The 57,671-nt window shown below is 68.9% G+C and carries 41 protein-coding genes (2 of these 41 cut by a window edge); 16 read left to right on the top strand and 25 right to left on the bottom strand.

All coding sequences use genetic code 11. From position 1 onward, the window contains the following. Together NR810_RS40260 and NR810_RS40255 are read right to left on the bottom strand one after the other, a co-directional pair. Nucleotides 1-910, bottom strand: partial view of a sensor histidine kinase gene (locus NR810_RS40260; protein ID WP_257460461.1) — the start only. 1,286 nt of this gene lie to the left of the window's left edge; only the first 910 of its 2,196 coding nucleotides appear in the window; it begins with the start codon at nt 908-910; its stop codon lies beyond the left edge, outside the window. 163 nt (nt 911-1,073) lie between these two features. Then, nucleotides 1,074-6,344, bottom strand: coding sequence for a trifunctional serine/threonine-protein kinase/ATP-binding protein/sensor histidine kinase (locus tag NR810_RS40255; protein ID WP_257460460.1), 5,271 nt, complete (start codon nt 6,342-6,344; stop codon nt 1,074-1,076). A gap of 223 nt (nt 6,345-6,567) precedes the next feature. On the opposite strand from NR810_RS40255, the gene NR810_RS40250 reads away from it, so the two are divergent. After that, nucleotides 6,568-7,800 carry a cytochrome P450 gene (locus tag NR810_RS40250; RefSeq protein ID WP_257460414.1) on the top strand — a complete coding sequence of 411 codons (1,233 nt, stop codon included), beginning with the start codon at nt 6,568-6,570 and terminating at the stop codon, nt 7,798-7,800. A gap of 20 nt (nt 7,801-7,820) precedes the next feature. On the opposite strand, the gene NR810_RS40245 is transcribed toward NR810_RS40250, so the two are convergent. Then, complete coding sequence (locus NR810_RS40245; RefSeq protein ID WP_257460411.1) at nt 7,821-8,210, bottom strand: hypothetical protein; 390 nt, start codon at nt 8,208-8,210, stop codon at nt 7,821-7,823. 118 nt (nt 8,211-8,328) lie between these two features. On the opposite strand from NR810_RS40245, the gene NR810_RS40240 reads away from it, so the two are divergent. Next, nucleotides 8,329-9,486: a TPM domain-containing protein gene (locus tag NR810_RS40240; RefSeq protein WP_257460409.1), complete on the top strand. Its 1,158-nt coding sequence runs from the start codon at nt 8,329-8,331 to the stop codon at nt 9,484-9,486. A gap of 33 nt (nt 9,487-9,519) precedes the next feature. Here NR810_RS40240 and NR810_RS40235 read toward each other — a convergent pair whose 3' ends face one another. Next, the gene (locus NR810_RS40235) at nt 9,520-10,434 is read right to left on the bottom strand and encodes a LysR substrate-binding domain-containing protein (protein ID WP_257460406.1); all 915 of its coding nucleotides are present in this window, start codon (nt 10,432-10,434) and stop codon (nt 9,520-9,522) included. Between the two features lie 125 nt (nt 10,435-10,559). Here NR810_RS40235 and NR810_RS40230 point away from each other — a divergent pair, with 125 nt between their 5' ends. From NR810_RS40230 to NR810_RS40220, 3 genes are all read left to right on the top strand, one after another. Next, nucleotides 10,560-11,312: an SDR family NAD(P)-dependent oxidoreductase gene (locus NR810_RS40230; protein ID WP_257460404.1), complete on the top strand. Its 753-nt coding sequence runs from the start codon at nt 10,560-10,562 to the stop codon at nt 11,310-11,312. Between the two features lie 84 nt (nt 11,313-11,396). After that, nucleotides 11,397-13,157 carry a zinc metalloprotease gene (locus tag NR810_RS40225; RefSeq protein WP_257460402.1) on the top strand — a complete coding sequence of 587 codons (1,761 nt, stop codon included), beginning with the start codon at nt 11,397-11,399 and terminating at the stop codon, nt 13,155-13,157. Between the two features lie 6 nt (nt 13,158-13,163). Beyond that, nucleotides 13,164-13,520 carry a hypothetical protein gene (locus tag NR810_RS40220; RefSeq protein ID WP_257460400.1) on the top strand — a complete coding sequence of 119 codons (357 nt, stop codon included), beginning with the start codon at nt 13,164-13,166 and terminating at the stop codon, nt 13,518-13,520. Between the two features lie 49 nt (nt 13,521-13,569). Here NR810_RS40220 and NR810_RS40215 read toward each other — a convergent pair whose 3' ends face one another. From NR810_RS40215 to NR810_RS40190, 6 genes are all read right to left on the bottom strand, one after another. Then, nucleotides 13,570-15,132: a ricin-type beta-trefoil lectin domain protein gene (locus NR810_RS40215; protein ID WP_257460399.1), complete on the bottom strand. Its 1,563-nt coding sequence runs from the start codon at nt 15,130-15,132 to the stop codon at nt 13,570-13,572. 761 nt (nt 15,133-15,893) lie between these two features. Beyond that, entirely contained in the window at nt 15,894-19,799 is a 3,906-nt protein-coding gene (locus NR810_RS40210; protein WP_257460396.1) for a protein kinase domain-containing protein, read from the bottom strand. A gap of 49 nt (nt 19,800-19,848) precedes the next feature. Beyond that, complete coding sequence (locus NR810_RS40205) at nt 19,849-21,375, bottom strand: response regulator (RefSeq protein ID WP_257460459.1); 1,527 nt, start codon at nt 21,373-21,375, stop codon at nt 19,849-19,851. A gap of 1 nt (nt 21,376) precedes the next feature. Further along, nucleotides 21,377-23,413, bottom strand: coding sequence for a hybrid sensor histidine kinase/response regulator (locus NR810_RS40200; protein ID WP_257460394.1), 2,037 nt, complete (start codon nt 23,411-23,413; stop codon nt 21,377-21,379). Next, nucleotides 23,410-24,126 (bottom strand): hypothetical protein, encoded by a 717-nt coding sequence (locus NR810_RS40195; protein ID WP_257460392.1) that lies wholly within the window; start codon nt 24,124-24,126, stop codon nt 23,410-23,412. The genes NR810_RS40200 and NR810_RS40195 overlap by 4 nt, the downstream gene beginning before the upstream one ends. Nucleotides 24,127-24,129: 3 nt before the next feature. Beyond that, nucleotides 24,130-24,834 carry a cobalamin B12-binding domain-containing protein gene (locus tag NR810_RS40190; RefSeq protein ID WP_257460390.1) on the bottom strand — a complete coding sequence of 235 codons (705 nt, stop codon included), beginning with the start codon at nt 24,832-24,834 and terminating at the stop codon, nt 24,130-24,132. 665 nt (nt 24,835-25,499) lie between these two features. Between NR810_RS40190 and NR810_RS40185 the strand changes: the two genes are divergently transcribed. Then, nucleotides 25,500-25,895, top strand: a complete 396-nt coding sequence (locus NR810_RS40185; protein WP_257460389.1) for a hypothetical protein — start codon at nt 25,500-25,502, stop codon at nt 25,893-25,895. A 46-nt stretch (nt 25,896-25,941) separates the two neighbouring features. On the opposite strand, the gene NR810_RS40180 is transcribed toward NR810_RS40185, so the two are convergent. The 4 genes from NR810_RS40180 to NR810_RS40165 all read right to left on the bottom strand — a co-directional run bounded on the left by NR810_RS40180 (nt 25,942) and on the right by NR810_RS40165 (nt 32,953). After that, nucleotides 25,942-27,819 carry a sensor histidine kinase gene (locus NR810_RS40180; protein WP_257460387.1) on the bottom strand — a complete coding sequence of 626 codons (1,878 nt, stop codon included), beginning with the start codon at nt 27,817-27,819 and terminating at the stop codon, nt 25,942-25,944. Between the two features lie 10 nt (nt 27,820-27,829). Beyond that, nucleotides 27,830-30,130, bottom strand: coding sequence for a hypothetical protein (locus NR810_RS40175; RefSeq protein WP_257460386.1), 2,301 nt, complete (start codon nt 30,128-30,130; stop codon nt 27,830-27,832). Between the two features lie 15 nt (nt 30,131-30,145). Further along, nucleotides 30,146-32,398, bottom strand: a complete 2,253-nt coding sequence (locus NR810_RS40170; RefSeq protein ID WP_257460385.1) for an invasin domain 3-containing protein — start codon at nt 32,396-32,398, stop codon at nt 30,146-30,148. A gap of 75 nt (nt 32,399-32,473) precedes the next feature. Then, the gene (locus tag NR810_RS40165) at nt 32,474-32,953 is read right to left on the bottom strand and encodes a DUF6748 domain-containing protein (protein WP_257460383.1); all 480 of its coding nucleotides are present in this window, start codon (nt 32,951-32,953) and stop codon (nt 32,474-32,476) included. Between the two features lie 326 nt (nt 32,954-33,279). Here NR810_RS40165 and dnaN point away from each other — a divergent pair, with 326 nt between their 5' ends. Genes dnaN through NR810_RS40150 form a run of 3 tightly spaced genes read left to right on the top strand, consistent with a single transcriptional unit; the run spans nt 33,280 to nt 38,682 of the window. Then, complete coding sequence (gene dnaN, locus NR810_RS40160; protein WP_257460382.1) at nt 33,280-34,386, top strand: DNA polymerase III subunit beta; 1,107 nt, start codon at nt 33,280-33,282, stop codon at nt 34,384-34,386. A gap of 27 nt (nt 34,387-34,413) precedes the next feature. Beyond that, a complete protein-coding gene (locus NR810_RS40155; RefSeq protein WP_257460381.1) occupies nt 34,414-35,523 on the top strand; it encodes a DUF1624 domain-containing protein in 1,110 nt (369 codons plus the stop codon). A gap of 24 nt (nt 35,524-35,547) precedes the next feature. Beyond that, nucleotides 35,548-38,682 carry a two-component regulator propeller domain-containing protein gene (locus NR810_RS40150; protein ID WP_257460380.1) on the top strand — a complete coding sequence of 1,045 codons (3,135 nt, stop codon included), beginning with the start codon at nt 35,548-35,550 and terminating at the stop codon, nt 38,680-38,682. Nucleotides 38,683-38,704: 22 nt separating this feature from the next. On the opposite strand, the gene NR810_RS40145 is transcribed toward NR810_RS40150, so the two are convergent. After that, complete coding sequence (locus tag NR810_RS40145; protein ID WP_257460378.1) at nt 38,705-39,406, bottom strand: TetR/AcrR family transcriptional regulator; 702 nt, start codon at nt 39,404-39,406, stop codon at nt 38,705-38,707. A gap of 187 nt (nt 39,407-39,593) precedes the next feature. Here NR810_RS40145 and NR810_RS40140 point away from each other — a divergent pair, with 187 nt between their 5' ends. Then, nucleotides 39,594-42,716: a sensor histidine kinase gene (locus NR810_RS40140; RefSeq protein WP_257460377.1), complete on the top strand. Its 3,123-nt coding sequence runs from the start codon at nt 39,594-39,596 to the stop codon at nt 42,714-42,716. A gap of 12 nt (nt 42,717-42,728) precedes the next feature. Here the strand turns inward: NR810_RS40140 and NR810_RS40135 are convergent, their stop codons facing one another. The 5 genes from NR810_RS40135 to NR810_RS40115 form a co-directional block, all read right to left on the bottom strand. After that, the gene (locus tag NR810_RS40135) at nt 42,729-43,826 is read right to left on the bottom strand and encodes an MBL fold metallo-hydrolase (protein ID WP_257460376.1); all 1,098 of its coding nucleotides are present in this window, start codon (nt 43,824-43,826) and stop codon (nt 42,729-42,731) included. A 58-nt stretch (nt 43,827-43,884) separates the two neighbouring features. Next, nucleotides 43,885-44,379, bottom strand: coding sequence for a serine/threonine protein kinase (locus NR810_RS40130; RefSeq protein ID WP_257460373.1), 495 nt, complete (start codon nt 44,377-44,379; stop codon nt 43,885-43,887). Between the two features lie 10 nt (nt 44,380-44,389). Further along, nucleotides 44,390-45,319 carry a DUF2381 family protein gene (locus NR810_RS40125; RefSeq protein ID WP_257460370.1) on the bottom strand — a complete coding sequence of 310 codons (930 nt, stop codon included), beginning with the start codon at nt 45,317-45,319 and terminating at the stop codon, nt 44,390-44,392. A gap of 9 nt (nt 45,320-45,328) precedes the next feature. Then, nucleotides 45,329-45,871, bottom strand: coding sequence for a hypothetical protein (locus tag NR810_RS40120; RefSeq protein ID WP_257460369.1), 543 nt, complete (start codon nt 45,869-45,871; stop codon nt 45,329-45,331). Nucleotides 45,872-46,046: 175 nt separating this feature from the next. Beyond that, nucleotides 46,047-46,853 carry a hypothetical protein gene (locus NR810_RS40115; RefSeq protein WP_257460367.1) on the bottom strand — a complete coding sequence of 269 codons (807 nt, stop codon included), beginning with the start codon at nt 46,851-46,853 and terminating at the stop codon, nt 46,047-46,049. A gap of 401 nt (nt 46,854-47,254) precedes the next feature. Between NR810_RS40115 and NR810_RS40110 the strand changes: the two genes are divergently transcribed. The 3 genes from NR810_RS40110 to sitI6 all read left to right on the top strand — a co-directional run bounded on the left by NR810_RS40110 (nt 47,255) and on the right by sitI6 (nt 49,497). Next, complete coding sequence (locus NR810_RS40110; protein WP_257460366.1) at nt 47,255-47,665, top strand: RidA family protein; 411 nt, start codon at nt 47,255-47,257, stop codon at nt 47,663-47,665. A gap of 383 nt (nt 47,666-48,048) precedes the next feature. Beyond that, the gene (gene sitA6, locus NR810_RS40105; protein ID WP_456062042.1) at nt 48,049-48,747 is read left to right on the top strand and encodes a SitA6 family polymorphic toxin lipoprotein; all 699 of its coding nucleotides are present in this window, start codon (nt 48,049-48,051) and stop codon (nt 48,745-48,747) included. A 24-nt stretch (nt 48,748-48,771) separates the two neighbouring features. After that, nucleotides 48,772-49,497, top strand: a complete 726-nt coding sequence (gene sitI6 / locus NR810_RS40100) for a SitI6 family double-CXXCG motif immunity protein (protein ID WP_257460363.1) — start codon at nt 48,772-48,774, stop codon at nt 49,495-49,497. 12 nt (nt 49,498-49,509) lie between these two features. Here the strand turns inward: sitI6 and NR810_RS40095 are convergent, their stop codons facing one another. Next, nucleotides 49,510-50,349 carry a class I SAM-dependent methyltransferase gene (locus NR810_RS40095; RefSeq protein ID WP_257460362.1) on the bottom strand — a complete coding sequence of 280 codons (840 nt, stop codon included), beginning with the start codon at nt 50,347-50,349 and terminating at the stop codon, nt 49,510-49,512. Between the two features lie 107 nt (nt 50,350-50,456). Between NR810_RS40095 and NR810_RS40090 the strand changes: the two genes are divergently transcribed. Further along, on the top strand, nt 50,457-51,524 hold the full coding sequence (locus tag NR810_RS40090; RefSeq protein ID WP_257460361.1) for a hypothetical protein: 1,068 nt from the start codon (nt 50,457-50,459) through the stop codon (nt 51,522-51,524). A gap of 200 nt (nt 51,525-51,724) precedes the next feature. Then, nucleotides 51,725-51,973 (top strand): hypothetical protein, encoded by a 249-nt coding sequence (locus tag NR810_RS40085; RefSeq protein ID WP_257460360.1) that lies wholly within the window; start codon nt 51,725-51,727, stop codon nt 51,971-51,973. Between the two features lie 41 nt (nt 51,974-52,014). Here NR810_RS40085 and NR810_RS40080 read toward each other — a convergent pair whose 3' ends face one another. The 3 genes from NR810_RS40080 to NR810_RS40070 all read right to left on the bottom strand — a co-directional run bounded on the left by NR810_RS40080 (nt 52,015) and on the right by NR810_RS40070 (nt 54,986). Beyond that, the gene (locus NR810_RS40080) at nt 52,015-53,316 is read right to left on the bottom strand and encodes a hypothetical protein (protein WP_257460359.1); all 1,302 of its coding nucleotides are present in this window, start codon (nt 53,314-53,316) and stop codon (nt 52,015-52,017) included. Nucleotides 53,317-53,331: 15 nt separating this feature from the next. Then, entirely contained in the window at nt 53,332-53,676 is a 345-nt protein-coding gene (locus tag NR810_RS40075) for a hypothetical protein (RefSeq protein WP_257460358.1), read from the bottom strand. 347 nt (nt 53,677-54,023) lie between these two features. Continuing rightward, complete coding sequence (locus NR810_RS40070) at nt 54,024-54,986, bottom strand: HNH endonuclease (RefSeq protein WP_257460357.1); 963 nt, start codon at nt 54,984-54,986, stop codon at nt 54,024-54,026. 362 nt (nt 54,987-55,348) lie between these two features. On the opposite strand from NR810_RS40070, the gene NR810_RS40065 reads away from it, so the two are divergent. Then, on the top strand, nt 55,349-55,486 hold the full coding sequence (locus tag NR810_RS40065) for a hypothetical protein (RefSeq protein ID WP_257460356.1): 138 nt from the start codon (nt 55,349-55,351) through the stop codon (nt 55,484-55,486). Nucleotides 55,487-55,502: 16 nt separating this feature from the next. Here the strand turns inward: NR810_RS40065 and NR810_RS40060 are convergent, their stop codons facing one another. Beyond that, nucleotides 55,503-57,671, bottom strand: the 3' portion of a protein-coding gene (locus NR810_RS40060) for a carbohydrate binding domain-containing protein (protein WP_257460355.1). 768 nt of this gene lie beyond the right edge of the window; 2,169 of the gene's 2,937 nt are visible here — the last part of the coding sequence; the start codon falls outside the window, past its right edge — the gene reads right to left on this strand; its stop codon occupies nt 55,503-55,505.

Below are 57,671 nucleotides of genomic sequence, written 5' to 3'. Positions count from 1 at the left end.
TCTTCACCGTCTCGAAGATGCCGCGCAGGTGGGCCGCGTCCTCCCTCGAGCCGAGGAGCTTGTCCGCGACCTCGGGCTGATTGGCGCTGCTCAGGATGTTGTAGGCGGTGGTGGCGCCCCGCGGCTTCAGCGAGGGATGGGCGATGAGCTGCCCATCGTCGCGGAAGAGCACGTTGTAGGCTCCGGGCATGTGGTCGTTGATGGTGCGTTCCATCAACTCCTGGAGCAGGACATCGTGTCCCACCGTCGCGACATGGCGGCCGTCCACATCCACGGGGGTGACGACCGAGCTCATCCAGAGCTTGGAGACGCTCTCCAGGAAGATTCCGGTCCAGCGGGTCTCTCGCTGGGGATTGTTCTCCGGCCTGGCCAGGGCGAAGTCCTCGTAGCCAGTGAGCGGGAAGTCAGAGGGGATCTCCAGGCTCCAGGTGGGAACTGTCGGCAAGAAGCCCACGATCGCTCCCTCTGGGAAGGTGAAGTAGGTCGTCTCGAAGCGGACATGGATGGCGGGTCCGTACGAGGTGAGCACGTCGTACGCGGCCATCAACCGGGTGCGGAGCTCGTCATCGAGGACTGCCTGGCTGGAAACGGCGAGCTGCACCATGCGCGTGCCATCGAGCTTCTCGGGCCGGCAGCGGACCGTGCCATCGGGGAACCGCGTGAACAGGGCGTCGAAGCGTGCACGCACGTCCTCCTGCTGGCCCTGGAGTGCACGGATCCTCTCCACCAGTGCCTTCCTGAGGAGCGCATGGTTGTCCTCCGCCAACAGGAAGATGCCCTGCTCGCGCTGGGCACGTTCGGAGACATGCAGTTGCAACTGAACGAGTCTCTCGGTTCTCAGCGCCTGCTGTATGTGCAGGTAGCTGAAGAGCGTGGAGAGGGTGATGATGACCGCGATGCGCGCTCCCATCTTGAGGAGCGTCGAGCGGGCCAGCGGGGCGCGAGGACCGGAAGATGGATGCATGGGGGCAGGAGGTGGGTTGAACCCAGGGAGACACCTGCCGTCTCACGCGAATTTCCCCCCTGAAGAGTGCAAGGGGCCGCCTGCCCGTGAGGCCCCCCACCCTATTCGTTCAGTTCGCTTCACCAGGGGGTCTTGGGGGACCAGGCTCCCGCCGGAGTGGGAGCTCCAGGGTGGCCGTGGCGCCCTTACCGGGACCCTCACTTTCCAATGTGAGGCGCCCTCCCATCAGCTGCGCCGCCAGCGCGCTCGCGTGCAGTCCGAAACCGTGGCCGTCCTTGCGCGTGGTGAAGCCGTGCGCGAAGAGCTTCTCCCGGACACCCGCCTCGATTCCCATGCCGTTGTCCACCACCTGGATGCGCGCCTGCCCCTCCTTCGAGGTCAGCCTCACCTTCAGCTCCTTCTGCCCCTCCGGTAGCACCTCCAGCGCGTACCTCGCGTTGCTGATGAGGTTGATGAGGATCTGCAACACCCTGTGCTTGTCCACCTGCACCTTCGGCACCGCCGACACCTCCCGGATGATGGTGATGCCGTGGCGCTTGAGCGCACCCATCTGGATTCGCAGGGCGTCATCCACCAACTGCGACAGCTCGCACTCCACCTCCATGAGGGAGGTCTTCGCGTAGGTCTGCTGCACCTGCACGATGGCGCGGATGTGATCGATGTGCCGGGCCATCGTCTCCACATCCGACGTCAACTTCTCCTGCTCGCGCAACAGCTCCTCGGAGAGGCTGGCGAGGTAGTCCGGAAGCTGGCTGCCTCGCGCGTCCCGGGTGAGGAAGTCCGCGAGGTTGCTCCGGTGCTCCAGGAGCAGGGCCGAGGTCTGCTTCACCCGGCTCACGCGCGAGGCACCCACATGCCTTCGCATCATCTCGATGTTGATGACGGCACTGGTGAGGACATTGCCCACGTTGTGCAGCACGTTGGAGGCTATCTCCGTCATCCCCACCTCACGTGCCGTATCCACCAGCCGGGCCTGGGCTTCCCTCAGCTCGCGTGTCCGCTCCTCCACCCGCTGCTCCAACTCGTCGTTGGCCTGGCGCAGGGCCGCCTCCGCCCTCCGCACCTCCGCGTACAACCGTGCGTTCTCCAGGGAGATGGCGGCCTGCGAGGCGAGGTGGCACAGCAGCGAAATGCGTGCCGGACCGAAGGCGTTGGTGGCCAGCTTGTTCTCCAGGTACAGCACTCCGGAGAACACCTCCTGCCGCATGAGCGGCAGGCACAGCACGGACCGGACCTCTCCGCGGCGCAGGTACTCGTCGGACGAGAAGGGGTGCGGCTGGGAGGCGTCGTCGATGCGCACCTGCTCGTGCGTCCGCTTGACGTAGGCGATGAGCGTCCACGGCAGCTCATCGGGCGCGCCCTGTCCCGAGGCGGCCGCGATCGAGAGGGAGTCCCCACCCGGCAGCAGCAGGGCGCCACGCTGAGCCCCCGCGTTCTCGGTGGCCACCTGCATCAGGGTGCTCGCCAGCCGCTCCAGGACGATCTCCCCGGAGATGGCCTGCTGCGCCTTCACCACCGTGAGCGCGTCTATCTGGGTCGAGTCCGTACTGGTGGTCGAGTCGTCCACCGCATCTCGCGAGGGGGCCAGTCCGTTCCACAGGGCCTCCAGGTGCTGGACCTTTCCCCGGGCTCCCCATTGCTGGTACGCCGACCGGGCATCGCGAGCGAAGGCGAGGGCCACCGTCGGCGCCTGCCGCGCACGCCAGTGGTTCGCCGCGAGCTCCGCCGCCAGGCCGACGTAATGGATGAAGCCGTTCTCACGGGCCACACGGATGGCCTCTTCATACGCGCGGGTCGCTTCGTCCGCTCGCCCCTCGAGGCGGGCCCACTCCGCGAACACCATCCGTTCGGGAGCGCGGAAGGTCTCGGGACAGGTGTCGGCCCATTCGGCGAGCTGCGCGTGGTGCTGCTGGATGGCCTCGAGGGACTTCGAGCACGCCGCCAACGCCAGGGCCCGGTAGAGGTGGAAGTCCAGCATGTTGATGCTGATCTTCGTGACCCAGAGCAGCCCGCTCACCTTGTCCGCCGCTTCGAGCGCCTGCGCGTAGGCGCCGCACATGAAGCGGGACTTGAGCTTGACGATCCAATAGGTGCTGCGCAGGGCGCTCATGCGCGTGGACGTCAGGGTCGCCTCGAAGGCGCTCTCGTCGAAGCCCTCCCCGCTCAGCGTGTCGAAGGAGAGCGAGCACCCGCGCAGCTGCTGCACGTAGCGCTGGTAGATGAGGAGGACGTCCGGCGCATCCACGCTCCCAGCCCCGCGCGCGAAGTCGGCCCGTTGGACCGAGTCCCGGTAGATGTCATCCAGATCCTCCCCCATGACGATGCGGTTCAGGATGATGGACATGGCGCTGTAACAAGCCGTCAGGACGTCACCTGTCTGGACCGAATGGCGGAAGGCGTCGAGGACGACCTCCTGGGTCACGGAGAAGGGCTGGCTCCAGTAACTGATGTATTGCAGGCTGAAGAGGACATTGGGACGCCGATGGGCCAGGTTGTAACGCTCGACGAGCTCGCGAGCGAGCCTGCCCAGCGCGTAGCCCTCCCGGTAGCGTTTGAAGAACGTGCCGACCATCACCCCCAGCCAGCTGAAGCCGGTCACGCAGGACTCCGTGAAGCCGTGACGCACGGTGAGGGAGACCATCCGGCCCAGGACGATGATGAGCAGGTGGGGATGGGTGAGGTACGCTGGCGCGAAGAGCGAGGCCAGGACGCCCATCCTCTCCTTCATGTCCGGATCGGCCATAGGTGGAAGGTCGACGAGGCTCTCGATGGGGCGCTCCCCGAGCAGCGCCCAGACCTCCTCCTGGAAGGCCGCCGCCTCCTCGCGAGAGGGGTTGGCGGGAATGGGCATGCCCAGCTTCTCCAGGCACTCCAGCAAGCAGTCGCGGGCCTCCTGGAGCCGGCCTGTTCCCAGGAGGATGTCGCCCTTCAGCCGGTAGGCGGCCGCCATGTCCGCGTGGCTGCGTGCCCTGGGGAGGAGCTCCTCCACCAGGCGGCTCGCCTCGGCGGCATTGCCGCTCACGAGCTCGCACGTCGCCCACTCGAGCTTCACCTTGAAGGTCAGGGCGGCATCCGTCTCCCACGGCTCTCCCGGGATGAGAGCAAACGCCTTCGTGAAGTAGGTGATGGCGGGGCGATGCGCGATGGAGGCCATCGCCTTCATTCCCGCCTCCGCGTTCAGCCTCGCCAGGTGCTGGCGCCCCTCCGGCTCCTGGATGAGCTCCACCCCGGCGTTGAGCTGGCTCACCACGTCGAAGAGCTTCTCGCTCAGCTCCTCGGGCGGGAGGCTCGCCAGCATCGCCCGGCCGATGCGCAGGTGGATGGCCTTCCGTTCCTCCTCGGAGAGGAGGGCCTGGGCCGCCTGGTGGATGCGATCATGGAGGAAGCGGTACTGCTCCGGTCCTCCCCGCATCAACAGGCCCTCCTGGAGCGCGGGCCCGAGCGCCTGCTCCACCTCGCCCACGTCTCCCAGCTCCGAGAGGGTGCGCAACATGGACAGGGAAAAGACATTGCCCACGCACGCGGCCAGGTTGAGCAGACGCCGCACCTCCCCGGGCAGCTGGCGCAGCTTGCCCACCAGGAAGTCCACGACGTTGTCCGAGTAGCCCATGGCGCGGGCACCCTCGGCGTCCCACCTCCATCCGCCCTCGTCCGTGCGGACCAGCAGCCCATCCCGGTCCAACGCCAACATCAACTGGTTGAGGAAGAACGGGTTGCCTCCCGTCTTCTCGCGCATCAGCTCGGACAAGGGGCGCACGAGCTCCGGCCCCGCACCCGGCAGCGCATCCGCCACGAGTTGCTCCACCTGCTCCAGGCTCAGCGGCTCGAGCTGGATGTCCGTCACCTGTGCGCCCGCCTTGCGCACCGCCTCCAACATCAGCATCAGCGGATGGGAGTGGCCGACCTCGTTGTCCCGGTAGGCCCCCAGCAGCAGCACCGGAGGCGTCTCCGGGTGGGTGAGCAGGTGTTGCAGCAGTTGCAGGCTGGCCGTGTCCGCCCATTGCAGGTCATCCAGGAACACCACCAGCGGGTGCTCCGGCGTGGCGAACACGCCGAGGAACTGGCGGAACACCTGATTGAAGCGGCTGCGTGTCTCGGAAGGGGGCAGCGCCTCCACCGCGGGCTGCCTGCCCGCGATGAGCTCCAGCTGGGGGACGAGTTCCACCAGGCACTGCCCCTGGTCTCCCCAGGCCTCCAGGAGGCGCTCCCGCCACCGGGCCAGCTCCGTGTCGCTCCCCCCCAACAACTGCTGCACCAGCCCTTGAATCGCCCGTGCCAGCGTCGCGTAGGGAATGTCGCGCTGGAACTGCTCGAACCTTCCACCCAGGAAGAACCCACGCCGTTGCACCACCGGCTTGTGCAGCTCCTGCACCAGCGACGACTTGCCGATGCCCGAGTAGCCGCGCACCAGCATCAGCTCCGCCTGTCCTCCGTGGTGGACCCGCTCGAATCCCCTCAGCAGCGCGGAGACCTGGGCCTCCCGTCCATACAGCCGCTGCGGCAGGGTGAGCCGCAGGGGCACATCCCGAGCGCCCAGCGGGAACACCTCGAGCGTTCCCTGGCGCATCCGCTCGCGGCACTTCTCCAGGTCCGCCCGCAGTCCCTCGGCGCTCTGGTAGCGCTCCTCGGCCGTCTTGGCGAGCAGCTTCATCACGATGGCCGAGAGGGCGGGAGGAATGGTGGGGAGGAGCTCGTGAGGGGGGCGCGGGTGCTGGGCCATGTGCGCGTGGAACCATTCGAGCGCATCACTCCCCTGGAATGGACGGCTCCCCGTCAGCAGCTCGTAGAAGGTGACCCCCAGTGAATAGAAGTCCGTGCGGTAGTCCACCAGGCGGTTCATCCGCCCGGTCTGCTCGGGCGACATGTACGCCAGGGTTCCCTCGATGAGGGGCGCGGGGGCGGCCTCCAGGTGCTCCACCCGTTGCAGCGTGGCCCCCCCGAAGTCGACGAAGCGGGTCGTTCCCGCCGGCTCGAGGATGATGTTGGCCGGCTTGATGTCCTTGTGGATGACCCCGTGGCGATGGATGTCCGCGAGGTTCGCCGCCAGGGAGATGGCGAGCTCGAGGAAGCGCGTCACCTCCACGGGTTGGCCCACGAGCTCGGACAGGGGCTCGCCTCCCACCCTCTCCATCAGGAGCACGGGGCGCTCGTGCACCTGCTCGTGGGAATAGGGATGGACGACGCCGTTCACGTCCCGCAACCGTTGCAGGATGCCGTACTCCCGCCGGTAGCGCTCGCGCTCGCGTGGGCCCGCGGACGGGGCCGCGGGAGTCTTGATGATGACCGGCAATCCATCGGACTCACGCACCCCGTGGAAGAGCGCGTTCAAACCCGTGGCTCGGAACGTACCGAGAATCTTGTACCCTGGGATCTCAAACATCATGGCTCGAGTCTGCGTGCCGTCTTTCTCGTCAGGAGCGTACATCCGACTCCCTTCCCGGTAGAAACAACCCCCCGGCACCGCGAACTACTCGCCCGGTCCGGTCCGGACCCATGGCGTCAGGCCAGACGGTTGGCGCTCCTCACAGCTCTTGTCGTGCACCCCCTGGGTGCGCGCCTGCTTCCCCTCCGAGTGTGGTAATTTCAGCTCGCAGTCTCTCACCATGGATGACGTCTCCGCCCACTTCAACCCGCTCGCCCCCGGTCAGATCGACAATCCCTATCCGCTCTATGCGCGGCTGCGGCGTGAGCAGCCCGTCTTCTACAGTTCCACGTTCGACCTGTGGGTCGTCACCCGTTACGAGGACATCTCCGAGGTCGAGAAGGACACCGCGCGCTTCTCCTCGGTGGGAGCGCTCGATGCCAGGGCGGAGCCGCACCCCGAGGTGCGCGCTGTTCTCGCGCAGGGGTACCCTCAATTCCGCTCACTCGTCCAGAGCGACCTCCCGGACCACACCCGCGTCCGGGCCGTGTTTGGCAAGGCGTTGAGCGCCCAGCGCATCGCGGCGATGGAGCCCACCATCCGAGCGACGGCGGACGCGCTCATCGACGGCTTCCTCCGCGAGGGCAAGGCGGACCTCATCCAACAGTTCGCCTACGCGCTGCCGGGCTTCATCATCTGCGACCTGCTCGGCGTGCCGCGCTCCGACATGGAGCAGCTCAAGCGCTGGTCCGATGACAAGACGCTGCTGATGTCGGCGACCGCTCCCATCGAGCATCAGGTCCAGAGCGCGCACGGCTTCATCGCGATGGAGCGCTACTTCCAGGAGCAGCTCCACGAGCGGCGGCGCCACCCGCGCGAGGATCTGCTGACGCTCCTGGTGCCGCAGTCGTTGGGTGGTACCGCGCCCCTGAGCGAGCAGGAGGCGGTGTGCAACGCCATGGACCTGTTCGCCGCCGGCCACGAGACGACGACGGGCCTCATCGGCAACGGCCTGTGGCTGCTGTTCAATGCTCCGGAGCAATTGGCGGCCGTGCGGGAGGACCCCAGGCTTCTGCCCAACGCCCTCGAGGAGATGCTGCGCGTGGAGGCGCCCATTCGTGGCTTCTTCCGGACGGTGATGGCCGACACCTCGCTGAGTGGGGTCACCCTCCCGAAGGGCTCGCGGGCGTTCATCCTGTATGCGTCCGGCAACCGCGACGAGACGCAGTTCACCGAGCCGGACCGCTTCGACATCCGCCGCGCTGATGCGAAGAAGCACCTGGCGTTCGGCAAGGGAATCCACTTCTGCGTTGGTGCTCCGCTGGCGAAGCTGGAGGGGCGGATCGCCTTCGAGCAGTTGCTACGGCGATTGCCCGGCTTGCGGCCGCGGACGGACGAGGCCCCGGTGTTCCGGCCCTACTTCATGTTGCGCGGCTTCGAGCACCTGCCCATCGCCTGGGACGTGCCCGCATAGGCCGGTCTTGCCCTGCTCGCTCAGGGGTGGACTGACTGGGGCAGACCGCCCCGGTCCTTCGAGACGGGCAGGTAGGGCCCGTGATGGCACGAGGGCCCCATCGCCTGTTCGACCGCCGCGGTCATCAGCACCAGGATGTTCGCCAATTCCTTCATCCGAGCCGAGGCCGGCGCCTGTTCCACCTCCAGCGTCACGGCGGGGTTCTCCGGCTCACAGGACAGCCGCAACCGCCAGGGGCCCTCGGGCTGCCAGTCCATGCGCTCGCCGGGCAGCAACGTCAGTACCGCTCTCCCCGTGCCCTCGTGCCGCGCTTCGTGCAGGCTCCCCAGCTCGGGCCCTACCTCGTCGTAGCTCCTGCCAGGCTGGAACGGCCCCGCCCCACCCTCCTTGCCCGTTTTCGCGTTCGCCATGGTGAGTCAATGCAAGAAACGAGTCCTGTCAGGTTGTGTCCCCGTCGTGCGCGGGCTGGTTCTCCACGGTGACGCCAGGCGTTGAACCCAGCGTGTGCCATGGGCGTATGATGCGTGTATGCGCGCTCTCCTGTCTTGTCTCCTCCTGCTGTGCTTCCTGGCGCTGCCTGCCCGGAGCGAGACGGTCGGCTCGATTCCCCAGCCCGTGTCTGGCTCCTGGGTGGTGGACACCACCGGCACGCTCTCCTCCTCGACGCTCGCCGGGGTGAACCAGTGGGGCAGGGACGTCGACGGCCAGGGGCTCGGCCAGCTCGCCGTCGTGGTGGTGGGCACGACCGGGGGCCGCAATCCGCGCACCTTCGCCACCGAGCTCTTCAACCGGTGGGGCATCGGTCACGCCGGGCGGGACGATGGGGCGCTCCTCTTCATCGCCCTGAAGGACCGCAAGGTGGAGATCGTCCTCGGTGACGGCGTCGACAGCGCCGAGGACACGCGGCGCAGCGATGCCCTCATGTCCGGGGAGATCATCCCGGCCTTCAAGCGCGGGGACCCCGATGGGGCCGTGCTCGCGGGAGCCCGGGGGCTGAGCGAGCTGCTCGAACAGTCTCCCCTCAATACGTCCCCGCGTGGCACTTCCCCTGTTCCTCCCGCCACCCCCGAGCGCGCTTCCGTCCCCGCTCCGATCGACGTCGAGCCCTTCCACCCTCCCGAGCCCCCACGCCCTTCGCTCTCGAGACGGTTCGAGCAGGCCGTCGCGGACACGAGCCCCTGGTTCCTGGGCGGTGGGGCGGGTGGGCTCGTGATGGGATTCGTGGGCCTGCGCCGCTGGTTGCGCCGGCGCCCGCGCATCTGCGAGGGCTGCCGACAGCCGCGCCAGCTCCTCGATGAGGCCTCGGACGATGCGCACCTCGACGCCGGGCAGCGGCGCGAGGAGCACCTGGGCTCGGTGGATTACGACGCGTGGTGGTGCGTGTCCTGCGAGGACGTGCGGGTGGAGCGCTATGGCTCCTGGTTCACCGCCTACTCGAAGTGCCCCCGGTGCGCGTACAAGACGAAGTCGGAGTCGAGCACCACGCTTCGCGCGGCGACGTATGACCATGGAGGAACCGTCCGGGTCGACGTCACCTGCAAGCACTGCGGCTATCACACCCAGTTCACGCGCAGCACGCCCCCGAAGACCCGTCCCAGCTCCTCCTCCTCGGGGAGCTCCCGCGGCGGCTCCTCGGGCTTCGGTGGAGGCCGCTCCTCGGGTGGCGGTTCCAGCGGGAGCTGGTAGGCCCGGGAACGAAGCGTGGCGCGGAGGGTCGATTCAATCGACCGCCAGTAGCAGCGCCTCATCGCGGAAGCATTCGGTCAGGTGGTCGATCAACGCGCTGACGGGCGGCGGCAGGCCCCGGCGGGAGGTGAAGACGAGATGGACCGTCCCATCCGGTCCATGCCAGTCCGGGAACACCCGGACGAGCTGGCCGGACTTCAAGGCGGGCCAACAGGTATGGTCGGGGAGCAGCGCCACGCCCAACCCCGCGAGCGCCGCTTCCCTCAGCGCGCCGAAGTCTCCGCACGCCATGCGTGGCTCATGGTGGAGGGTGATCATCCGCTGCCCGGGTCCGACGAGCTCCCAGACATCCTGGCCCGCTTGTTCGGTTGCGCTCAGTGTCGGGTGTGAGGTGAGCGTCGAGGCCTCCGTCGTGTCGCCCAGGCGTTTCGCCAGGGCGGGGCTCGCGACGAGGATCCGGCGGCTCCTCGCGAGCGTGCGCAGGGTGAGCTCCGCGTCGGTGTCGAGCGTGGTGCGCACCCGGAGCGCCACGTCGATCCGCTCGTTGATGAGATCCACCCGCCGATTGGTGGCCACCACCTGCAGGTTCACCCGGGGGTAGCGCTCCATGAAGCTGGCCAGCACGCGCGCCAGGGGCTCCATCAGGCCCAGCGGGCAGCTGAACCGGACGGGCCCGTGGGGCTCGCCCCGGGTCGCGGCCGCGACCGCCTCGGCCCGCTCCACCTCCGTCATCACGTTCCGGCAGTGCTCGTAGAACGCCTGTCCCACGTCAGTGACGCGGAAGCGGCGCGAGGAGCGTTCGATCAGCCGTACCCCCAGTTGCTCCTCCAGCCGCGCCACCCGGCGGCTGAGCTTCGATTTGGGTTGCCGCAGCGCCCGGCCGGCCGGCGCGAAGCCCCCGTTCGCCACGACCTGCGTGAAGAAGAACAAGTCATTCAGGTCCCGCATCGCCGCCTCATCGTTCCATTTTCGGAACGCAGGGTGCCAGATGCGCTCTCTACCGGCCACATCGTTCCAGTCCTAGATCTCCCTTCAGCGACGAACTGATTCGCCGCGAGACATGGAGCAGAGCGATGAGCAACAGACTTCAGGGCAAGGTGGCGGTCGTGACCGGTGGGACCTCGGGGATCGGCCTGGCGGTGGCCAAGCGGTTCGCGACCGAGGGCGCGCGGGTCTTCATCACGGGCCGCCGTCAGGCCGAGCTGGATGCCGCGGTGAAGGCCATTGGCGCCAACGTCACGGGGGTCCGGAGCGACGTCTCGAACCTCGCCGACATCGATCGCCTCTATGAGGTGGTGCGGCAGACGCAGGATCGGATCGACATCCTCTTCGCCAACGCCGGCGGCGGCGAGTTCGCTCCCCTGGGGGCCATCACCGAGGAGCATTTCGACAAGACCTTCGCCATCAACGTGAAGGGCACCCTGTTCACGGTGCAGAAGGCGTTGCCCCTGCTGCGCGAGGGCGCCTCGATCATCCTCACCGGCTCGACGGCGGCGTCCAAGGCCTCTTCGGCGTTCAGCGTCTACGGCGCGACCAAGGCCGCCATCCGGAGCTTCGCCCGCAACTGGGTGCTCGACCTGAAGGACCGCCGCATCCGCGTCAATACGCTCAGCCCCGGGCCCATCAACACGCCCGGCCTGCATGGGCTCGGCAAGACCGAGCAGGAGACGCGGCAGCTCCTCGACTTCCTGGCGAGCTCCGTTCCGATGAACCGGCTGGGCGATCCCGACGAGGTCGCCAGGGCCGCGGTGTTCCTCGCCTCGGACGACAGCAGCTTCGTCAACGGCATCGAGCTCTTCGTCGACGGTGGCATGGTACAGATTTGAAGGGGGAGGGGGGCGTGGCCGATGTCCAGGCACGTGCCGTGTCACATCCCAGCCTTCCGCCCTCTGTCATGGCGGAGGACTGTCATGGCGGCGTGTCAGGAAGTGCGGCAGTGGATCACGAAGAACATCCTCGTGCCGGTGACCCGGTTCATCACCGCCGCGCGCGAGAGGTGCGAAGAGCTCAAGCAGCGGATCGAGGAAAACGTCAGCCAGCCGGTCGACAAATGGATCTCCCGGCAGGAAGAGCGCTGCCGCGAGTTGCCGTGGTGGAACCCCTTGCGGTGGTTCTGCGAGCTCGTGACGATCGTGGTGAAGGTCGTGGTGTGGGTGGTCGTCACCGTCGTGAAATGGGTCGTCACGATCGTCTGTCAGATCGTCACCGTCGTCATCGGCATCATCGTCACCCTCGTCCTGCGTGTGATCGGCTGGTTCGTCACGTTCGTGGTCTGCCTCTTCAGCGATCCGCTCGAGGCATTGAAGTCATTTCGCGATCTCTGGACGATCGTCCTCGACACCGTTGGAGAGATCTTCAACTTCGTCGATCTCCTCCTCGGCGATGTCATCGGCATCCTCACCGACGTGGAGGATTTGATCGACTCGCTCGCCAGCTCCCTCGGCTGGCTCGGGGTGATCCTCGGCATCGTCAAGGGGATCATCGGTCTCGTGCGCGACCTCGTGTCGGTCATCCGCGATGCCATCCACTCGCTCGGGGACATCGTCCTCGGAGTGCTCGGCGGCAACCTCTGCCGTCTGCTGCGCGGCCTGACGGATCTCGGGACGGCCATCGGCCGCGCCCTGCTCGACACCGGCTTCGTCGTCTTCTTCCCCGTGCGCCTGATCGGCGCGGCGGTCGGTGGCGTGCGAGACAGCGTGAACCAGCACCAGCTCGAGGAGGTCATCCGCTCCGCCATCGCCCGGTCCTTCGGCGCGGGCAGCGAGCGGGAGCAGCGAGCGCTCGACGAGATTGGCATCAACGCCCGCCCGATGGGCCTCGCCTTCCGTGCCGACGCGCGCCGGATGTTCCTCAGCTCCAATGACCGCGAGCTGGACTTGAAGGACCTGCACGACCGGGGCGTCATCAATCTCCACGCGCTCGCCGGTCATCTCTCGGACTGCGAGCGTGTGATCAACCAGCCGGAGGGCGAGGTGGTCTACGCAGGCACCACCCTGAACGTCTCCTACGCCGACCTCGAGACCTTCCTGCGTGAGGGGCCCGGCTCGGTCCCGGAGTTCCACGTCTTCGCCATCACGCGTGCGAAGTTCCGCACCCACCTCGAGACCGCGAATCGCAAGGCGGCCGCGCTCGGCGTGCGGCTCGGCTTCCCCGTGATCGGCGACATCCAGGCAACCCTGCCGCAGCACGTTCCGCTCGACGCCAGCGATCAGACCCCTCCAGGGGACGCGGTCCAGCAGGCCCTCTTCCAGCTCATGGGACGCACGGGGGTGAACGACGACCTCTCCCTCGTCCCGTCCATCAGTCACTTCCACTACGTCCCCAGGACGGACGGCAATGAGCTGTTCGGCCTCGCCTCGTGGTTCCGGCCCTCGAGCAGGGATGCACGGATGAGCGGTGTCACGTACCGCAACCGCACGCCCGACTGGGGCTTCCGCTTCGTCCTCGTGCACGAGCTCGGCCACTACTGGGGGCTCGACCACGAGGATCGCAACGGCAACGACCGTAGCCTCGACCAGATCATGTACGCGCCGTCGACCGGCGTGGGTCTCGATGCGGCGGCGGTCCTCGAATACCTCCTGCTCAGCGGCGAGCCGCGCTTCACGCTCGACGATGCGCGCTCGGCGTGGGACTGGATCACGGGGGACGGTGCGGCCTCGCTGCTGCCGTGAATGACGATGCGGCGAATCATCCGATCGGCGGTGGAGCTGAGGGCGCTGAAGAATCCGACGGGGCGGCGAGGCATCTCGCGCATCGTCCTCGAGCTGGGGCGTGAGGACGATGCCGTGCGCGCGGCCGAGCGCGCGATCAACCGCGGGCTTCACGCCTGCGGCTGCGAGACCGGCTCGGCGTTCGTCTTCGCTGGCGTGGTCTTCACCGTGCTGCGATTCGTGTCCGGTTCGCGGCCGTCACCATGGGGGGTCGTGGCACTCCTCGCGACACTCGCGGTGACGGGAAAGTTGATCGGCCTGGCCTTCGCGGAGTGGAGGCTGCGCGCGGCGATCGACAGGCTGTCGGCCCTGGAGCCGGCGTGAAACAGGGGCGTGGCCGTCCTGGCCACGCCCCCGGGGTGCTACGCCGCGGCTAGCGGTAGTCCCACTTCTGGTTCGAACCGCCGTGGCAGTCGTAGATGCTCAGCTTCGCGCCGTCGTTGGCGTTGTAGCCCTCGATGTCCACGCACTTGTTGGCCAGGTAGCTCACCAGGTCTCCCGCGGCGCTCAGCACGAAGTCCTGGGCGCGGTTGCCGTTGCAGTTGGCGATCTGGATGCGCGTGCCGTTGGCCGTCGAGGCCCCGGACACGTCCAGGCACTTGCCGCCAATCGTCAGCCGGGCGCCGTCCCAGGTGAACTTCTGGGCGTTGGTGCCATTGCACGTCCACATCTGCACCTGCACGCCGTCGGAGAAGTTGCCGTTGGGCACGTCGATGCACTTGCCGTTCATCCGCGAGACGAACGACTTGCCGCCACCGCCACCGCCGCTCGTGACCAGCGACAGGCCATAGGCGCTCAGGATGGGATTGATGGGCTGGAAGAACGTCTGGGGAGGATTGCCATTGGAGCAGCCGCCCGCGATGCCCGACGTCACGCCCTGCGCCTGATTGCCCGAGAGCACCGAGCCACCCGAGTCACCGGGGTCCGCGCACGCGTCCGTCTTGGACAGGCCATACACGGGGCCGTTGGAGTAGTTGACCGTGACGTTCGTGGCCTGCAGCGTTCCGCACCGCCAGCCCGTCGTGGTGCCCGAGCGGCAGATGGACGCGCCGATGCCGGCCGCGTTGGAGCCGTGAACGAGGACGTTCGCGTTGTTGTAGTTGTACACCCACGGCTGCGTCGCCCACGAGCCGTTGGTCGCCACCCATCCGTAGTCAGCTCCGGGGAAGACCGACCCCCGGATGGTGCCCATGGACTGCCAGTTGTGGCCGAGCGTGGGCGTGCCCGCCCCTCCGCAGTGTCCCGCGGTGACGAAGCCGCCGTTCACCGAGAAGCCCACCGAGCAGACTCCGTAGGAGCCACCCGCCCCCGTGCCGAAGTAGTAGATGTCTCCACCGCGAATGTCGTACGCCGGGCGTGGCGCCTGCGTGGAGTGCTCCACGCGGATGACCCCCTCCTTCACGCCGCTGCTCAGCGCGGCGAACGACTGGGCGCGCGAGGCCGCCAGGCTCGTGCCCGCCTCGGCCTGCACGACCACGCTGTTGGTGGCCACGTCCACGTACCAGGAATGCACCGAGGCCGGCGCGTTGTGGGCGTTGCGGTCCAGCTCCGCCACCACCTGGTCCAGCTTCGCCTTGCTGTGCTTGACGAGCCGCGGCTCCGCTCCGGCCCGGCGCACGCGCTCGGCGCTCGCCTCATCCGTGACTCCGACGATGAGCTGCGTGCCGTCCTTGTTCAGCCAGGCTCCTCCAAAGCGCTCTCCCAGCTGCGCCCTCAGGTCCTTCTCCATGGCCGGTGCCTTCGCCTCGAACACCAGCCGGCGCCGCAGTTGCTCCTCGTCGATGTTCAGGTCCCGACGCATCGCGGTGAGCAGCTCCGGTGACACGTCCAGCGCGGCTTCGGCCTCGGCCGCGGCGGCCGGCAGCCCTTGCAGGGTCGCCAGACCGGCGAACAGCGTTGTCACGGTGGTGAGCGCGTTGTGCTTCCGATTCTTCATGGCGGGTTCTCGGGATAGGGGGGGTCTCGGGCGCGATGGTGCCGTTCGCTCCCAAGCCCTCTCCTAGAGAGCGCTGGGGCCGAAATAGGGTCAACCCGAGGACCGAAATACCCTCACCCCGTCCCTCTCCCGAAGGGAGAGGGGGTGGTGCTCAGCACCGGGGCAGGTTCGCGTCCGGTGGGCAGCTCCACTCCGCTTGGCAACACTCGCCCCCCTCTCGACCACAGGGCAGCTGGCAGGTCTCCACCCAGTCACAAGGGTGGCGCTCGGAGGTCGCTCTCGAGGGCTCCTCCTCCCTCAGCTCCGGGGCCGCGCAGTCCCTCACTCCCGGCTCGCACGTCACCACCGGAGGGGACCAAAGCGTCGACATCGCTACTCCCGCCGGTGCTCCCGTGAGCAGACCCGCGGCCAGACAGATCATCGCAGTCTTCACGACCACACCCCCGTGCTGATCGCGCACCTGTTCCCACCACCTCCGTCCCGTGGCTCGACCCACGGTCCGGGGCGTCACAACGCGTCCGCTGTCGCTATCAACGCGGGCCACCCGGTCCTATTGCGGGGTGACTTCGGTGGCGCCGCGGTGCTGTCTCTTATGTGCCCACGACACCCCGCGTTGCAAAGTGGGTTGAACGGGGAATTCGCGACTTCGTCGTTCGACAGGCGGAGCCGCTGTCCGGCCCGTGGCATTTGCCTGGCGGCTCTTGTGGGAGCGTGTGGGCAGGCGCCGCATCGGCTCGTAGCGGCACCGGAGGCCGCCGGCTCTACACGTGCTGCTCCATCGCGAGGGCGCCCAGGCTCTCCAGCGCCCGCCGCTCGAACGTGCGCGCCCCCTGCTGACGCGCCGTCTGGAGGGCCCGGAGGAAACATTCGTGGGCCTCCGGCTCATGGCCCAGTGCTCGCAGGGCCTCGCCTCGCAGCCGGTGCAGCTCGGCCTCGTAGAATCGCTGGCCCCCCGTTTCGAGCTGCCTCAGCGCCGTGGTGCTCATCGCCAGGGCCTCGTGGGGTTGCCCCAGCTTCAGGTGCAGCCCCGCCATCAGGCCGAACTCCATGTGGAGCTTGTTGGTCTTGGAACCCGGGGCGTCCCAACCCGCGAGGGACTCGCGGATGGACCGCAACCCCTCCCGGGCATGACCCTGCTCTCCCCAGGCCCAGCCCCGGATGAGCGTGGCCCAGGACTGGTAGCCCCGGAACCCGTGCTCACGCGCGAGCGTGAGGGCCTCATTGGACCAGGCCAGGGCACGCCGCACGTCCCCGCGCAGCTGGCAGGCCTCGGAGATGTACGTCAGCACGCTGGCGGACGTGTGCGCGTGGCCGATGCGTCCCGCCAGCTCCAGCGCCTCCTGGCTGGCGCGGAGGGACTCCTCATCGTGTCCGAGCACCGCGTGCGCCATGGCCGCGACGGCCTGCCCCGTGGCGCACGGGTCTATCCACTGCCGCTCTGCCATGGCCCGCTGCTCCTCGGGTGAGAAGGCCGAGCACGCCGGCATCCGCGCCAGCTGCTCCAGCGAGGCGGCCATGTCGCCCCAGGCGAAGAAGTCCGCCGCCATCATGCGGTGTCCCAGGGTGAGCAGCTCCCGGTCCTCGTGGCGCTCGCCCAGCGTCACGAGCATCGTGGCCAGCTCGTGCGCGCGCGCGTACTCCGTCCGGGAGAAGAAGTAGGAGAAGAGCCCGAAGTACGACAGCCGCAGCCGGGGCAGCGCCTTGCCTACCCGGGGGAGGAGCGCGAGTGCCTGGGTGTACGTCCGCTCCACCTCCGGCGAGTAGTAGCCATGCACCTGGGCCAGGGGCACGCCCAGGAGGATGAGCAGCCGCAGCTCCTCCTGGAGTCGCCGAGGGGTGTCGGGCAGCAGGGGCAGCAGCCGCAGCGCCTGCTGGAAGTGGCTCGCCGCCTCCTGGTTGGGTGAGCGCAGGCTGGCGCGCTCCCCGGCCCGCGTCCAGTACGCAATGGCCTGGGCGTACTCGCCGGCCTCGGTGTGGTGGTAGGCGAGCAGCTCCGGTTGCGTCTCCACCACCTCGGGGGATTGCTCCACCAGGGCCCGGGTGATGCGTTGGTGGAGCCGCCGGCGCGCGCCACGGGGCAGGGACTCCCTGGCCGCGTCCTGGAGGAGGGCATGACGGAACTGATAGCCGGGTCCGGTGTCATCGTCCCGCGGTTGCAGCAGCCCGGCGGCCACCAATGCCTCCAGGTCGCGTCGCAGCGTGAGCGGGTCCCTGCGCGTCAGCGTGGTCAGCAGCTCCACGGAGAAGCCGCGCCCGAGCGCCGCGCAGGACCAGGCCAGTGCCTTCTGCCGGGAAGGCAGCAGGTCCAGCCTCGCCCTCAGCAGTGCGTCGAGGGTGATGGGGACGGAGTCGGGCGTCCCCTGCTCCAGCACCATGCGCGTCATCTCCTCCACGAAGAGGGGGATGCCGTCCGTCCGGGCCACGAGCTGCTGGACCAGCTCCGGGGACAGCTCCTGGCCGTGAGCGGACTCGCGCACCAGGGTGGCGGTGAGCCCGGGAGGCAGACGCTCCAGTGTGAGCCGGTGCACCCACGGGCGCGCGGGCCAGGAGGAATGGAAGTCGGGCCGGGCGCTGAGGACGAGCAGGACGCGCTCCCGCTCCAGGTGCTCCAGGAGGTAGCCGAGCAGCCTCAGCGTGGAGGGGTCCACCCAGTGCAGGTCCTCCACCACGCCGAGCACCGGATTCTCACGGGCCACGTGGGACAGCAGCGCCGCCACGGCCTCGAAGGTGCGCTCCTCGCGAAGCTCCGGCGAGAGTTGGAGCGGGGGGGCCCCCGTGGGGTCGGGCAGGGAGAGGAGCTGGGCCAGGTGCGAGGTCTGCTCCGGCGACAGCCCCAGCGTGCCCGGTGTCATCTCGCCTCGTGGGAGGTGGCGCCGCAACAGCTCGATGAGCGGGTGGAAGGGGCTGGTGCTCGCTCGGGGCCAGCACTGGCATTGGAAGTGGATGCACGGCTCCTGGCGGATGCGCTCGCGTGCCTCCTGGATGAGGCGGGACTTGCCGAGACCCGCCTCGCCCATGACGAGCACGGCGGCTCCCCGCCCGCCGCGGGCCTCGTTCCAGGACGCGAGGAGCCGCCGCAGCTCGTCCTCCCGCCCCACCAGTGGCGTGAGGCCACCCGCGGCGAGCGTCCGCTCGAACCGGAACGTCGCCGGCGGCTCGCGCAGCACCCGGTGCAGGCCCAGGCGCCGCGTCCCCGCGAGTCCCTGGTAGTCGCGGGCTCCGAGCGCCTCGGCCTCGAACGTCCCGCGCACCAGCGACCAGGTGGAGTCGCTGACGAGCACGGTGTGGGGCTCGGCCAGGCCCGCCAGCCAGGTGGCCACCTTCGGGGCCTCGCCCTGCACGCCGTGCCCGCCCACCGTCACCCGGCCCGTGTGGATGCCCACCTTCACGGCCAGCGCGTCCCGAGCCAGGGCGAGCCCCACCTGGACCGCGCTCCGTGGGTCCTCCTCGCGCGCCACCGGATGGCCGAAGCAGGCCAACACCTCGTCACCGAGGTACAGGGCGATGGTGCCCCCCCGCTGCTGGACGAGCTCCGTGCAGCGCTGGTGGAAGGCTTCCTCCAACTCGCCGACGTCCTCGGCGTCCAGTGCCTCCTCCAACCCGGCACCGGTGAGCCGGCAGGACACCAGCGTCACCTGCCGGCGCTCGGGAGGCGCGGGGCGCGGCGCCTGTCCCTGGAAGCCCCACCGCTCCGCCAGCTCACGCAGCTCCTCAGCGAGCTCCCGTGCCGTCTGGTAGCGCTGCTCGGGCGCCTTGGCCAGCAGCGTGGACACCAGTGGCTCCAGCTCCCGGGGCAGCTCCGGCCGGCGCTCTCGCACGGAGGGCACGGGCTCGCCGGAGAGCACCCGCTCGCGCAGCTCCCTCAGGTTGCTACTCGGGTAGGGGGGCGCTCCGGTGAGCATCTCGTACAGCACGATGCCCGCGGCCCAGAGGTCGGTCCGCTCATCCTGCTGTCCTCCCCGCCATTGCTCCGGCGCCATATAGGGCGGCGTGCCGGCGTTGGGCAGCTCCAATCCGGGCGTGTCCCGCTCCGCCAGCAGCCACGCCAGGCCGAAGTCGAGCAGCTTCACCTCGCCCTGCCGGGTGACGAAGACGTTGCCCGGTTTGAGATCCCGGTGGATGACGTGGTGCTCGTGGGCGTGCGCGAGCCCGGCGGCGATGCCAGCCAGCAGCTCCAGGGCGCGCCGGGGCTCCAGCCGCTGCTCGCGCCGCAGCACCGCCGAGAGCGACTCGCCTTCCAGGCACTCCATGACGAGGAAGGGGACACGCGGTTCCCAGGCGGCCTGGCGCCACTCGGAGGCGTCGAAGAGGCGGACGATGTTGGCGTGGGCGAGCTGCGCGACGGCCCGCGCTTCCTGCCTCAGCAGGGAGATCAGCTGCTCCTCATCATCCGAAGGCGCGCGGGGGAGCAGGAACTTGAGCGCCACCTCGCGCCTCAGCTGGGAGTCCCAGGCGCGGAAGACCTGGCCCATGCCCCCTCCGCCCAAGGACTCGAGCACCTGGAACCGGCGGCCGTCCTGGCCTCCCAACCACTGCCCGGACACCGGCGTGCGAAGCAGGGCGGGCCCCCGGGTGACCGCCCGCATCAGGTCGTCGCCGAAGTCCGAGTCCTCGAACCCGGAGCCCGTGGACCCGCTCTCACCCTCGCGACCGGTATTCCCAGACATGGCAGCCCCCGACTTCAAGCTAGGGACCGCCAGAGTCCTGGGGCAACGCTCACAACTGCGACAGGAGCCTGTCCAGGTCGTCCGGCCGCACTGGCTTCACCAGGTGCAGGTCGAAGCCCGCCTCGCGCGCCCGGGTCTGGTCCTCCGTCCCGCCGTAGCCGGTGAGCGCCACCAGCCGGATGGTCCGGCCCATCTTCGCCCGCAGCTCCTCCGCCACCCGGTAGCCGTCCAGCCCCGGCAGGCCGATGTCCACCAGCGCCAGCTCCGGCGTGCGCTGCACCGCCAGCTCCAACCCGCGCAGCCCGTCCGCCGCCACCTCCACCCGGTGGCCCCACGTCTCCAACAGGTCCTGCAGCGCCTGCCGCGCGTCCGCGTTGTCCTCCACCAGCAGGATGTGCCGGCGGCGCTTCACCAGGTCCGGCAGCACCACGTCCCGCGGCTCCACCGACGCCTCCGGCAGCAGCGGCAGCCACACGGAGAACTCGCTGCCCTTGCCCGGGCCCTCGCTGTGCGCCTCCACCTGGCCTTCGTGCAGCTCCACCAGGCTGCGCACCAGCGTCAGGCCAATGCCCAGGCCCCCGCGCGTGCGCTCCAGCGACTCATCCGCCTGCGCGAACAGGTCGAACACCGAGGGCAGGACGTCCGGGTGGATGCCGATGCCCGTGTCCTTCACCCGCACCACCGCTCCCGCGAGCCCGTTGCGCGCCACCGGCTCCACCCGCACCTGGATGGCGCCGCCCGCGTCCGTGTACTTCGTCGCGTTGTCCAGCAGGTTGGTGAAGACCTGCTCCAGCCGCGTCGTGTCCGCCTCCATCCACAGCGGCACCGACGGCAGGGACGACTCCAGTGTCAGCTTGCGGTTGTCGGCCAGGGGGCGGAACACCGTCAGCACCTGCTCCAGCACGCCCCGCAGGTCCAACCGGGCCCTGCGCAGCTCCACCTTGCCGCGCGTCATCCGGCTCACGTCCAGCAGGTCATCCACCAGCCGCGCCAGGTGGTTCGTCTGGCGCTGGATGATGGAGATCATCCGCTCCTCCTTGGCGTCCACCGGCGGGCGGCGATCCAGGATGCCCACGGCGGTGGTGATGGCGGCCAGGGGGTTGCGCAACTCGTGGGCGAGCATGGCCAGGAACAGGTCCTTGCGCCGGTCCGCCTCCTCGAGGGACTCGGTGCGCCGGCGCAGTTGCTGCTCCGCGCGCCGCATGCGCAACAGCGAGCGCACCGTGGCGATGAGCTCCTCGCCCTCGAAGGGCTCGGTGAGGTAGGCGTCCGCGCCGCCCTCCAACCCGCGCACCTTCTTGTCCGGCGTCACGTAGGTGGCCGAGGTGTGCATCACCGCGATGGAGGCCGTCTCCGGGTTGGCCCTCAGCCGCTTGCACACCTCGTAGCCGCTGATGTCCGGCAGCTTCACGTCCAGCACCACCACGTCCGGGCGCACCTCCACCGCCAGCCGCAGCGCCTCCTGTCCCGTGGCCGCCTCCACCACCTGGTAGCCCGCCATCTTCAGCGTGCGCGTGGACAGGTAGCGGGTCGCATCGTCGTCGTTGACGTTGAGAATGGTCGCGGAAACGGTCATGTCAGCCACGGCGGCCCTCTCCCTGATTGGTGCCCAGGCCCGTCTTGTGCAAGGCGTCCCGGATCCGGCTGATGGCGACCTCGCGACTCAGGGTGTGCTTGGCCAGGATGGTTGCCGTCTCCTTCGCCAGGCGCTGCCGCTCCTCCTCCCGCAGCTGTCGCGAGGTGTGGAGGATGACGGGGATGTCGCGCGTGTGCGGGTCCGCCTTCAGGTCGTCCAGCACGTCGAAGGCCGTCATGTCCGGGAGCACGAAGTCCAGGAAGATGAGGTCCGGCTTCTGCTCCCGCGCCAGCCGGATGCCCTCGGGCCCGGTGGAGGCCTCGGTCAGCATGTAGGGCGTGTCCTTGAGCAGCTGCCGGAGCAGGTAGCGGTGCACGTCGTCGTCGTCGATGATGAGCAGCTTGTGCACGGGACCCGTGCGCGCCATGGCCGCCAGCTTGCGCAGCAGCTGCTCCTCGCCCACGGGCTTGAGCCAGAACTCATCGGCGCCCAGCGCGCGCGCCTTGTGCTCGCGGTCCATGAGCGTCACCACCAGGGTGGGGATGTCGCGCGTGAGCTCGTTGCCCTTGAGCTCGGAGAGGAAGCCCCAGCTCGTCTCTCCCTCCAGCATGACGTCCATGACGATGGCGGCCGGACGCACCTTCTGGAGCGTGCGCCGCGCCTCGTCCACCGTGCGCACCGGCAGCACCTGGAAGCCCGAGCGCTCCAGGTACTTCTCGTAGAGGAAGAGCGTCTGCCGGTCGTCCTCCAGCACCAGCACCGGCGCGCGGCCGGGCTCCAGGTGCTGGCTGCGCTCGGCCAGGCTCACCATCGCCTCCACCTCCGGATGCACCCGGGGGATGAGGAGCGTGAAGGTGGAGCCCCGGCCCGGCGTGCTGTGCACCGTGAGGCTGCCGCCGAGGAACTCCGCCAGCCGCCGCGACAGCGCCAGCCCCAGGCCCGTGCCCTTCACCTTCTTCTGCAGCGGGCTCTCCACCTGGGTGAACTCCTCGAAGATGCGCTCGTGGTGCTCCGGCGAGATGCCGATGCCCGTGTCGCGCACCTGGAAGCACACCCGATCGTCCGGTGCCAGCTCGGCCGAGACGGTGACGTGCCCCGCCTCCGTGAACTTCAGCGCGTTGGACACCAGGTTGCGCAGCACCTGGCTCACCTTGGCCTCGTCCGTCTCCAGCAGGAGGTCTCCCGGCGGATCCTCGAAGCGCAGCTCCACCGACGAGTCCACCGGCACCAGCGGCCTCATCATCCCGCGCAGCGCGCCCAGGAAGTCCGCGGCGCTGAAGCGCAGGGGCCGCAGCGTCGCCTTGCCGGACTCCATCTTCGACAGGTCCAACAGGTCGTTCACCAGCTCGAAGAGGGCCTCGCCCGAGGTGCGGATGAACTGCACCTGCTTCTGCTGCTCGAGGGTGAGGGTGCCGTTGGCGGGGTTGAGCAGCAACCGCGCCAGGCCGAGGATGGAGTGCAGCGGGGTGCGGAACTCGTGGCTCACGTTGGCCACCACGCGGCTCTTGAGCTCCGCGGCGCGCACCAGGCTCTCCGTCTTCTCGTCCAACTCGGCGTGCAGCGTGCGCACGCCGCGGTTGGACTCCTCCAGGTCCCGGTTGAGCAGGGTCAGCTCGTCCGCGCGCCGCTTGAGCTCGCGCTGCTGGCGCTCCGTCTCGCGGTGCAGCGCCGCCAGCTCGCTCATCGCCTCGCTCACCTGCGAGAGCGACGCGGCGTAGTCCTCCGCCACCAGGCTGCCCACCAGCGCCGAGCCGCCCTCGTGTGGGGCGCCCCGGAAGGCGAAGGTGCGCGGCATGCCCCCCACGCAAAGGATGACCTCCCAGCCCTCCACCCGCTCGTCGCGGGCCAGGGTGATGAGCCGGTCCACCTTGTCCTCGGTGCCTTGGGCCGCCAGCTTGCGCAGGGGCTGGCCCGGGCTGTACTCCAGCAGCCGCACCGCCCGGTCGTCCCCCCAGGTGATGACACCGGAGGCGTCGCACACCAGCGCCACCTCGCGGCTCAAGAAGTGCCACAAGGGCGCGGGTATGGACGTCGTCATGACTGCTCCTTTGCCAGGGCGGTGAGCCCGTTGGCCACCACCCCCTGGACCTCCTCTCGCAGGGAGGGCTCATGGGACAGCGCCACTTCCAGCGTCTCCAACAACGTGCGGTAGTCACAGGGCAGGCCCCGCTGGGGCCAGAAGCCCGCGTACCACCGCGCGTGCTCCACGAAGAGCCCGGGCCGCTTCATCCCGAGCGCGTCCATGAGGTAGGCCCATTGCAGCTCCACCTCGTCGTGCAGGCGCGCCTCCTGCTCGCGCGTCCCGGGCACCCGCCGGGCCAGCACGTCCATCGTGCACCACACCAGTCTCGGCAGGGCCTCGTGCACGGCGCGGGCCGGGCCCTCGGGCCACGCCAGCGCCGCGATGGCCGCGCGCATGTACTCCAGCGCCTGGGGCGGCTCGGTGAGCCCCTCGCGGCTCAGCGCGTTGCGCAGCCCCTGGAAGTGCTGGGCGATGTGGCGCGAGCTCATGCCGCGAGGCACCAGCAGCCCCTGCAGCCAGCGCGCGTAGCGCTCCATCACCCCCGGGTCCTGGGCGTCCAGCGCCTGCACCAGGTAGCGCACGTGGAAGAGCGCGTCCTCGCCGCCGAAACGGCGCGCCCGCTCCTCGCCATACCGCGCGAACCAGAAGGGGTCCTCGTAGAGCCCCGACACGGATGCCTCGGCGAGCCGCTGGGCTCGTGCCTCCACCTGCCGGGCGAGTGACTGCATTGTCTAGACCTCGAACATCCTGCAGGCCGACGCGACCAGCTCGCGCGCGTCCTTGCCGAAGAAGGGGACTCCCAATTCCGCCTCCAGCCCGGGGACCCAGGAGAAGGCCAATCCCCCTACGGCCAGTGGCAACAACGGCGCTACCTCGCGCACCGCCGCCACCGCCTGACGCAAGGCCGGGATGTGGTACGTCATGGTGACCGAGAGCGCCAGCAAATCGGGTTTCTGCGCACGCACCTCGCGCACCAGATGTTCCGTGGGGACATTCGCCCCCAGGAAGCGTACGTCGAAGCCCGCCATCTCCAGGAAGTCGCTCGCCACGCGGGCGCCCAGCTCGTGCAGCTCTCCCTCCACGCAGGAGATCATCACCGTGCGCCCGTTGGATGGATCTCTCGGCAGGTGTCGGTAGAGGTGAGACAGGGCGAGCTGGGAGATGGCGGTGGCCAGGTGCTCCTGGGCCACCGAGATGTGGTTCTCCTGCCAGAGCCGGCCGATCTCCCGCTGGGCCTCCTGGATGATCTCCAGGTGCAGGGTGGGCAGGGGGATACCCCGCAGGATGCCCTCATCCACCAGCAGGCGGAGCGCCTCGCGGCGGTTTCCCTTGAGCTGGGCGGAAAGGTAGGACTCCCGGAGCGCGGAGATGGTGTCGTGAATCACGGGTGGGGGCGCGGAGATGAGAGGCGAGCGCGGCAAGGTACTCGGGTCCATGGACTCCTGAGTAGTGCCTTCCAGTCGACGGCTCATGGGAAGTGAACAAAGCCACACAGAGGTGGGCGAGGGGGGCTGCTCGCTCGCTTGTAGTCCAGCCAGGAAGACCTGGGCGATCACGACAAGAGGGGTAACAGACAGGCGCGGGACCGGTGTTCCCTCCCTTCAGGAGGCTACATGAGTCCCCCCACTCGTACCCCCGACTGGCTTCTCGAGAGAATCGTCCTGGGTGAGCTGCCGCCCGAGGAGCTCGCCCTGGCCCGCGCCCGGCTCCTTCTGGAGCCGGAGGGGGCCGCCCGGCTCGCCGCGCTCCTGGTGGATGGCGAGAACACGCTGGCCCGGTACGCACCCGCGGAGGTGGCCCTGCGGGTCGTCTCCCGGGCCCGCGTCCAACGTCTTCGGCGTGGGCCTCCGGCGCTCGCGGCCGCGGCCCGCGTCTCCCTCGTCTGGCCGTCAGCGTCCGCCCCGGTGGGCGAGGAGGCCTCCCGGGAGGTGGCGTGGGTGAAGGGCCGGGCGCTTCTTCCTCGTCACCGCCGAGGCCCTCTTCACGGTGGAGGAGGTGTTCGCCGCGGACCGCTCCGCTGTCCCCGCCTTCACGCTATACCCAGGGCTCCTTCACGCCGGAGCGTGCGGCTCGGCGCGGGGAATCGAGGGAACCGTAGGTCATGCGCGTCTGCACGCTGCTCGGAATACTGGGAGGGCTGTTCCTCGTCGGGTGGGTTGCCCTGGCCGTCTTCTTCTGGCGCAGGGAGAAGGAGGCCAGCCGGCGTCACAAGGAACAGCTGCGCCTGGTGGGCACCGAGGAGCTCTTCTCCCGCGCCTGGAACTGGGGCTCCTTCAACCGTCACGCGGACATTCCCTCCGTGAAGGAGTTCCGCACCCTGCTCGAGCAGCACCGCTATGGGGAGATGCTCGAGGGCTGGCGCGCGCTGACCTCCTCCTTGTTCGCCTTGGAGGAGCATGTCTCGTCCGCCAGTCCCCTCATCTATGACAGCGATTCCTTCCGTGTCCTGCGCGACTACGTGGAGGTGCTTCACGAGCGCCAGCAGCACGGGGCATGACCTCGGGTAGACCCTCACCCCGGCCCTCTCCCAGAGGGAGAGGGGGTCACACGAGGGGCGGCGGCATCGGGGCCGCGGGCAGCATCAGCGTCACGGTCGTTCCCACCCCTTCTTCGCTCTGCAGGGTGATGGTGCCGCCGTGGTCCTCGATGACGCGATGGCACACCGCCAGCGACAGGCCCTTGCCGCTCCATTGCTGCTTGGTGGTGAAGAAGGGATTGAAGATGCGCTCCAGGTGCTCGCGGGGAATTCCCCGGCCCGTGTCCCTCAGCTCCACCTGCACCATCTGCTCGGCCGCCCTCTGTGTGACGAGCGTGAGCTCGCGCTCCGGTCTGTCCTTCAGCGCATTGAGGGCATTGCCCAGCAGCCGGCCGAAGACGTCACTCAGCGCCTGCTGGTCTCCGAGCACCCTCACCTCCCCGGGAGCGAACCGACACGTCACCCGCACGCCCGCCGCCGACAGGTCCGCCCCTCGCCCATCCAGCACGCGTTGCAGCATCTTGTGCAGGTCCAACGGCGTGCGTCCGAAGTGCTGCCGCTCCACCAGCAATTGCAGCTCGCGGACGATGTTGGCGATGCGCTGGGCCTGCTGCAGGACGGCGGAGAGCATCCTCCGCGAGGGGTCCTCCTCCGGCAGGTCCATCAACAGCAGTTGCACGTTGCCCAGGATGGCGGCGAGCGGGTTGTTCATCTCGTGGGCCATGCCGGCCGCCAGGTCTCCCATGGCCGCCAGGCGCTGGCTGCGCGAGAGCTGTGCCTGTGTCTTCTGCAGCTCCCGGGTGCGCTCCTCCACCTGGCTCTGCAGTTGTGCGTTGAAGCCCAGCAGCTCGCGGTGCGCCACCTCCAGCGCCTGGCTCATGTCATTGAAGGTGCGGGCGAGGTCTCCCAGCTCGTCCCGGCGCGGCAGGGAGATGCGGTGGCCGAGGTTGCCCCGGGCGAGCTCCCGCGCGCCCCCGGCCAGCCGGGCGATGGGGCGTGCCATGGCCCGCGCCAGCAGCGGGGCCAGCACCAGCACGCCCACCAGCGTCAGCCCGAGCACCCCGAAGGTGTTCCGGGCCAGTGCATCCAACGGCGCGAGCGCCGCTTCTCGCGGACGGGCCACCACCGCCACCCAGTCCAGCCCGGGCACCGGGCTGTAGGCCGCCATCCACGTGCGGCCCTCCTCCTCGTACCCGGCCTGCCCCGTCCCTTGCGCGCCCGGTGCTCCCGGCAGCCTCGTGGCGAACTCCTCGCGGCGGCGCTCTCGCTCCGGGTCTCCGCTCAGCAGCAGCCGGCCCCCTCCATCCAGCAGGAAGACGCGCTCGCTCCCGTCCCCGCTGGCGGCCAGCCGCTGGGAGAGCTCCTCCAGTCCCAGCTCGGCGGCCAGTCCTCCCGGGCCTCCCCTGGGTCCGAGCGCCACCACCACCACCGCGGGCCGCTGGCGCACGGCGGTGAGGTAGGGCGCGGAGATGGCGTACGCGCGCCCCGGGGGCACCTGGGAGAGCAGCTCCGCGGCCCGGCGCCGGAAGTCCTCCACCTCCCCGGCGGCCACGGTGTCATGGCGGCGGAACTGCGGCTCCTGCCGCGCGAAGGCCTCCGGGTCGTCCACGAAGACGGAGGCCGTCATCCTCCCCTGCCCATCGAAGAGTCCCACCAGGGAGATGCGGTCGCGCCGCAGGAAGACGCGGGCGAGGAACTCCTGGGCCTGGGCGGGCCCGAGCGCCTCCGGGTCCAGGTGCAGCAGGGCGCCACCCAGCTCCGTGGCGAGCGAGAGGACATAGGTGGAGGCGTGCTCGGCCTCGGCGCGCGCGCTGCGCCGGTACTGCTCGGCGACGGCGTCCCCGAGTGCCCGCTCCGCGTCGCGCCAGGCCAGCAGTCCCATGGCGAGCGTGGGCACCGCGGCGGTGGCGATGAGCAGCAGCAGCAGCCGGGAGCGGATTCTCATGGACGCGGGCTCAGGGGCAGCTCGTCTGCAGGTTGAGGCACGTCGTCGTCGACTTGTTGGTGTCCACGCTGTCGGCGGCGGTGAGCTGCAGGCAGGAGTTGGGCGCGCGGCCCGTCACTCCCTCGAGCAGGGCGTTGGACTCGGTGGTGGTGCCCGCGCTGAAGGCGCGCGTGGTAGTGGGATTGATGGTGCCGAATGGCGACAGCGTGAGCCGGGCCGTCCCCGTGTAACCGGTGACGACGTTGTTCCACTTGTCCACGGCGCTCAGGGTGAGCTTCCACCGGTCGCCATCGGCGATGCAGCCGGGCTTCAGGAACACGTAGCCGGCGAAGTTTCCCGGAGACACGGTGAAGAGGCCGGCCTGCTGTCCCCTGGCGGTGCCGCTGGTGGTGCTGACGAGCACCCGCGTCCCGGTGGTGGCCTGCCACAGGGTGACCATCACATCGGCCTTGCCCTGGAAGCCAGACAAGGAGGCGGGGGAGAAGAGGTGCGCGTGGACGCCATCGGCTCCGAGCTGCAGGTCGTGCACGTCCCGGGTGGTGTTGCCGTAGGTGTCCACCGCGCGGATGCGCACCGGGAAGGGGATGTCCGCCCGCTGGGGACTGGTCGTGTCCTCCACCACGAAGCGCTGCGTGGGGCCGGGAAGCACGGCGAAGTTCCCGGTGGTGGCGCGCAGCTCTCCGGGCGCGTCGGCCGGGCCCTCGATGAGGGTGAGGCGCGTCTCGTCCAGGGCGGTGGTGATCGTCACCGGCAGGGTGATGGCTCCCATGAAGGTGCCGCTGGAGGTGGGGGTCAGCGCGCCCTCGGGGACACCGGAGGCGGAGAGCGTCACGGACAGGGGCGTCTCCGAGCGGTTGCCGTAGCGGTCCAGCGCCTCGAGCATGAGGGAGAAGGGCCTGCCGGCCTGCTGGGGGCCCTCCACGCTGGACACCGCGAGGCGCACGGGCGGGCCCGGTCGGACGGAGAGCTCCGGGGAGACGCCGCGCACGGTGGGCGCGTTGGGGTCCGTCACCACCACGGACACCGTCTGCACCCGGGTGAAGTTGGCGGTGAAGGAGGCCCTGCCCGCCTCGAGCCAGGCGCTGATGGGATGGAAGTCCGGGTCGGCGGGGACGGTCTCCAGCAGCACGGTCCCCTCGAAGGACGTGGGGTTGCGCCAGCCATCCTGGGATTGGACCATGAAGAGCTCGGGGACGCCCGCCTGCGGGGACCCGGAGCTGAAGCGCTGCACCTCGAAGCGCCGGGTGGGTCCGGGCTCCACCCGGAGGTTCACCCGGTCGGGCTCGAGCGGGTTGAGCGTGTCGCGGTTGATCGCCGTGGCCGACAACCACACCTCCGCCGCGCTGTGCGTGTCACGGTAGAGGATGGGCAGACGGCCTCCTCGCGAGCCCTCGAGGATGAGGGAGAGGGCGGGGTGGTACGGGTCTCCCGCGGTGACGACCAGTCCGCCCGCGGGCGAGGAGGTGCTCAGCTCCAGCTGGATGCCCGTGGCCGGGAGCGAGGCCGGGCCACCGCTGTCGTCCAGCACCTCCACGGCGAGCGCCACCGGGGCACCGGCCGTCAGCGGCCAGGAGGGCACGCGGGTGAAGCGCACCGCCGTCGGAGGGCCCAGCCGTCCCACCGCCACCGTCTGGGCGATGGAGGGCAGGCCCTCACTGTTGGACTCCAGTGTGTGATAGCCGGGCGTGGTGTCCTTGTAGCGCAGGTTCAGTCCCCATTCGCCCGGCGCGAGTGTCACCTCCAGCTCGGGCTGGGCCTCGTCCGGCTTGCCCAGGGAGGAGATGCGGCCGGTGGGGGAGTCGCTCGCGATGCGAAGCGTGCGCGCGATGGAGGTGGGAGCGGGCTGGCCCGAGGGATCCCTCAGCTCGATGCGGATGGGCTCCGTCCAGGCGTCGGGGTGGGCCGAGCGCATCGAGGTGACGAAGACGAGGCGCTGCACGTCGCGGTCGATGACCTCGAGGGCCTCGTGCAGGGTGACGGAGCGGCTCTGGGCGTCGGTGACGGTGATGTCGTGGCGGCCCGGGGGCAGGGTGGAGGGCGTGGTGGCCTCCAGCGTGTCGCGGGAGCGCAGGCGCACGGAGGTGGCGAGCTCGGGGCCGATGCGCACCTCGAAGCGGTTCTCCACCGAGGGGGGCGCGTCGGAGCCCAGGTCCACCGCCAGGTCCGTCGCGAAGGCGCCGGAGAGCAGCAGGCGCTCGGGCGAGCCGAACAGCGTCTGATCCGGAGACACCTTGTCGAGGCGGGGGACGTCCTGGCGGGGGGCACAGGACAGCACGCAGACCAGCACGAGGCAGAAGGCGGGGAAGCGCATGCGAGCCTCTTTTCGTCAGAGCGGGAAGCGGTAGCCGAGCGAGGCGGAGAGTCCGCCGATGGGGCCGCGGAAGGCGCCGTTCTCGGGGAGCCGGGCGAGTCCGTAGCGTGCCTGGAGCATGAGCTCTCCGGGGCCGAGCGAGCGCATCAGCCCGAGCCGCAGGTGGCCGCCCAGCGCCGCGGAGAGCTGGCGCTGGCTGCCCTCCTCCAGGGAGATGTTCCAGGTGAATTGAACGAGGTGCGCGTCGAGCCCGGCCCCCGCGTAGGCGGAGAGGGTGTCGGTGAGGGGCTGGAGCCAGCGCGCGCCGGCGGACACGGTGGTGGTGAGGGCGCCCACCTTCAGGTCGAAGTCCTCCTGGGCCGGAGTCTGGCCCCGCAGCGAGAGGCTGCCCCAGGCCACCTGCACGGAGGCACTGGCGGCGAGCCGCTCGCCGAACGCGTAGGGGCGCAGGTCTCCCTCCAGCTCCAGGGAGGGCTGGATGAGCCGGGCGAGGTTGCTCTGCGCGCCGAGCCGCACGGTGAGAGCGCGGGGCGTGCGCGGGGAGAGGGTGAGCCGGGCATCGCCTCGCGCGTCACCCGCCGCGGCGAGCACGGTGGCCAGGCCGCCCTCGCACCGGGAGGGCGCGTGGAAGCGGGAGACGAACTCGCCGCCACCGAGGGCCGCCACGCGCTCGAAGTACCCGTGCTCGGCCTGGGTGCCCGCGGCGCTCAGGGTGATGGGGACGCCGTCCAGCGGGTTGCCGTGGGTGTCCTGGACGACGAGGTGCACCCGCGCGCTGTCGAGGCCGTCACAGCGCACCTCGCGCTCCTCGGTGCGGACGCGCAGGCGGGCGGGAGCGCCGGGGACGAGGCGCACGGAGGTGCTGGCGCTCGCGTTCTCCCACCGGGCCTCGACGAGGGCCTCGCCGGACTGGTGGCCGGAGACGAGCTCGACGGTGGCCCGGCCCTCGCGCGTCTTCACGGAGGCGGGCACCATTCCGAGCGTGGAGGTGAGGGAGACCACCGTCCCATCCGGAGCCAGGGCGCCCTTCGGGTCGCGGGCGGTGAGCTGGAGCACGAGCCGCGTCACACCGTCGGCGGGCAGCTCGCGGGCGTTCGCCTCCAGGGTGAGGCGCGGGGGAGGGCGCAGTGTCAGCGAGAGCGAGGCCGGGGGCGCGCCGTCGAGCTTCGCGACGAGCTGTGCCTCTCCCCCGCCGACGGGGGCTCGGTAGCGCGCGAGGTAGGTGCCATCTCCGCGGTCCTGCAGGGGCGCCACCTCCCCGTGCGTGGCCTGGAGCCGGAGAGGCTGCCCGGGCAACCCGCGTCCCTGCCCGTCTTGGACGCGCACGGTGATGTCGGTGCCCGAGGCTCCATCCGCCAGCAGCTCCCGCGCGGCGGCCTCCACGGTGAGCGAGGGCTTCACGCCCGGCCGCAGCTCCACGCGGACGGAGGAGGGCTCTCCGTTGCCGGCCTGCGCCGTCAGCACCGCCTGACCTGGAGTGGCGCGGGGGTGGGGAACGAACGTGCCCACGTGGACGCCCGGGGCCACGCGCCGCGGCTCGAACGTGCCCTCGATGCGAGAGAAGGCCGGGGCCGTGTCCAGCGGCTCACCGCGCCCGTCGATGGAGAAGGCCCACACGCGGACGCCTCGCGCTCCATCCGCCTCGACGGAGGACTCCTCGGCGACGAGGAGCACCACGGGCCTGGAGGAGACGGGCAGGGGCAGGAGCCGCTGCTGCTCGGGCTGACCGGGCGCGGTGGCCGAGACGGTGGCCTGCGAGAGCGTGGGGGAGAGGAGGACGGGCACCTCGGCCTGTCCGGCGGCGTTGGCGCGGACGGGGCCATGGAGGGTGTCGCCGATGCGCACCTCCACGCGGCCGAGTGGAGGCAGTCCGGTGAGCGGGAGCACCTGGCGGCGCTGCATCTCGAGCACCACGGTGGCGTGGGTGCCCGCGGAGGGGGACACGGCGGCGCAGAGGAAGGTGCCGAGGGTGTCGGAGCGGGGCGGGACGAAGGTGGCCTGGAGCGAATCCGGGGCGGAGCGTCGCGCCAGGGTGACGCGGCCCGCGCTGCACGCCAGGCGCACGTCGGAGGGCAGCCCGGGGCCGGAGACGGCGAGGGTGGAGCGGGTGTCGCGTCCGGAGAGCAGCTGACGGGGCGAGGCCGACAGGCGCGGGGCGGACGCGGCTCGGGGGGTGCTGGCTCCCAGGAGGCACAGCAGGACCAGCGGCCCGAGGAGCCACCGGGTCCCGCGACCGACCTGGGGTGTGACATCCACTCGCCACGCCATCCCGGAAACATCCTCTGACCTTGGTGCCGACAGGTGGTCAGGATACTCGCTTCCGGGTGCGGAGGGAGGGCCTACTTACTCGACGACCCTGGTGACGCGCAGCACGGTGGCATCCCCGGCGGGGCCCGCCTTGGGGACGGTGACCACGGTGGCCTCGACCTTGAGGCCGGTGGGCGAGTGGGTCGCCTCGAGGATGTTGGCGCGCCGCTCCTCGGCGAGGCCGAGCGGGGCGAGGTCGACATCGGTGACCTGGAGCCCATCCTCGTTGGGCCGGTCCGGCCGGGTGGCGATGAAGGAGGGGCAGGGGGCGGCCATGCAGCGCACACCGCTGTCCTTCACGATGTAGACGACGGGGGCTCCCGCCTTGTCGGCGGCGGCGGTGCCGCGCGAGGGCGGCTCACTCGGGGGGGGTTCACCCGAGGGGTTGGTGGAGGGCGTGGCCCTCTCGGTGGGGGTGCCACCGGACTCGGCGGGGCGGGACTCGGTGGTGTTGCGGGTGCAACCGGCGAGCATGCCGAAGGCGAGGGCGGCGAGGAGGGGCTGACGCAGGGTCATGGTTCGAGGCTCCAGGAAAGGATGCGGCAGTCTCGCCGCCTCCCGGGAGGGATACCATTCCTCGACGAAGCCGAAGTCCGGGTTGTTCATGGCCCGGTGTGTCATTAGATGAACAGGGCCGGGGCGAAAGGTCTGGACATGTCCTACATCCGTTGCGGGACGAAGGTTTGGGGCTGGAGGGGTTGCTCGCCCGGGCGCTGAACGAGTCGGCATGACCGGAGAAGTCAGGTTCGTTGACGGCCTGGGGTTCCCGGGCTACATCCGCCTCGGGCGGCCACAGGGCCGCCGTTCTTTCCTGTTCCCCCTGGTTCTTCAAGGACCCCGAGATGGAATTCCGCATCGCCGCTGACGAGCTGAAGAGAGCCCTCAACCGCGCCCAGGGCGTCGTGGAGCGCAAGACGACGATGCCCATCCTGGCCAACGTGCTCGTCACGGCGAGCAAGTCGGGGGTGACCGTCACGGCGTTCGACCTGGAGATCGGCATCGTCTCGGAGCACCCGGCCGAGGTCATGAAGACGGGCGCCGTCACGCTGAGCGCCAAGTACGTCTTCGACATCGTCCAGAACCTGCCGGACGCCCAGGTCACCCTGAAGAAGCTGGCCAACAACTACGTGGAGATCTCCTCCGGCTCGGCGCACTTCAAGATCGTCGGCACCGCGCCCGAGGAGTACCCGAAGCTGCCGCGCGAGGAGAGCGCGCCGCTGGTGCAGGTGACGGGCAACACGCTGCTGGAGATGATCAAGAAGACGCAGTTCGCCATCTCCACGGACGAGACGCGCTACATCCTCAACGGCGTCTTCTTCGAGCCGCAGGCGGGTGGCAAGGTGCGCATGGTGGCCACGGACGGTCACCGCCTCTCGCTCATCGAGCGCGAGCTGCAGGGCGACTTCAAGCTCAAGGGCGGCGTCATCATCCCGCGCAAGGGCCTGCTGGAGCTCAAGCGGCTGCTGGACGAGGCGCCCGATGCGGAGTGCCACCTGGGCTTCGCGGAGAACTCGGCGCTCTTCAAGAAGACGGGCCTGACGATGGTGATGCGGCTCATCGACGGCCAGTTCCCCGAGTACCAGCGCGTCATCCCCAAGGAAGGGGAGAAGGCGGTGCTGGTGCCCAAGACGCGGCTGCTCGAGGGCCTCAAGCGCATCGCGCTGCTGAGCGCGGACAAGAGCTACGCGGTGCGCATCGGCCTGGCGGAGAACCAGCTGCTCATCACCGCCAACAACCCGGACCTGGGCGAGGCCAAGGACGCGCTGGACATCGCCTACCGGGGCGCGGCCATCACCATCGGCTTCAACGCGCGCTACCTGATCGACGTGTTGACGGTGACGGACACGGAGGAGGTGGCCTTCGAGCTGGGTGACGAGCACAGCCCCGGCGTGCTGCACGCCCCGGGTGACCGCAGCTTCACGGCCGTGGTCATGCCGATGCGCGTCTGAGTCCGGCGGTCTCCCGTAGTCGAGGTCATGTCGTCCTCCCAGTCTCCCAGCGCGCCGGCTCCGAGCGCCCGGAACACGGGCCTGGACCGCGCGCGCGCCGTGGCCGTCATCGCCATGGTGATGGGCCACACGCTGGACGCGGTGCTCTCGGAGCAGGCGCGCAACGGCGTGGGGGTGATCGCCTACTGGTCCATGCGGGCCGTGACGGCGCCGCTGTTCCTCTTCGTGGCGGGGTGGGCCTTCGCGACCACCGTGCAGCGCACGGGCGCGCACGGCGCGAGCGTGCTGCGCCGGTACGTGCCGCGCGTGGCGCTGCTGCTCGGCTGGGGCTACCTGTTACGTTGGCCCGGTTGGGGGTTGCCGGCGCTGTTCGCTGGGGAGCCGATGGTGTGGCGGCACTTCCTCGCCTTCGATGCGTTGCACGGGGTGGCGGGGGCGTTGCTGCTGGGCGCCGGAGTGCTGGCGGTGCTGCCCGGCCGGACGGCGCGGATGGTGACGCTGCTGGGGCTCGCGGTGCTCTTTCCCCTGGTGAGCCCGTGGGTGCGCGCGGCGGTGGCGGCGGGCGGGTGGCCGCTGGTGCTGGAGCAGGCGCTGGTGGGCAGGACGTCCAACTTCCCGCTCTTCCCATGGGCGGCCTACTTCTTCCTGGGAGGCCTCACCGGACTGGCGCTCTCGGGGGTGAAGCGGGTGCCGCACTGGCTGTGCCTGATGGGCACGGGCACGGGGCTGCTCTCGCTGATGGCGCTGTGGGGGGGTGACCCCAAGGTGAGCGACCCGACGCTGGTGGTGTGGCGCGTGGGGCTGCTGTGCGTGGTTGCGGGGCTGGCCATGCTGCTGCCCTCGCGGCTCGACGGGATGATGGGCCCCGTGGGGCGCGCGTCGCTCTGGGTCTACGTCGTCCACCTGCCCATCGCCTATGGCTGGTCCACCTTCCAGGGCCTCGCCAGCCGGCTGGGGCGCTCGCAGGATGTGCTGCCCGCACTGGGCCTGGCCCTGTCGGTCCTGGCGGTGTCGTTGGCCCTCGCGCTGCCGGCGAAGAAGCTCTACGGCCGCTGGCGCCGGAAGAATGGCACGCTGCGGCTCGCCGCCCGGGCGGCGGCTTCCGCGGCCCTGCCCGAGCCACCCGTCTCGGGATGATGGTAGGCTGACGTCAGCGGTGCCATGACCTCGTATCGGATCGCCACGCTCGTAACCGCGGGCCTCATCGCCCTGTGGGCGGGACGTGAGGCCCATGGCGGAGAACCGCCAGGACGCATCGGATTCCGGAACTACGGCACGGATGCCGGCCTGGAGAACCACGACATCTCCTGCGTCGTCCAGGATCGGGAAGGTTTCGTGTGGGCCTGTGCCCTGGACGCCATGTACCGCTTCGATGGCGCGCGCTTCGAGCGCTTCGGGCTGCAGTCCGGCCTGCCATCGACGATCGTGAAGGACATGACGCTCGACGCCGAGGGCCAGCTGCTCCTGGTGACGGAAGAGGGCGTGGTCCGCTGGGACGGGAGCCGCTTCGTCGCCGTGCCGCTGGACGGTGTCCCCTCGCGGGCCCTGAGTCTGCGCCTGGACCCCGGCAAGCGGATGTGGGTGGGGACCGAGCAGGGCCTGTATGTGGAGGCGGAGCCGGGGCGCTTCCGCCCGGCGCCCGGGTGGCCCGGCGGAGCGGCCCGTGTCCTCTGGATGGATGCCTCGGGCACGCTCCAGGTGGCCTCGGAAGGCCGGGTATTGGGGCTCGATGCGCAGGCGCGGTGGTGGATCCGCGACCTCCCCGGGTTCATGCGCGCCAGTTCCTCGCTCGTGCGCGATGGGCTGGGCCGCCTGTGGCTGGGCGGCGACGGGTGGTTGGCCATGCAGCCCCGGGAGGGAGCGCCCTTCGAGGACCGCTCCTCGCTCATCCGGGGGATGATGGGCGCGGGACGCCGGCTGCGCGTGGGACAGCGGGGTCAGCTCCTGGTGCCGAACTACCGCGGCCTGCTCGTGGTGGAGGGTGAGCGGGCGGAGCTGCTCCGGTTGAGCCTCTCGGAGCGGGCGGCGCGGATGCGGGACGTCCTGGAGGACCAGGAAGGAACGCTCTGGGTCGCCAGCCTGGGCGTGTCCCGCTCCCTGGGGCGGGGCCTGTGGTCCGTGCACGACGTCAACACCGGGCTCCCCTCGAGCATGGTCTGGGGACTGACCCGTGGCCCCGATGGCGTGCTGTGGGTGGGCACCGACAAGGGGCTCGCGCGCGGAGTGGACGGAGCGTGGAAGTTCGTCCCCGGCCTGGAGGGCTATTCCCTCAAGGCCGTGCGCGTGGACCGGCAGGGGGCGGTGTGGGCCGCGGGCAATCCGGTCGGGCTCCACCGCTACGAGCCCTGGAGCGGACGGCTGCGGACGTTCGGTGAGGCCGATGACTTCCGGGCCAACTACACCTTCGACATGGCGTGGGATGCCGATGGCTCCCTGTGGGTGGCCACCTCCATGGGCCTGGTGAGAGGGGTGCGCACCGGCGAGACGTGGTCCTTCTCGACGGTGCTGTCCTCCACCCGGCAGCCGGCCTTCTGGGGCGTGGAGAGGGATGGAGCCGGGCGGGTGTGGACCACGGGGGATGGGCTCCACGTGCGCGAGGGCGGTGTGTTCCGGCGGCTGGGCACCGCCGAGGGGCTGCGGGATGACCGCCTGCGTTTCCTCCTGGTGCGGCGCGATGGCCGGGTGTGCGTGACCTACTCGGAGCCGCTGGGGCTGAGCTGCTTCGGCTACCGGGACGGGCGCCTCGTGGACGGCTTCCACCTGGATCGCGGCACGGGGCTCCACTCGGGTGTCGTCTACCAGCTCGGCGAGGACGCGGCGGGCCGGCTCTGGGTGGGGACCGGGGCGGGTACCCACGTCGTGGCGGAGGCTGGGGTGATCGAGCATTTCGGTGCGAGCGGGGGGGCTCCGGGCGACGACTTCAGCAGCAACTCCTTCCTGGCCGACGCCGACGGGACGGTATGGATGGGCACCTCGAATGGGCTCGGCCGCTTCGAGGGGGCCCGCTACACCGGCCCGGCCACTCCCCCGCGCGTGGTGCTGCTGGACACCACCCTGGGGACGCGCACCTCCGCCCGGCCGCCGGTGGAGGGCCTGGAGGCCGCTCACGACGAGGCGACGCTGGAGGTCCGGTTCGCCGACCTGGGCTCCCTGGACGAGAGCAACATGGAGCACGAGGTGCGCCTGCTGGGACAGGATGACGGCTGGCACACCACCCCGGGCCGCTCGGTGCGGTACACCGCGCTGTCGCCGGGCAGCTACCGCCTGGAGGTGCGCGCGCGAAACGGCCGGGGGGAGTGGGGGCCCGTGGTCGGGCTCGGTCTGGTGGTGCACCCGCCGTGGTGGGCGTCCTGGTGGGCGAGGAGCCTGGGCGTGCTGCTGCTGGGGGCCGCCGTGGCGGGGGTGGTGCGGTGGCGGGGCTCGAGGCTACAGCGCAGGAACGCCGAGCTGGAGCGCCAGGTGGCGGCGCGCACCGCCGAGCTCGACCAGGCGCGCGAGAAGGTGGTGCAGGCGGAGAAGCTCTCGGCCATGGGGCAGCTGCTGGCGCGGCTCTCGCACGAAATCAACAACCCGCTCACGGCCATCCACAACAACCTGCCGCCGGTGCGCGAGTACTTCGAGCACCTGTCCGAGGTGCTGCGGTGCTGCCGCGAGCTGCTCGCGGCCCACCCCGAGGGAGCCCGGGAGCTCGAGCGGCTGTGGCTCGAGAGGGAGCTCGACTTCGTGCTCCAGGACACGCCCGATGCGCTGGAGGCCATGCGGAACGCCGCCGAGCGCATCCGCTCCACGCAGGCGGACCTGCGGGCCTTCCTGCGCGGTGAGCGCCCGTCCCTGGAGCCCGGCGACCTCAACGCGGTGGTGAACGAGACGGTGGAGCTGCTCCGGCGTTCCCTGCCCCCGGGCGCGCGGCTGGACGTGCGGTGCGGCGAGGTGCCCCGGTTCCTCCTTCACAAGGGGCAACTGGGCCAGGTGGTGTTGAACCTGCTGCGCAACGCCCTGGACGCCATGGGGGAGCAGGGCGAGGTGCGGGTGAGCACGGGCGTGCGGGACGGCATGGCCGAGCTGGTGGTGGCCGATGAGGGCCCGGGCGTTCCTGCGGAGCTGAGGGCGCGCATCTTCGAGCCCTTCTTCACCACGAAGGACGTGGGGAAGGGCTCCGGGTTGGGTCTGGCCATCTGCCGGCAGCTCGTCACGGAGAACCACGGAGGCACGCTCGAGCTGGATGTCTCCGTGGAGCGGGGGGCGTGCTTCCGGGTACGGCTGCCGCTCGTCCAGGACGCGCACGAAGCCGCCTGACGGGCGGAGTGCTGCGCCGCGCCTACTTCGTCTGACGGCGTGGGGAGGGCCGCCGCGCCTTCGGGCGCTCGGGCGCCGGAGGATCGGTGAAGAGGTAGCGCTGGATGATGAGGACGGCCTCGCTCAGCCAGCGCTCGCGCCACTCCGCGTCGTCCGCCTCGGGCCAGGGTCCCACCTTCCGCAGCGCGAAGGAGGTCAGCAGCAACATGCCCATGTGGGCCACCGCCGCCTCGGCGTCCAGCTCCGGGCGGACCCGCCCCTCCCGCTGCCCCTGACGGAGCGCGTCCACCACGAGGCGCAGCCACGGCTCCATGCTCCGCTGCAGGCGCGACACCTGCGTGGGGTCTCCATCCAGCACCTCGCGCAGGATGACGCGCGCGGCGTCCGGCTCGGCATCGAAGAACTCACGCAACTGCTTCATGGCCAGCGCCAGCCGCTCCTCCCCGTGGCCGGAGAAGGCGCTGAGCAGCAGCAGCAGGTGTTGGTTGGATTGCTCGACGATGGAGGAGACGACCGCCTCGTGCAGGGCCTCGCGCGAGGGGTAGTGGTAGAGGAGCGCCTGCTTGCTGATGCCCACGGCCTGCGCCACGTCATTGACGGAGATGGCGCCGAAGCCCCGCTGGGCGATGAGACGGGTCGCCTCCCGGCGGATCCGCTCACGCAGCTCGGTCGTGGGTGCTCCGCCCGCGCGCGGCTTGCTTGCCTTCACTCTGTGTCCGCTCATGTCCTCGTGCGGCAGGGATGGAGCCACACCGTATCCCAGGCCCCCGTTCTTCTCCGAGTCTTCATCTCCAGGCAAGGGAGCGGAGGGGCGCCATCCTTCCCGCCACCTGGGCCGCGTGACGACTCACGTGGTAGGTTGGTCTCCTGGGCACGCGGCGGAGTTTCGCGTCTTGGAGAGCACGGGAGTCATGTCGTCGCATCGGATCGCCACGCTCCTGGCCGTGGGCCTTGTCACCCTGGTGGGTAGTGGGGCCAGAGGCGCGGAGCCTCCAGGTCGTGTCGGGTTCAGGAGCTACGGCGCGGAGGCGGGGATCGAAAACCCCGACCTGCTGTGGATCCTCCAGGACGGGGAGGGGTTCGTCTGGGCCGGCGCCCTGGACGCGGTGTACCGCTTCGACGGCACGCGCTTCGACCGCTTCGGGCTGGAGGTCGGTCTGCCGTCGGGGCCGGTGGAGGACGCGACGCTCGATGCCGGGGGGCGGTTGCTCCTGGTGACGCAGGGGGGCGTGGTCCGCTGGGAGGAGGGCCACTTCGCCGCCCTGCCGATGCCCGGTGTCCCCTCGCCGCTGTGGTGCGTCCGCCTGGACTCCAACAAGCGGATGCTGGTGGGGACCGAGCAGGGGCTGTACGTGGAGGCCGAGCCGGGGCGCTTCGTCCGGGAGCCGGGGTGGCCGGGCGGACCGGCCCACACGCTCTGGGTGGATGCCTCGGGCGCGCTCCAGGTGGCCTCGGGCACGCGCCTGCTGAGCCGCGGCACGCAGGCGCGCTGGCTGGTTCGCGAGGAGGTGGGCGGTGGAGGCCCCATCCTCGCTCTCGTGCGCGATGGGAGCGGCCGCCTGTGGGTGAGCGGTGACAGGTGGCTTCTCATGCAGCCCCGGGACGGCGCGCCGTTCGAGGATCGCTCCGCGCTGCTTGAGGGCGCGCGGGGCTCGGGACGCCGTCTGCGCGTGGGGCGCCGGGGACAGCTGCTGGTGCCGACCTATCGCGGCCTGCTCGAGGTGGAAGGCGAGCGCGCGGGCTTCCTCCGGTTGGGTCTCTCGGAGCTGGGCGCGCGGGCGCGGGACGTCCTGGATGATGACGAGGGGGTGCTCTGGATCGCCAGTCAGGGCGTGCAGCGTGCCCTGGGCCGGGGCCTGTGGACCATCCACGACGCCTCCTCCGGGCTGCCCTCGAACCTCATCTGGGGTATGGCCCGGGGTCCCGACGGGACGTTGTGGGTGGGGACCGATAGCGGGCTGGTGCGCGGCACACCCGAGGGGTGGGTTCCCATCCCGGAGCTGCGCGGCCATGCGCTCAAGGCCGTGGAGGTGGATGACAAGGGCGTGGTGTGGGCCTCGGGCAATCCAGGGGGGCTCCACCGCTACGAGCCCTGGAGCGGAAGGCTGCGGACGTTCGACGCGGCCTCGGGTTTTCCGGCGCGCTCCACGTATGGGATGACGGTGGAGCCGGATGGCACGTTGTGGACGGTGGGCACCTCCGGTCTGGTGCGCGGGGCGCCCTCTGGCGAGGGGCTGTCCTTCGAGACGGTGCTGCCCGCCAGCGAGCGGACCGTCTTCTTCGGTGTAATCCGGGATGGGGCGGGCCGACTGTGGGCCGCGGGGGATGGGCTGCACGTGCGCGAGGGGGGCGTGTTCCGCCGGCTGGGCACCGCCGAGGGGCTGCGGGACGACCAGGTGCGCTACCTGCTGGCCCGGCGGGATGGACGGGTGTGCGTGTCCTATTTCCAGCCCCTGGGCCTGAGCTGCTTCACCTACCGGGACGGGAAGCTCGCCGACCTGGTCCACCTGAGCCGGGGCATGGGGCTCAACAACGGCGTCGTCTATCAGATTGGCGAGGACTCGGCGGGCCGGCTCTGGGTGGGGACGGCCGCCGGGGTGGACGTGCTGGACGACAAGGGGAGGCTCGAGCACCACAGCGCGAGCGGGGGATTGCCGGGGGATGACTGCAACGGCAACTCCTTCCTGGCGGAAGCGGACGGGACGGTCTGGGTGGGCACGTCGAATGGGCTCGGGCGCTTCGAGGGAGCGCACTACACCGGCCCGGCCGCGCCGCCGCGGGTGACCCTGCTGGAGACCTCGCTGGGGAAGCGCACGCTCGCCCGGCCGCCGATGGGGGGCCTCGAGGCCGAGCACGACGAGGCGACCCTGGAGGTCCGGTTCGCGGACCTGGGCTTCGTCGATGAATTCCAGGTGGAGCACGAGGTGCGCCTGGTGGGGCTGGATGACTGGCACGCCTTCCGGGGCCAGTCGGTGCGCTACAGCGCGCTGGCGCCGGGCGGCTACCGCTTCGAGGCGCGTGCGCGGAATGGCCGGGGCGAGTGGGGACCCGTGGCGGGCGTGGACCTCCGGGTGCACCCGCCGTGGTGGGCCGCCTGGTGGGCGAGGAGTCTGGGCGTGCTGCTGCTGGGGGCCGCCGTGGCGGGGGTGGTGCGCTGGCGGGGCTCGAGGCTGCAGCGCAGGAACGCCGAACTGGTGCACCTGGTGGAGGCGCGCACCGTCGAGCTCGACGAGGCGCGCGAGAAGGTGGTGCAGGCGGAGAAGCTCTCGGCCATGGGGCAGCTGCTGGCGCGGCTGTCCCATGAAATCAACAACCCGCTCACGGCCATCCACAACAACCTGCCACCGGTGCGCGAGTACTTCGAGCTGCTGTCCGAGGCGCTGCGGCGCTGCCGGGCGCGGCTCGAGACGCATCCCGAGGAGGTGGAGGAGCTGGATCGGATGTGGCGGGAGCTGGACCTGGACTACGCGCTCCAGGACACGCCCGAGGCGTTGGAGGCCATGAGGTACGCCACCGAGCGCATCCGCTCCACGCAGGCGGACCTGCGGGCCTTCCTGCGCGGCGAGCGCCCGCGCCTGGAGTCCGGAGACCTCAACGAGGTGGTGGGCGAGACGGTGGAGCTGGTCCGTCGCTCGCAGCCCCATGCCGCGAGGGTGGAGGTCCACTATGGCGAGGTGCCCCGGTTCTTCTTCCACCGGGGGCAGCTGGGCCAGGTGGTGCTGAACCTGCTGCGCAACGCCCTGGAGGCCATGGGGGCGCAGGGGAGGGTGCGGGTGAGCACGTGCGTGCGGGACGGCATGGCCGAGCTGGTGGTGGCCGATGAGGGCCCGGGCGTTCCTGCGGAGCTGAGGGCGCGCATCTTCGAGCCCTTCTTCACCACGAAGGAGGTGGGGACGGGGCTGGGGCTGGCCATCTGCCGGCAGCTCATCACGGAGAACCACGGGGGCACGTTCGAGCTGGACGACTCCGTGCCGCAGGGGGCGTGCTTCCGGGTGCGGCTGCCGCTCGCGCAGCGGGAGCGCGAGGCGGCCTGACGGCACCGTGACTCAGGGGTTGGAGGCCCCTTCCATCGGGGGCACGTTGCGTCCCTCGCCGAAGCCCAGCACCCACCACTCGGGGGCCTGCTGGCCACGCTCGGCGAGCGCGCGCTTGAGCTCCTCCACCGCCTCCGTCTCACCGTCGTCCCCGAGCGGGAAGGTGCCGTAGTGCATGGGGACGCTGTAGCGCGCGCCCAGGACCACGCTGGCCTGGATGGCCTCGCGCGGTGACACGTGCACGGGAGACATGAAGCGCTCGGGCTTGTAGGCGCCGATGGGGAGCACCGCCAGCCGCATGGGGCCGAAGCGCTCGCGGGCCTCGGCGAACTGCCGTCCCCAGCCGGTGTCTCCCGCGAAGTACGTGGTGCCGTGCGGACCGCGGAAGACGTAGCCCGTCCACAGCGTCCCATCGCGGTCCAACAGGCCCCGGTTGGAGAAGTGCTGGGTGCGCGCGCTCACCAGTGTGACCTCGGGGCTCAGCGGGAACTCCTGCCACCAGTCCACTTCGGTGACATGGCGCAGACCCTTGCTTTCGAGGAAGGCACGGTTGCCCAGGCCCGCGAAGACGCGCAGGTCGGGGAACTTCTCCTGGAGCCGGCGCAGGGTGGGCACGTCCATGTGGTCGTAGTGGTTGTGGCTGAGCACCACCACGTCGATGGGGGGCAGCTCCTCGAAGCGGATGCCCGGGGGACGCACGCGCCTGGGGCCGATGAAGGAGACCGGGCTACAGCGTTCGCTGTAGATGGGGTCGGTGAGGATGTTGAGCCCGTCGAGCTGCAGCAGCACCGTGGCGTGGTTGATGAGCGTCACGCGCAGGTCGCCGGGGCCCACGCGCTCGGGCGGAGGCGGGCCGGGCAACTCCTCGTGCCAGTCGGACCAGGGGCCTGGCTCCTTGGTCAGCTGCCACTTCAGCACGCTCCCCCGCTCGCGGGGCTCCAGGTTGACGAAGCGCTCGCCGTCGAAGTGGTCGCTCGGGGGGCCCTTCCAGGTGGGCGCGGAGAAGATGCAGCCGCCGATGCCCACGCCGCCCAGGGCGAGTCCGAGCACCACGGACAGGAACGCGAGACCACGGCGCAGCAGACGTCTGGCCAGGGAAACCGTTTTCATCCAATCCAGATAACGCTCTGGCGGTTTCAGCACCAGGGCCTTCGGACCGCGATCTTCACTACCGAAAGGCGTCGACGATATCGGCCCCCGCGACGGAGAAGTCGAGGATGGCGGTCCCAGGCAGCGACTCGGGCCGCTTGCGGAGCTGATTCTCACTGAGCCGGGCCACCGCGCAGATGGGGATCTTCTCGCTCTCTGGCGGGTGGGCCTCGTAGTACCGGATGACGACCTGTGGCCCGGCGGTCCAGACCTGCCCGTACAGCCGGGTGGTCGCTTCGAGCGTGCCGAGGTCCTCCTTCAGGATGCTCTCGAGCGGCCCGTCATAGAGTGTGATGGGCCTCGACTTGATCTGGTTCGCGTCGAGCTCCACCCACGCGGAGTCCCCGACGTGCAGCTTCAGATAGCGCATCGCCTTCTTGGCTTCCTCCGGGCACTCCTGTGGACCCGGCGTTCCATCCGGACGCAACGCCACCCCGCCACTGGTCGTTGTACAGCCAGAGGACGTCAGGAGCAGGACGACAGTGCCGAGCAAGAACGCTTGGATTGTGGGCATGTCGGAACTCCTACTTTCGAATGAGCGTATGATCCAGCATGACGGTCACCTGCTGGAGCCCGTCTTCGCGGTAGATCTCCAAGAACAGGTCAACGAGGCCCGCTTTCGACTCGAAGGCACTCTTGTCCGCCACCACTGCGATTGTCCCTGACTGACCCTGGACGAGCAGGGTCCGGTCCATGCGAAGTGCGAAGGGCCGAGCCGTATCGGAGGTGCGAGTGGAGGTCAGTCGGGCATCCCTGAACTTCCACGGCCTTTCGTTGTACGTGTTGGTCAGGTGGATGACGGCCGCGGTCTTTCCTGGCCCCGAATAGGCCTCGATGGTGATGTCCATGTCCTCGTTCTTCAGGACCATCTTTCGCTCCTTCCGGAAGGGCGTCTTGGCTTGCTCCCCATGGACGAGGAGCGTGGCCCAGGCGTGGTCGACCGATTTCTCTTCCTTCTTGAGCCGCTCGTTCTCCTCTTTCAGCCTCTCTTCTCGCTTGAGTGTGGCGTAGAGGGTGGAGAGCACCGCGTCGTAGCTCTTGCTGTCCTTGAACACGTTCACCTGTTGGTCCGTCCACCCCCACTCCTCATTGAGTGGTGGGCTCACGAGGAACGGAATCTCGGTTCCGTCCACGAGCGTCACGAGCAGGGGAATCCGTTCGTCCTTGCCGAGATCACGGATCGGTTCCAGCACCACCTTCCTGCCTCCCACGAGCGGGGGCTCGAACCGGCCCTCCCAGCCCAGGAGCTTCGTCCTGGCCGGATCGCAGTCCTGTTCGAAGCGGAGGACGGTGGTCACCTGGCCGGACACGTAGATGCTGTGTGTCGCCCTGGTGGGGTGGTCCGAGAGCAGGAGTGTTCTGACCTCGAGCCTCGCGTCGGGAGCCCTGGCCATTGCCACGGAGGCCAGGAAGAGCAGGGACAGGACAGACCCGATGGGGAGTGGGGTTCGCATGGTTGCGTCTCAACACCCGGCCACGGAGTGCAGCACCTGGCGGTGGTAGTTGGTGCTGCCCGTGTGTGTGCAGAAGCGCTCGGCCAGATTGCCGAGCCTGCGGGTCAGTGCCTCGTACTCGGTCCGGCTCACGTCCCTCAGCGACAGATACAAGCGCGCCGCCCCTTGCAGGTACGAGAAGAGCGGGTGGTGGTCCTCCGCGTCCGGATACCGGCGGAGCTTGCGGTAGATCCGCTCGAACTCGGCATCCGTTTCGGGCTGGCCCATCGACGTGCAGTAGATGGCCGCCGTCGACTGCAGCAGGACCATGAAGGATTCATGCTGTGGGGCTGTCCTGAGCAGGAAGGGCGTGACCTCTGCGGTCGTCCAGAGCTGGGTGATGGGTTTGAGTCTCACCTGGGCCGTCGTCCATGACTCGTCCAGCACCTGCACCTCTTCGCCCAGCGGTATCGGCAGCCCCTGGGGCCCGAACTCGATGGACACCTGGAGCAGCTCGGGCCGGTCCAGCCCGAGGCCCATCCGTTCCAACTCCTGTCTCACCCGCAAGTCCATCACATCACCTCCGAAGTCGAGGCGATGATGCTACTTTTCCCGTAGGATGTCGAGAATCTCTGCGTGCGTGCTTCCAGGTGGATCCGCCGCGGACCTTGTCGAGGCAGTGCACCGGATGTGGCGGGGCATCCATCGTGCGCAGGCAGGGGCCGTGGCGGCTATGCCGCTATGGATGCTAATGCCGTTCCAATTGCCTGTCCCAGGCTGCCAACTGCATGGTCACGGTGTAGATGTAGGCGCTGGAGAGATTCTCGAAGTCTTTCGGGGAGAGCGTGGCGAGGCGCTCGCGCAGGAAGTCCGGGTCGCTGAGTACCTCGCGGTGCTTGAATTCGGCGTCCACCTCTACCAGGACGGGAATCATTCGGAGCAAGGCCTCCATGCAATCCTCTCGGGTAGCGCGAGACATGCGCTCCACCGTCAGCTCCATGTGCTCGCGCACCGAGGCGGGGCCACTGGGGCACCACGCCTCCAGGGTCTTGCGGTAGATGTAGTCCATGAGGTCGTCGAGCGTATGGTGGGTGTCGGGCACCCTGTACGCATAGCGCGGGCCCTGGAGCACGTCCCAGAAGCGCAGCAGCGCGGCGAGCCGTCTGGCCATGCGTTCCGCGCTCCGCGGTGGGGGGGGAGACACGGCATGGTAGAGAGCGCCCCACGGGGTGCCCAGGCAGAAGGACTCGAAGGTCTCCTCCATGCGCTGGCGCTCCTCTTTCGGGACGCCGTCATTCAAGTTCATGAAGACGTCGATGAACATGTGAATTCGCCAGCTCGAGCGGTACATGAATTCAAACTCAGCCGCCGAGTGCATCACCAGGGGCTCGCGGGGTGGCACCTGGAGCATCCGCCGGGGAGGGGTAAAGGCACCCGTCTTGAGGTACTCCCGGGCCCACCCCTGGCCTTTGGCCCTTACCTCACGGCGGATGGTGCCTGGAGGGCCGTGGAGCATCGCGGGGAACTCGAGCACCGGGGACTGTGACACGGTCATGGCCCGGGCCCTACCACGGCGGTCACGTGCGCCTCAATCGCCAAGGACCTGCGCTCGCTCCGGGGACGACAGATGCCTGCCGACCGCTCTAATGACAGTCCACGGGCAGGTAGACCTGACCTTGGAAGCCGTTGGGGAATTTGCTCCCTTTATGGGCAGCGCGCTCTTTCCAGGACCAGGACACGGCCTGCTCCTCGCTGGTCCAGGAATCATGGAAGCTCACAGTGAGCAGGGCGTGGATGTCTGCGCTTCGCCCTATGCGTTGTAGCTCCCCCGTCGCCGGAGGGGGGAACGCCGTTCGTCAATGGACCCGGTATACGAGTTCGGCAAGCACCCGTTCAATCTGGGGGCGGCGACGTCCCCGGAACTCTTCACCCGACACTGCCAACTGGAGATCACCCATGCCCGTAACCCTGATCAACCCCGACGGACTCCTGAAGACCGACGCGCTCCGATACCGACAGGTGGCGATTGCCACCGGTACCCGGCAGGTGCACATCGCGGGGCAGGTCGCGTATGACGCGGAGGGTCGGCTCGTCGCGCCGGGTGACCTGGCTGGACAGGTGGCGCAGGCCTACCGCAACGTCGCCATCGCCCTCGCGGCTGCCGGGGCGACGTTCCGCGACGTCGTCCGACTGACAATCTATGTGGTCGACTGGAAGCGCGAGATGCTATCCGACTTCCTTGCCGGCATCGAGCGAGTCTCCGAGGAGTTGCAGATCGTGCCGGCGCCGGCATCGCTGATCGGGGTCTCCGTGCTCTTCGAGCCGGGCGTCCTCGTCGAGATCGAAGCCACCGCAGTAGTGGACTGACCAACGCGGCAACCTGCGCACGAGCGCCCCACGGTCGATTGACTGCGGGCGCTCAGTGTTCGGGGCGGGTAGGTCGCGTGATGTTCCTGGGAACGCCATGGTCTCCGTGCCCGTGACGGTCACCATCCAGGAGCCGCCGTTCGCGCTCCCCCTGGGGAAACGCCTGGGGCCATGCTCCAGAAGAACAAAGGGCCCCAGGTTCCGGAGAACCTGGGACACTGAAGCCTGGATCATCCGGCGGTGAGTGCCGACGCGATGTACCAGTGCCTCGCTAAACCAGCGAAAACTCTCGATTTCTTGGAGGAACTCGGAGGGATCGGGCTACTCCCAGGCAGAGCCGTACCCGCCACCTCCACCCTCCCATTGCTAGGCTTCGGGCGCCGATGACCAGAGCCCGCTCGAGCCATTGCCTGTTGTCGTTGTTTCTCGCCTCTCTGCTGCTGACCGCGTGCGCAACCGTCACACCCGCCGAGGGCGGCACTCCTACCTGCGACGACCCGGGCGCCGATCAGTGCGTCGTGCTGGCTTGTGACGAAGGCGAGTGCGGCGTCTTCAGCTGCGAGGACGTAGACCCGGAGGCGCTCGTGCAGGTGCCTCAGGTGCATGACGTGAAGCTGGGACAATTCTCTCGCCCTCCCTTTCGCAGCCCCAGCACCCAGCGCAACTGGAGACGAGCGGGGCTCCGGGAGGACGCCCGACCCCGGATGACGTTCCACTTCCGTTATCGCCAGGGCTTCCTCCCGGCCTTTCCCCGGCTCGACGGCAAGCTGATCAAGCACCATCTCTTTCCGCAGGCACAGGAGTTCAGGAGATGGTTCAAGGAGTGTGGCATCAACATCCACGAATGGACGATGCTCCTCCCGGAGCACGTGCACCTGCGCATCCATCGCGGCGCGAACGGCGGCCCGTGGAACGCGGCGTGGCAGCAGTACTATAGGGCCAATCAAGACCGTCTGGTGCCAAGGGAAGAGCTGATACGCAAGGCTTTCGAGCTGGCCCTGCGCTTCGACATCGCCGGTCCCCTCAGTCCGTATTACTCCGCTCCGGTGCCTCCGCCCGGACCTCAGCTTCTCGCCCCTTGAGCCTCGGGCTCAAGACTCGACCGCATGAAATTCTACGAACTGGAAAGAGATCCGTCGCTTCGCTACACGGGCAACCTGAACGCCTCCCACAAGTGGGGGCTACCCGGTATCAAGCCCTGCCTTGCCTGTGGTGTGCAGCCAGAGGGGCGGACATCGGCCCAGTATCCATGCGTGGATTTGTCGGTGCTGCCAACCGAGGCACAGGAGAAGCTGTTGGATTCCTGGCCCGTCCCGCTCGAGGAATTCATCCGGTTGCGTGAGTGGGTGCGCCCGTTGGTGCCTCCGGACGCCGTGCTGAAAACGGGAGCGGGGTTCGGTCCGCTTCAGGGAACAGGTAGGGGCACCTTCGGCCAGCTCATCATGCGGAATCCCTGGTCGCTCTGCATGCGCCGCGAGGCCTTGGAACGATTGCAGAACGCGGGCGTGCGTGGCCTCCTGGGCTGCCCCACCGAGGTACGGTTCCGCACCAGAAACGCACCCGAGTTGCGGGACATCCAGTTCGAATCCCACGGGCGATTCCACCCGGACTGCCTGCCGCCCAGGGCGCCTCCGTGTCCCGCGTGTGGTGCCGACAAGGGCTACAGCGTCCCGGAGCCGTATTGGCTCGACGCCGCATCGCTGCCGGAGCACGTGGACATGTTCCGGCTGGCCGACGCCTCGACGCTCATCATCGCCAATGAGCGTTTGGTGGACGCGGTACGGCGCCTGGAACTGGATGGAGTCGTCTTCAAGGAGGTGGAGACTCGCTGAGTCGTCTTCGCGCTACCGCCTCGCCACGACGAGCCACGTCACTCCACCGAGCAGGATCTTCCCGTCAGCCCGAGAGGGCTCACATTCGCGGGCGACCTCCTCCTCCCACGCCCGCTGAGCCTCCGGCGGCAGCGCCTCCACGACCTTCGCCACGGGGCCCCCGAGCTCGCGAATCCAGCGCACGACGCCCGCCCCATCCTCCGCTTCCATCACGGGCACATGCATGGACTCGGCGTGCTCCAGCTCGAACCCGCTGCGCGTCAACAGCGGGCGCAGGCGCTCGGGGTCGGAGAAACGGAACACGCCCGGAGCATCGGGGTCCACGGGGGGAAATTGATGGAAACGGGCCAGGCTCCTGCGCGGCAGCGACCAGTACTCGACCTGCCCGGGACCCCCCCAGCATGCGCACACCAGGCGCCCGGAGGGACGGAGTGCCCGCCAGAGGCGCTCGAGCGCCCGCTCGGGCCGGGACATGTACATCAACGCCCAGCGCACGGTCGCCGCATCGAAGGACTGCTCCGGTACCTCGAGCGTCTCCGCATCCGCGGCACGGAACTCGATGTTCGAGAGGGCCAGGGCGCGTGCCTTCTCCCGTGCGGCCTCCAGCATGCCGTCGGACACGTCCGTTCCCAGCACGAAGCCGGAGGGGCCCACTCGCTGCGCGGCACGGAGGGATGGCTCGCCCATCCCCGAAGCCACATCGAGCACCCGCATGCCCGGCCGAAGGCAGGCCAGGTCGAGCATCCGCTCGCTGACGGGCGCCGTGAGGCGGGACTCCATCTCGTCGTACTGGCGGATGACGGTGGCGCGCTCGGCCCACCAGTTCCGTGGCGGCGGTCTCTGGGCTGTCATGTCTGATTCAGAAGTATAGAAGAGATGGGGCCCTGGCAGTGCCTCCGCTGGAGCTTGGGTGTGGCAAGCTCGCGGACCTGGCTGACGCCCACTGCCTGGAGAGGGTCATGACTTCTGCCTTCGTCGTGTCGCTGGAGCCTGGGAGGAGCTTCGCTCGCACGGGACTCCTGCTCGCCGCGCTGATGTCCACCCTGGGGTGCGGTGACAAGGAGCCGTCACCGTTGGAGGGCCCGGGGAGGCAAATCATCTCGGATCCCGGGAGCACGGAGCTCTGCCGCAAGCCGCTCTTCCCCGCGGACTCGCCGTGGAACAAGGACATCTCCACGGCGCCGGTCGACTCCCAGTCCAGCGCGGTCATCTCCTATCTGCAGGGCCGGGGCTGGGGGGCGGGACGCATGCAGATCGACTTCTCCATGGAGGTGCTCTGCACGGACGAGGCGCCGATGCGCTCGTTCCAGAAGACCAGCGACTTCTACTCGCCCGACTGTGACGACACGGCCATGCCGGTCCCGGTGGGTGGGGCGCTGGAGGGAGAGAGCGGCTACGAGTGCACCGGGGATGGGGATTGCCACCTGATCGTCATCCACCGGCCCACGCGGAAGCTCTACGAGCAGTGGCGGGCCCATCTCTCCGGCAACACGTACCAGGGCGGGTGCCTGGCGGTGTGGGAGCTCGACCGGCTCTACCCGGCCCAGGGGCGTGGCGAGCAGTGCACGAGCGCGGACGCCGCGGGCCTGCCCATCACGCCCCTGCTCTTCGACGCCGATGAGGTGGCGGCGGGCGAGATCAAGCACGCCATCCGCTTCATCCTGCCGAACGATCGGATCCGGAACGTGACGTACGTGCGCCCGGCGACGCACGCCACGCGGGCCGCGAGCGGCGGCACGAACGCGCCGCCCTATGGAGTGCGCCTGCGCCTCAGGGCCAACTATCCGGTGGACTCCCTGCCGACGGCGGGAGCCCGGGTCGTGGCGCGAGCGCTCCAGAAGTACGGAATGATCCTGGCGGACGGCGGCAACATCGCCCTGACGGCCCAGAGCGACCGGTTCACGAAGGCCAAATGGAATGGCCTGCTGGGCCCCTTGGATCTCCGGACGATCCAGCCCTCGGACTTCGAGATGGTGGAGGCCGGCCAGCGCTTCACCTGGACGGGGGACTGCGTGAGGACCCCGTGAGTGTCCCCCAGCCAGGAAGTCACTCGGGGATCCGAACGCCTTCGCATGGCGGCGCTGCGGAGCCCCCCACCCGCCCACCGGCCGGGCGAGCCAGCCCTCCGTGAGCCTCCTGGCCTGTGTGGCACGGGCCGGGACGCACCACCTTGTCCCTTGGGAAGGCGTGCGCCTTCGCGTGTCCGTATCGCACGAGGAGTGTCACCATGTTTGGAAGACGCAAGTCGAAGAAGTCCGATCCCGTGGATCCGGTGAAGCTGGAGACGCCTGGCGACAACAAGCCCTCCGTGGCGGCCGCCGACACCGGGACCTCCTTCGCCAGGGAGAGGGGCGGCGAGGCCGATGACATCCGGCCCCGCTACGACGCCCACCCCGTCCACCCCAGCGAGGGGCAGCGCTTCTCCTTCGACATCGACGGCCCCGTGCCCCACCCGCTTCAATCGCGCAGGTCGTGACAGGTGTAGCCCCCCTCGCCGGGCGCACGGGCGTCAGTGCCTCACCGTGCCTCGTGCAGGTTCGCCTCCGCCGTGCGGATCAGCTCTGAGACGCGCTTGTGGAGCCACGTGCCGAAGGGCTGCACGCGCTCGGGCTTCATGGGGCGGGGCAGCTTCTCGATGCTCTCGTCGAAGGGAATGATGGCCAGCTCCCCCGAGGGCGAGGCGACGCGACGGTCGAATGCGAAGGCCTTGTGGGTATGCCACCCGCCGTGGAACACGAGGAGCTCCTCCAGGTCCGTGTTGCCGGTGGCTTCCACGAGGCCGTCCATCTCATAGAGGTCGTCGCTGACCTCCAGACAGCTCCAGCCGCCACCCGTGACGTTGCCACACAGGAACATGGGCAGGCCGTCGTCGGCGCCACTGCCCACAATCCAGGTAATGGAGCCGTAGACGCGCAGGAAGTAGTCCCAGCTCGACTCGCGCTTCCTGGGCTTGCCCGGCTTCGCCGTCTTCCAACGGCCGATGCGCGCCTTGTGCATGCGCTTGAAGAAGGACGCATGCTCCTCGACCGAGGCGATGCGCTTCTTCTCCTTCGCTACGTCGAGCTGCTCCGCGACGAAGTGCCCCGTGGGGTAGCGCGTGTGCAGGTCCTTCAGCATGGCGATGGCCGTGTCCACGGCCTCGAAGGCGTCCTGGGGCTTCGGGAAGGCTGGGCCCTTGGGAGGAGGCGCGGGCTTGGGGGCGCCAGGCGCGGGCTTGGGCTCCGGATTGGAGAAGCGGGCCTTCTCGAGCTCGATGTTGCGCAGCTGGAAGCCGGCTTTTTCCCTGGCACGAACGCGCTGCTCGGCCCGCGCGAGGGCGGCTTCACGGCTCGCGAGGGTCGTCTGCTTCGAGTAGTCCTCGAACACATGCTCGCCGTCCACGCGGATGTCCCAGTACTTGGAGTCGTCCAGGTGGTATTCGCGGCGCGTCACGTACTTCGCCGACGCGTTCCACGGCGCGCCGTCCTTGAAGCCCAGCTTCCGGTAGCGCGCCAGCAGCGTCTCGACCCGCGAGGTCTCGATGCGGGAGACGAGGTGCGCGCCGTTCAGGGTGCCCCGGCAGATGAGAGACTGTTCGCCCCGAACCTCGATATCGACGTGGAGGAGACTGCTGAGCCGGTAGAGGGTGTGCCTGCGCTCGACGGGCTTCAGGCCCTTGAAGACCTTCGGATCTTCCTTGTGGAGCGAGCCCTCGCTCCAGATGCGCAACGCACCGCCCTGGTTGTAGAACCAGACTTCGTCCTTGGTGTCGAGCTGAGGGTCCGTGTACCAGATGGCCTCACCCGCATTGAGCTGCTGCAATCGTTTCCAGTTGGGCATGGTTGAAAGGCGCTCTTAGTCGGACGCCCAGGGTTCGTCGAAGAGGAAGTCGTCCGGATTCATCGGGTCGATGAGCAGCCGGAAGACGGCGCCCGGCATGAACAGCCCGCTGGCCATGACGGGAACGACCTTCTCCGCCTGGAGCTCCCTGTCGGGTTGCCCGTCCTCGCTCACCCGCAGCGTCATGGCGATCACGGGGTTGTTCGCGATCCAGGAGCCGGTCTGGCGCGCCGACACCACCGTGGCCCGAGCGAGGTCCCCCGTCTCGCGGATGCGCTGCGCATTCTTCTGCTGGCGGGCTACTTCGTAGCTCAGGTAGAGCGTGATGAATAGGACGATACCTGCGATGAGATAGAGCATTGGGTTCGACGGGATGGGTCATCCAGCGGTTGGGCTGTCAACGGATGGCAGGACGGTAACCCGCTGCGTGTGCTGCCTCAAGCCCATCACGGTATCACGAAGGCAATCCGCCTCGGTGAGGCCGACCCCACCGTCAGCACCCGCGCCTCGACAACGGCTATCAATCAGCGCGTCTCCGAATAACTTCGGGGCCTCATCCGCGCCAAGACGGGAATGCTCTCGGGGCAGAAGGCCTATGTGGGGCTAGTACTACGCGGTCACTTGCTCCAGAGTCCGAACGGCTTTCCCTCGGGGCGCCTCTTCGGACACTGTAGAGCCTCCTGCGGAGCCTTCTGTTGGAAGCTAGTTTAGAGCCCTGATCTGGATCTGTGAACATTAAGGGCAGCAATGTTCGGATGCTGTTGAGTGCGAGCAGGCAGGTTGAGTCTTTGTCCTCTCAAGTTGGAGTATTGAGTAGACATGAGCTTTGTGTGAAGCAGGACCGTCCAGTTGACCGTGTTGACTGCGATCATGCCCCTATCAAAAAGGGTGTGGATGTCGGACCTTAGTAGTAGGCCATTCTGAACTGCGTTGGTTGAACGGCCATTGTATGGAACAATATGTGCAGCCTCGAGGACTTCCTCAAGAGTGCATTGCGTTATGGCGCATTTCCCCTGATATGCATTTATGAGCTTTCTGCGAAATGCCGGCTGCCCCTGGCGCTGGACGATCGCGGCCAGAATCCAAGACCTTGCATCTTCATTGCTGCTGGGATCAAAATGCCCATTCGCATCGACAGTGCTGGCGGTGGTGGCAATGTCCGTCTTGGAGGCAATTGCTGCTTGTGGAGGTTCGGCGAGTTCCCTTTCAAGAGTACGTAAATCAGTCCCGTTCTCGTCGATGCTAATGTAGAGGCGGATCCTCTTTTGCCCGTTACCTCCTTTGCTGTCAGGGCGTTGCCCAATCGGCTTCTGTGCAGCAGCCAGGGCTTTTCTCAGCTTGTCGAAGTCGCCGATGCGGGTCAATTCTATGGGAAAGCCATGGTCTCCGCTCAAATTCAGGCGGCGTTGATTATAGGACAGGTTGGCTTTTTGTGTTGTCAGGGAGTCTACTACGGCGTCATCGATTGTCGCCCCCCTTAGCGCTAGCCGCTCCAGCAATAGCCGGAAGCCCTGGTCATAGTCCTGATTCCGCTTGAATGGAGAATTGGTGCCTCCGCCCTTAGATTCAATTAGTAGAGTGGTTTTGCCACTTATTACTTCAAGAGAGAAGTGGGCATCAATTTCTTTCCCGGCGGCGTTCTTGATGGCGAGAAGAGTCGAGGTGATCATGTTGTTATTTGTGATTGCGTTAGAGTTGATGGTCAGTTCGTTGAGAGGAAGTGGCGAAATAGCCGATGCTGGGCGATTCTTAGTACCACCTGGTCACATTAGGCACCACCCCAAGGGAAGCAGGCCCCGAAGGTCCTCCAGTGTCCGAGAAGGCCACCTCCGAGTGGAAAGCCGCTCGGATGTCGGAGCATGTGACCGCGTAGTACTAGTGGAGTGTCCACGAAATCCTTGGACATAGTCGCGGGGTAGAGAGAGTCGGCTTCCGGGCGCGAGCTCAAGCAACTGGTCCGATGGTCGGACCAGTTCGGGCCAACCGCGACCGGAAGGTGTCCCTCGCAACGTGGCTGGAACCTCTACCGACTATGTCCAAAACCTTCGTGGACAGTCCCCGCGTCGTCTTCGCGCTCCTGTTGAGCAACCTCGACGAGCAGCCTGCCTACGTGGCGGGCCAGGTGTTCGAGCGCTTCGCCGAGGCGAGGGTGAAGCCGCCCCCGCGCTGAACACCTGGCCGCCGCCTCAGGGCTTCAGGTAGGGGCCGTCCACGCCCACCTTGCCCGGCGCCGGGTTGCCCGGGAGGTCGAGGACGTACACCCGCAGGTTGCCCTTGCCGGAGACGCTGGCGGTCAACGTGCCGCTGGTCACGGTCTTCACGTCACCGGTGATGGCGTCCTTGTAGGTGCCGTTGGGGATGCCGTTGAAGGTGGCGCCTCCGGAGATGGTCACCAGCGCGAAGCTGTCCACGCCCCTGGCCGGGTCCGTGAAGCGCCGCTTGAAGGCCATTCCTCCCGCGACGCCTTCCGTGGAGTACTGCCCCTTCTGGAGCGCGGGGATCTTCCGGCGGATCTGATTGAGGCGTTGCAGGTGCTTCGCCAGCGGCTTGTTGAGCGTCTCGGCGACCTTGCCCGAGGCGCTGCCCACCACACCGAAGTCCGAGGCCGAGACGCTGCCCTCGAGGTTGTCACCGTAGTAGGCGCGGCCGGTGGTGGCCAGGGCACACGTGGGGCCGCAGTCGATGGGCTTGCCGGCCTGGAACTCGATCTCCGAGCCGTAATACAGCGTCGGGATGCCGCGGAAGGTCCACATCAGGCTCATGTTCTCCGCCCAGGCGTCGGTGCCTCCGGCGTAGCGGGTGCTGGACTTGTTCGGGCCGTAGTCGTGCGAGTCGACATACACGACGTTGTAGGTGGCGTCGTTGTAGCTGTCGTCCGAGTCCTTTCCGTTGAAGAAGGCGTTGCTGGCCTCGCCGAAGTTCATGTGCATGCGCATGTCGATCACGCTCATGCCGGAGAACTGGCTGTGATCCGGCGTGTGGTAGACATTGCCCTGGAGGAAGGCATTGGTGGACGTGGGCTGCGCGGAGGTGCCCTGGGCCTGCTCGTAGTTGTACTGCTCGAGCGCGGCCGTGGTGTCATCCGTGCTGTAGGTCCGGCGCTCCTTCCAGGTGAAGAACTGCGCGGAGTGGTTGGGTGAGCCGCGGTTCCACTTGTCATTCACGAACGAGCCGACCTCGCCGAACATGAAGAAGTCCTTGCCCTTGGCGCCGAACTTCGCCTGGGCGTGCTGCTGGGCGGCGGGCAGCAGGCGCCGGTTCCAGGTGACGCGGGGGATGTGGACCGCGGTGTCGATGCGGAAGCCATCCACGCCCATGTCGATGTACTTGTTGTACACGTCGATGAGGAAGTTCTGCACGGGCGTGCTCTCCGTGTTGAAGTCCGCCAGATCCTCGTGGATCCAGCAGCTGCGCGAGTCCTCGCCCTCCCAGTTGCCAATCCAGCACTGGTGGTAGTACTGCGCCGGGAACATGCCGGAGGTGGGGTTGGGCCACTGGCAGTTGTAGAGGCGATAGCCCTCCTTGCTGTAGCCGCCGGTGGGAACGCCCCAGTTGCGGCAGGTGTTGCCCGCGGGCTCGGCCGTCGACCACAGGTCCCCGTTGTAATAGGACTTGCCGGAGGTGGGCTCCACGGTCAGACCGTCATAGGTGAAGCCAGACACGGGCGCGTCGTAGTACCAGCTCCACTGGCTGTCGCGCACGCCGTAGACCTTGGGCGAGAACAGCCCCTTGGCGCCCCAGCGGCTGGAGTGGTTGTAGACCACGTCCTGGATGATCTTGATGCCCTTGGCGTGGGCGGCGTTGATGAGATCCTGGTAGCTCGCGCCGGAGGACTCCAGGCGGGGGTCGACCCGGTAGAAGTCCCAGCCGTGGTAGCCGTGGTAGTCGTAGTCGGAGCGGTTGAGCACCACCGGGGTGATCCACACGGCGGAGAAGCCCAGGGCCTTGATGTAGTCGAGCTTCTGGATGAGGCCCTTGAAGTCGCCGCGGAACATCGGATCGTTGTTGGCGGCGTTGCCCGACTGCGTGTGCATGCTGCCGCCGCGGTTGTTCGAGGAGTCGCCGTCGTAGAAGCGCGCGGTTAGCACGAAGTAGATGGAGTCCTCGCGGATGTCTCCACCCAGCGGCTGTCCCGGGGGGACGGGAGGAGGGGCATCACCCGTGGTGGCCGAGGCCGAGATGCTCGCGGCGGACTTGTTGCCTGCGGCGTCGAAGGCCTTGACCGTGTAGAGGTAGGCCGTGCGGGCGCTCAGGCCGGTGTCGCTGTAGCTCGTGGAGGAGGTGGTCCAGGTCTTCGTGCCCTGGGTGCCGCCGGTGCGCACCAGCTCGTAGCCCGTCACGGCGCGATCATCGGT

Origin of the sequence: Archangium lipolyticum (genome assembly GCF_024623785.1) — a bacterium.
GTDB classification, from domain to species: domain Bacteria; phylum Myxococcota; class Myxococcia; order Myxococcales; family Myxococcaceae; genus Archangium; species Archangium lipolyticum.
This window is presented reverse-complemented; position numbering and strand designations above follow the sequence as displayed.

Bases quoted from the DNA above. Each gene is read 5' to 3' on its own strand.
- NR810_RS40255 (WP_257460460.1), bottom strand. From the start codon at position 6,344: ATGTTTGAGATCCCAGGGTACAAGATTCTCGGTACGTTCCGAGCCACG.
- NR810_RS40250 (WP_257460414.1), top strand. From the start codon at position 6,568: ATGGATGACGTCTCCGCCCACTTCAACCCGCTCGCCCCCGGTCAGATC.
- NR810_RS40245 (WP_257460411.1), bottom strand. From the start codon at position 8,210: ATGGCGAACGCGAAAACGGGCAAGGAGGGTGGGGCGGGGCCGTTCCAG.
- NR810_RS40240 (WP_257460409.1), top strand. From the start codon at position 8,329: ATGCGCGCTCTCCTGTCTTGTCTCCTCCTGCTGTGCTTCCTGGCGCTG.
- NR810_RS40235 (WP_257460406.1), bottom strand. From the start codon at position 10,434: ATGCGGGACCTGAATGACTTGTTCTTCTTCACGCAGGTCGTGGCGAAC.
- NR810_RS40230 (WP_257460404.1), top strand. From the start codon at position 10,560: ATGAGCAACAGACTTCAGGGCAAGGTGGCGGTCGTGACCGGTGGGACC.
- NR810_RS40225 (WP_257460402.1), top strand. From the start codon at position 11,397: ATGGCGGCGTGTCAGGAAGTGCGGCAGTGGATCACGAAGAACATCCTC.
- NR810_RS40220 (WP_257460400.1), top strand. From the start codon at position 13,164: ATGCGGCGAATCATCCGATCGGCGGTGGAGCTGAGGGCGCTGAAGAAT.
- NR810_RS40215 (WP_257460399.1), bottom strand. From the start codon at position 15,132: ATGAAGAATCGGAAGCACAACGCGCTCACCACCGTGACAACGCTGTTC.
- NR810_RS40210 (WP_257460396.1), bottom strand. From the start codon at position 19,799: ATGTCTGGGAATACCGGTCGCGAGGGTGAGAGCGGGTCCACGGGCTCC.
- NR810_RS40205 (WP_257460459.1), bottom strand. From the start codon at position 21,375: ATGACCGTTTCCGCGACCATTCTCAACGTCAACGACGACGATGCGACC.
- NR810_RS40200 (WP_257460394.1), bottom strand. From the start codon at position 23,413: ATGACGACGTCCATACCCGCGCCCTTGTGGCACTTCTTGAGCCGCGAG.
- NR810_RS40195 (WP_257460392.1), bottom strand. From the start codon at position 24,126: ATGCAGTCACTCGCCCGGCAGGTGGAGGCACGAGCCCAGCGGCTCGCC.
- NR810_RS40190 (WP_257460390.1), bottom strand. From the start codon at position 24,834: ATGGACCCGAGTACCTTGCCGCGCTCGCCTCTCATCTCCGCGCCCCCA.
- NR810_RS40185 (WP_257460389.1), top strand. From the start codon at position 25,500: ATGCGCGTCTGCACGCTGCTCGGAATACTGGGAGGGCTGTTCCTCGTC.
- NR810_RS40180 (WP_257460387.1), bottom strand. From the start codon at position 27,819: ATGAGAATCCGCTCCCGGCTGCTGCTGCTGCTCATCGCCACCGCCGCG.
- NR810_RS40175 (WP_257460386.1), bottom strand. From the start codon at position 30,130: ATGCGCTTCCCCGCCTTCTGCCTCGTGCTGGTCTGCGTGCTGTCCTGT.
- NR810_RS40170 (WP_257460385.1), bottom strand. From the start codon at position 32,398: ATGGCGTGGCGAGTGGATGTCACACCCCAGGTCGGTCGCGGGACCCGG.
- NR810_RS40165 (WP_257460383.1), bottom strand. From the start codon at position 32,953: ATGACCCTGCGTCAGCCCCTCCTCGCCGCCCTCGCCTTCGGCATGCTC.
- dnaN (WP_257460382.1), top strand. From the start codon at position 33,280: ATGGAATTCCGCATCGCCGCTGACGAGCTGAAGAGAGCCCTCAACCGC.
- NR810_RS40155 (WP_257460381.1), top strand. From the start codon at position 34,414: ATGTCGTCCTCCCAGTCTCCCAGCGCGCCGGCTCCGAGCGCCCGGAAC.
- NR810_RS40150 (WP_257460380.1), top strand. From the start codon at position 35,548: ATGACCTCGTATCGGATCGCCACGCTCGTAACCGCGGGCCTCATCGCC.
- NR810_RS40145 (WP_257460378.1), bottom strand. From the start codon at position 39,406: ATGAGCGGACACAGAGTGAAGGCAAGCAAGCCGCGCGCGGGCGGAGCA.
- NR810_RS40140 (WP_257460377.1), top strand. From the start codon at position 39,594: ATGTCGTCGCATCGGATCGCCACGCTCCTGGCCGTGGGCCTTGTCACC.
- NR810_RS40135 (WP_257460376.1), bottom strand. From the start codon at position 43,826: ATGAAAACGGTTTCCCTGGCCAGACGTCTGCTGCGCCGTGGTCTCGCG.
- NR810_RS40130 (WP_257460373.1), bottom strand. From the start codon at position 44,379: ATGCCCACAATCCAAGCGTTCTTGCTCGGCACTGTCGTCCTGCTCCTG.
- NR810_RS40125 (WP_257460370.1), bottom strand. From the start codon at position 45,319: ATGCGAACCCCACTCCCCATCGGGTCTGTCCTGTCCCTGCTCTTCCTG.
- NR810_RS40120 (WP_257460369.1), bottom strand. From the start codon at position 45,871: ATGGACTTGCGGGTGAGACAGGAGTTGGAACGGATGGGCCTCGGGCTG.
- NR810_RS40115 (WP_257460367.1), bottom strand. From the start codon at position 46,853: ATGACCGTGTCACAGTCCCCGGTGCTCGAGTTCCCCGCGATGCTCCAC.
- NR810_RS40110 (WP_257460366.1), top strand. From the start codon at position 47,255: ATGCCCGTAACCCTGATCAACCCCGACGGACTCCTGAAGACCGACGCG.
- sitA6 (WP_456062042.1), top strand. From the start codon at position 48,049: ATGACCAGAGCCCGCTCGAGCCATTGCCTGTTGTCGTTGTTTCTCGCC.
- sitI6 (WP_257460363.1), top strand. From the start codon at position 48,772: ATGAAATTCTACGAACTGGAAAGAGATCCGTCGCTTCGCTACACGGGC.
- NR810_RS40095 (WP_257460362.1), bottom strand. From the start codon at position 50,349: ATGACAGCCCAGAGACCGCCGCCACGGAACTGGTGGGCCGAGCGCGCC.
- NR810_RS40090 (WP_257460361.1), top strand. From the start codon at position 50,457: ATGACTTCTGCCTTCGTCGTGTCGCTGGAGCCTGGGAGGAGCTTCGCT.
- NR810_RS40085 (WP_257460360.1), top strand. From the start codon at position 51,725: ATGTTTGGAAGACGCAAGTCGAAGAAGTCCGATCCCGTGGATCCGGTG.
- NR810_RS40080 (WP_257460359.1), bottom strand. From the start codon at position 53,316: ATGCCCAACTGGAAACGATTGCAGCAGCTCAATGCGGGTGAGGCCATC.
- NR810_RS40075 (WP_257460358.1), bottom strand. From the start codon at position 53,676: ATGCTCTATCTCATCGCAGGTATCGTCCTATTCATCACGCTCTACCTG.
- NR810_RS40070 (WP_257460357.1), bottom strand. From the start codon at position 54,986: ATGATCACCTCGACTCTTCTCGCCATCAAGAACGCCGCCGGGAAAGAA.
- NR810_RS40065 (WP_257460356.1), top strand. From the start codon at position 55,349: ATGTCCAAAACCTTCGTGGACAGTCCCCGCGTCGTCTTCGCGCTCCTG.